The organism is Micromonospora lupini str. Lupac 08 (assembly GCF_000297395.2).
GTDB classification, from domain to species: Bacteria; Actinomycetota; Actinomycetes; order Mycobacteriales; family Micromonosporaceae; genus Micromonospora; species Micromonospora lupini.
Map to the genome: position 1 here is coordinate 808,304 of NZ_HF570108.1, position 56,074 is coordinate 864,377.

54 protein-coding genes, 2 tRNA genes and 1 pseudogene (2 of these 57 cut by a window edge) are annotated in these 56,074 nt (G+C 71.7%); 41 read left to right on the forward strand and 16 right to left on the reverse strand.

Translation table 11 applies throughout. From position 1 onward, the window contains the following. From MILUP08_RS05010 to MILUP08_RS05030, 5 genes are all read left to right on the forward strand, one after another. On the forward strand, positions 1-430 hold the 3' portion of the coding sequence (locus MILUP08_RS05010; protein ID WP_007455333.1) for a UTP--glucose-1-phosphate uridylyltransferase. It extends 533 nt beyond the left edge of the window; 430 of the gene's 963 nt are visible here — the last part of the coding sequence; its start codon lies off the left edge, out of view; its stop codon occupies positions 428-430. Next, positions 427-1,740 carry a molybdopterin molybdotransferase MoeA gene (locus MILUP08_RS05015; RefSeq protein ID WP_007455335.1) on the forward strand — a complete coding sequence of 438 codons (1,314 nt, stop codon included), beginning with the start codon at positions 427-429 and terminating at the stop codon, positions 1,738-1,740. The genes MILUP08_RS05010 and MILUP08_RS05015 overlap by 4 nt, the downstream gene beginning before the upstream one ends. 79 nt (positions 1,741-1,819) lie before the next feature. Beyond that, a complete protein-coding gene (locus tag MILUP08_RS05020; protein WP_007455337.1) occupies positions 1,820-2,470 on the forward strand; it encodes a GNAT family N-acetyltransferase in 651 nt (216 codons plus the stop codon). 177 nt (positions 2,471-2,647) lie between these two features. After that, on the forward strand, positions 2,648-3,427 hold the full coding sequence (gene sepX / locus MILUP08_RS05025; RefSeq protein WP_193376565.1) for a divisome protein SepX/GlpR: 780 nt from the start codon (positions 2,648-2,650) through the stop codon (positions 3,425-3,427). A gap of 317 nt (positions 3,428-3,744) precedes the next feature. Beyond that, positions 3,745-3,818: transfer RNA gene (locus MILUP08_RS05030), tRNA-Ala, on the forward strand. Between the two features lie 216 nt (positions 3,819-4,034). On the opposite strand, the gene MILUP08_RS33640 is transcribed toward MILUP08_RS05030, so the two are convergent. Next, positions 4,035-4,712 (reverse strand): hypothetical protein, encoded by a 678-nt coding sequence (locus tag MILUP08_RS33640; RefSeq protein WP_007455342.1) that lies wholly within the window; start codon positions 4,710-4,712, stop codon positions 4,035-4,037. A 183-nt stretch (positions 4,713-4,895) separates the two neighbouring features. Between MILUP08_RS33640 and MILUP08_RS05040 the strand changes: the two genes are divergently transcribed. After that, positions 4,896-5,903 carry a hypothetical protein gene (locus MILUP08_RS05040; RefSeq protein WP_007455344.1) on the forward strand — a complete coding sequence of 336 codons (1,008 nt, stop codon included), beginning with the start codon at positions 4,896-4,898 and terminating at the stop codon, positions 5,901-5,903. A 64-nt stretch (positions 5,904-5,967) separates the two neighbouring features. Here the strand turns inward: MILUP08_RS05040 and MILUP08_RS05045 are convergent, their stop codons facing one another. Next, entirely contained in the window at positions 5,968-6,897 is a 930-nt protein-coding gene (locus tag MILUP08_RS05045) for a DUF4352 domain-containing protein (protein ID WP_007455346.1), read from the reverse strand. Positions 6,898-7,038: 141 nt separating this feature from the next. Continuing rightward, on the reverse strand, positions 7,039-7,695 hold the full coding sequence (locus MILUP08_RS05050) for a 4'-phosphopantetheinyl transferase family protein (protein ID WP_007455347.1): 657 nt from the start codon (positions 7,693-7,695) through the stop codon (positions 7,039-7,041). A gap of 183 nt (positions 7,696-7,878) precedes the next feature. Here MILUP08_RS05050 and MILUP08_RS05055 point away from each other — a divergent pair, with 183 nt between their 5' ends. Further along, positions 7,879-8,148 (forward strand): hypothetical protein, encoded by a 270-nt coding sequence (locus tag MILUP08_RS05055; protein ID WP_007455349.1) that lies wholly within the window; start codon positions 7,879-7,881, stop codon positions 8,146-8,148. A gap of 54 nt (positions 8,149-8,202) precedes the next feature. Here MILUP08_RS05055 and MILUP08_RS05060 read toward each other — a convergent pair whose 3' ends face one another. The 4 genes from MILUP08_RS05060 to MILUP08_RS05075 form a co-directional block, all read right to left on the reverse strand. Beyond that, positions 8,203-8,985: a hypothetical protein gene (locus MILUP08_RS05060; protein WP_007455351.1), complete on the reverse strand. Its 783-nt coding sequence runs from the start codon at positions 8,983-8,985 to the stop codon at positions 8,203-8,205. Further along, positions 8,985-10,280 carry a VWA domain-containing protein gene (locus tag MILUP08_RS05065; protein WP_039905396.1) on the reverse strand — a complete coding sequence of 432 codons (1,296 nt, stop codon included), beginning with the start codon at positions 10,278-10,280 and terminating at the stop codon, positions 8,985-8,987. Before MILUP08_RS05065 ends, MILUP08_RS05060 begins: the two co-directional genes overlap by 1 nt. An 87-nt stretch (positions 10,281-10,367) precedes the next feature. After that, the gene (locus MILUP08_RS05070; RefSeq protein ID WP_007455356.1) at positions 10,368-10,733 is read right to left on the reverse strand and encodes an MmcQ/YjbR family DNA-binding protein; all 366 of its coding nucleotides are present in this window, start codon (positions 10,731-10,733) and stop codon (positions 10,368-10,370) included. 381 nt (positions 10,734-11,114) lie between these two features. After that, the gene (locus MILUP08_RS05075; RefSeq protein ID WP_420329266.1) at positions 11,115-12,662 is read right to left on the reverse strand and encodes a dolichyl-phosphate-mannose--protein mannosyltransferase; all 1,548 of its coding nucleotides are present in this window, start codon (positions 12,660-12,662) and stop codon (positions 11,115-11,117) included. Positions 12,663-12,917: 255 nt separating this feature from the next. Here MILUP08_RS05075 and rsmI point away from each other — a divergent pair, with 255 nt between their 5' ends. The 3 genes and pseudogenes from rsmI (at position 12,918) to MILUP08_RS34385 (ending at position 14,477) form a co-directional block, all read left to right on the forward strand. Further along, positions 12,918-13,757, forward strand: coding sequence for a 16S rRNA (cytidine(1402)-2'-O)-methyltransferase (gene rsmI, locus MILUP08_RS05080; RefSeq protein WP_039905398.1), 840 nt, complete (start codon positions 12,918-12,920; stop codon positions 13,755-13,757). Positions 13,758-13,852: 95 nt separating this feature from the next. After that, positions 13,853-14,107 carry a type II toxin-antitoxin system Phd/YefM family antitoxin gene (locus MILUP08_RS05085; RefSeq protein ID WP_007455363.1) on the forward strand — a complete coding sequence of 85 codons (255 nt, stop codon included), beginning with the start codon at positions 13,853-13,855 and terminating at the stop codon, positions 14,105-14,107. Continuing rightward, a pseudogene (locus tag MILUP08_RS34385) lies at positions 14,104-14,477 on the forward strand (type II toxin-antitoxin system VapC family toxin). Before MILUP08_RS05085 ends, MILUP08_RS34385 begins: the two are co-directional and overlap by 4 nt. Positions 14,478-14,549: 72 nt before the next feature. On the opposite strand, the gene MILUP08_RS05095 reads toward MILUP08_RS34385, so the two are convergent. Further along, the gene (locus tag MILUP08_RS05095; protein WP_237747033.1) at positions 14,550-15,254 is read right to left on the reverse strand and encodes a hypothetical protein; all 705 of its coding nucleotides are present in this window, start codon (positions 15,252-15,254) and stop codon (positions 14,550-14,552) included. Positions 15,255-15,781: 527 nt separating this feature from the next. Here MILUP08_RS05095 and metG point away from each other — a divergent pair. Next, positions 15,782-17,584 (forward strand): methionine--tRNA ligase, encoded by a 1,803-nt coding sequence (gene metG / locus MILUP08_RS05100; protein WP_007455381.1) that lies wholly within the window; start codon positions 15,782-15,784, stop codon positions 17,582-17,584. A gap of 45 nt (positions 17,585-17,629) precedes the next feature. Here the strand turns inward: metG and MILUP08_RS05105 are convergent, their stop codons facing one another. Continuing rightward, positions 17,630-18,877: a hypothetical protein gene (locus MILUP08_RS05105; protein ID WP_007455382.1), complete on the reverse strand. Its 1,248-nt coding sequence runs from the start codon at positions 18,875-18,877 to the stop codon at positions 17,630-17,632. Positions 18,878-19,080: 203 nt separating this feature from the next. Between MILUP08_RS05105 and MILUP08_RS05110 the strand changes: the two genes are divergently transcribed. The 7 genes from MILUP08_RS05110 to MILUP08_RS05140 all read left to right on the forward strand — a co-directional run bounded on the left by MILUP08_RS05110 (position 19,081) and on the right by MILUP08_RS05140 (position 25,616). Continuing rightward, positions 19,081-19,980 (forward strand): TatD family hydrolase, encoded by a 900-nt coding sequence (locus MILUP08_RS05110; protein WP_007455383.1) that lies wholly within the window; start codon positions 19,081-19,083, stop codon positions 19,978-19,980. A 46-nt stretch (positions 19,981-20,026) separates the two neighbouring features. After that, the gene (gene rsmA / locus MILUP08_RS05115) at positions 20,027-20,896 is read left to right on the forward strand and encodes a 16S rRNA (adenine(1518)-N(6)/adenine(1519)-N(6))-dimethyltransferase RsmA (protein WP_007455384.1); all 870 of its coding nucleotides are present in this window, start codon (positions 20,027-20,029) and stop codon (positions 20,894-20,896) included. 32 nt (positions 20,897-20,928) lie between these two features. Continuing rightward, positions 20,929-21,516, forward strand: a complete 588-nt coding sequence (locus tag MILUP08_RS05120) for a Uma2 family endonuclease (RefSeq protein ID WP_007455385.1) — start codon at positions 20,929-20,931, stop codon at positions 21,514-21,516. After that, complete coding sequence (locus MILUP08_RS05125) at positions 21,513-22,463, forward strand: 4-(cytidine 5'-diphospho)-2-C-methyl-D-erythritol kinase (RefSeq protein ID WP_007455386.1); 951 nt, start codon at positions 21,513-21,515, stop codon at positions 22,461-22,463. Before MILUP08_RS05120 ends, MILUP08_RS05125 begins: the two co-directional genes overlap by 4 nt. Before the next feature lie 122 nt (positions 22,464-22,585). Continuing rightward, positions 22,586-24,391, forward strand: coding sequence for an ABC-F family ATP-binding cassette domain-containing protein (locus MILUP08_RS05130; RefSeq protein ID WP_007455387.1), 1,806 nt, complete (start codon positions 22,586-22,588; stop codon positions 24,389-24,391). 95 nt (positions 24,392-24,486) lie between these two features. Continuing rightward, positions 24,487-24,942, forward strand: coding sequence for a DUF4383 domain-containing protein (locus tag MILUP08_RS05135; RefSeq protein WP_007455388.1), 456 nt, complete (start codon positions 24,487-24,489; stop codon positions 24,940-24,942). A gap of 197 nt (positions 24,943-25,139) precedes the next feature. After that, positions 25,140-25,616 (forward strand): DUF4383 domain-containing protein, encoded by a 477-nt coding sequence (locus MILUP08_RS05140; RefSeq protein ID WP_007455390.1) that lies wholly within the window; start codon positions 25,140-25,142, stop codon positions 25,614-25,616. 6 nt (positions 25,617-25,622) lie between these two features. Here MILUP08_RS05140 and MILUP08_RS05145 read toward each other — a convergent pair whose 3' ends face one another. Both MILUP08_RS05145 and MILUP08_RS05150 read right to left on the reverse strand, forming a co-directional pair. Continuing rightward, entirely contained in the window at positions 25,623-26,309 is a 687-nt protein-coding gene (locus tag MILUP08_RS05145; protein WP_007455392.1) for a TetR/AcrR family transcriptional regulator, read from the reverse strand. Positions 26,310-26,532: 223 nt separating this feature from the next. After that, the gene (locus MILUP08_RS05150) at positions 26,533-27,498 is read right to left on the reverse strand and encodes an acyl-CoA desaturase (protein WP_007455394.1); all 966 of its coding nucleotides are present in this window, start codon (positions 27,496-27,498) and stop codon (positions 26,533-26,535) included. Between the two features lie 340 nt (positions 27,499-27,838). On the opposite strand from MILUP08_RS05150, the gene MILUP08_RS05155 reads away from it, so the two are divergent. The 11 genes from MILUP08_RS05155 to MILUP08_RS05205 all read left to right on the forward strand — a co-directional run bounded on the left by MILUP08_RS05155 (position 27,839) and on the right by MILUP08_RS05205 (position 38,258). Next, a tRNA-Gln gene (locus MILUP08_RS05155) sits at positions 27,839-27,910 on the forward strand. 110 nt (positions 27,911-28,020) lie between these two features. After that, positions 28,021-29,580 (forward strand): bifunctional UDP-N-acetylglucosamine diphosphorylase/glucosamine-1-phosphate N-acetyltransferase GlmU, encoded by a 1,560-nt coding sequence (gene glmU, locus MILUP08_RS05160; RefSeq protein ID WP_007455395.1) that lies wholly within the window; start codon positions 28,021-28,023, stop codon positions 29,578-29,580. Positions 29,581-29,637: 57 nt separating this feature from the next. Beyond that, positions 29,638-30,618 carry a ribose-phosphate diphosphokinase gene (locus tag MILUP08_RS05165; protein WP_007455396.1) on the forward strand — a complete coding sequence of 327 codons (981 nt, stop codon included), beginning with the start codon at positions 29,638-29,640 and terminating at the stop codon, positions 30,616-30,618. 332 nt (positions 30,619-30,950) lie between these two features. Beyond that, positions 30,951-31,646: a 50S ribosomal protein L25/general stress protein Ctc gene (locus tag MILUP08_RS05170; protein WP_007455397.1), complete on the forward strand. Its 696-nt coding sequence runs from the start codon at positions 30,951-30,953 to the stop codon at positions 31,644-31,646. 90 nt (positions 31,647-31,736) lie between these two features. Beyond that, positions 31,737-32,327, forward strand: coding sequence for an aminoacyl-tRNA hydrolase (gene pth, locus MILUP08_RS05175; protein ID WP_007455398.1), 591 nt, complete (start codon positions 31,737-31,739; stop codon positions 32,325-32,327). Positions 32,328-32,462: 135 nt separating this feature from the next. Further along, positions 32,463-33,293 carry an inositol monophosphatase family protein gene (locus tag MILUP08_RS05180; RefSeq protein ID WP_007455399.1) on the forward strand — a complete coding sequence of 277 codons (831 nt, stop codon included), beginning with the start codon at positions 32,463-32,465 and terminating at the stop codon, positions 33,291-33,293. 65 nt (positions 33,294-33,358) lie between these two features. Then, positions 33,359-34,270, forward strand: coding sequence for a sulfate adenylyltransferase subunit CysD (gene cysD / locus MILUP08_RS05185; protein ID WP_007455400.1), 912 nt, complete (start codon positions 33,359-33,361; stop codon positions 34,268-34,270). Then, positions 34,270-35,586, forward strand: a complete 1,317-nt coding sequence (locus MILUP08_RS05190; protein ID WP_007455401.1) for a sulfate adenylyltransferase subunit 1 — start codon at positions 34,270-34,272, stop codon at positions 35,584-35,586. The genes cysD and MILUP08_RS05190 overlap by 1 nt, the downstream gene beginning before the upstream one ends. A 135-nt stretch (positions 35,587-35,721) precedes the next feature. Then, positions 35,722-36,171 carry a MarR family winged helix-turn-helix transcriptional regulator gene (locus tag MILUP08_RS05195; protein WP_237747034.1) on the forward strand — a complete coding sequence of 150 codons (450 nt, stop codon included), beginning with the start codon at positions 35,722-35,724 and terminating at the stop codon, positions 36,169-36,171. Between the two features lie 14 nt (positions 36,172-36,185). Beyond that, the gene (locus tag MILUP08_RS05200) at positions 36,186-37,019 is read left to right on the forward strand and encodes a helix-turn-helix transcriptional regulator (RefSeq protein ID WP_007455403.1); all 834 of its coding nucleotides are present in this window, start codon (positions 36,186-36,188) and stop codon (positions 37,017-37,019) included. Positions 37,020-37,316: 297 nt separating this feature from the next. Beyond that, positions 37,317-38,258: an NADP-dependent oxidoreductase gene (locus MILUP08_RS05205; protein WP_007455405.1), complete on the forward strand. Its 942-nt coding sequence runs from the start codon at positions 37,317-37,319 to the stop codon at positions 38,256-38,258. A 102-nt stretch (positions 38,259-38,360) separates the two neighbouring features. Here MILUP08_RS05205 and galK read toward each other — a convergent pair whose 3' ends face one another. Both galK and galE read right to left on the reverse strand, forming a co-directional pair. Then, positions 38,361-39,530, reverse strand: coding sequence for a galactokinase (galK, locus tag MILUP08_RS05210; protein ID WP_007455406.1), 1,170 nt, complete (start codon positions 39,528-39,530; stop codon positions 38,361-38,363). A 53-nt stretch (positions 39,531-39,583) separates the two neighbouring features. Beyond that, positions 39,584-40,513, reverse strand: a complete 930-nt coding sequence (galE, locus tag MILUP08_RS05215; RefSeq protein ID WP_237747233.1) for a UDP-glucose 4-epimerase GalE — start codon at positions 40,511-40,513, stop codon at positions 39,584-39,586. A 244-nt stretch (positions 40,514-40,757) separates the two neighbouring features. Between galE and MILUP08_RS05220 the strand changes: the two genes are divergently transcribed. From MILUP08_RS05220 to MILUP08_RS05245, 6 genes are all read left to right on the forward strand, one after another. After that, the gene (locus tag MILUP08_RS05220; RefSeq protein WP_007455408.1) at positions 40,758-41,798 is read left to right on the forward strand and encodes a hemolysin family protein; all 1,041 of its coding nucleotides are present in this window, start codon (positions 40,758-40,760) and stop codon (positions 41,796-41,798) included. Between the two features lie 33 nt (positions 41,799-41,831). Beyond that, entirely contained in the window at positions 41,832-42,857 is a 1,026-nt protein-coding gene (trpS, locus tag MILUP08_RS05225; protein ID WP_007455409.1) for a tryptophan--tRNA ligase, read from the forward strand. A 25-nt stretch (positions 42,858-42,882) separates the two neighbouring features. Continuing rightward, on the forward strand, positions 42,883-43,452 hold the full coding sequence (locus MILUP08_RS05230; protein ID WP_007455411.1) for a 2'-5' RNA ligase family protein: 570 nt from the start codon (positions 42,883-42,885) through the stop codon (positions 43,450-43,452). A gap of 79 nt (positions 43,453-43,531) precedes the next feature. Then, positions 43,532-44,455 carry a YhjD/YihY/BrkB family envelope integrity protein gene (locus MILUP08_RS05235; RefSeq protein WP_007455413.1) on the forward strand — a complete coding sequence of 308 codons (924 nt, stop codon included), beginning with the start codon at positions 43,532-43,534 and terminating at the stop codon, positions 44,453-44,455. A 17-nt stretch (positions 44,456-44,472) separates the two neighbouring features. Further along, on the forward strand, positions 44,473-44,841 hold the full coding sequence (locus tag MILUP08_RS05240; RefSeq protein WP_039907330.1) for a GntR family transcriptional regulator: 369 nt from the start codon (positions 44,473-44,475) through the stop codon (positions 44,839-44,841). 81 nt (positions 44,842-44,922) lie between these two features. Then, entirely contained in the window at positions 44,923-45,360 is a 438-nt protein-coding gene (locus tag MILUP08_RS05245; RefSeq protein ID WP_039907332.1) for a hypothetical protein, read from the forward strand. A gap of 61 nt (positions 45,361-45,421) precedes the next feature. Here the strand turns inward: MILUP08_RS05245 and MILUP08_RS05250 are convergent, their stop codons facing one another. From MILUP08_RS05250 to MILUP08_RS05260, 3 genes are all read right to left on the reverse strand, one after another. Further along, positions 45,422-45,793, reverse strand: a complete 372-nt coding sequence (locus MILUP08_RS05250; RefSeq protein WP_007455419.1) for a VOC family protein — start codon at positions 45,791-45,793, stop codon at positions 45,422-45,424. Between the two features lie 207 nt (positions 45,794-46,000). Next, positions 46,001-47,635, reverse strand: a complete 1,635-nt coding sequence (locus MILUP08_RS05255; RefSeq protein ID WP_007455420.1) for a glycoside hydrolase family 13 protein — start codon at positions 47,633-47,635, stop codon at positions 46,001-46,003. Positions 47,636-47,708: 73 nt separating this feature from the next. Beyond that, entirely contained in the window at positions 47,709-48,755 is a 1,047-nt protein-coding gene (locus MILUP08_RS05260; RefSeq protein WP_007455421.1) for a LacI family DNA-binding transcriptional regulator, read from the reverse strand. A 198-nt stretch (positions 48,756-48,953) separates the two neighbouring features. Between MILUP08_RS05260 and MILUP08_RS05265 the strand changes: the two genes are divergently transcribed. The 6 genes from MILUP08_RS05265 to MILUP08_RS05290 form a co-directional block, all read left to right on the forward strand. Beyond that, positions 48,954-50,204, forward strand: a complete 1,251-nt coding sequence (locus tag MILUP08_RS05265; protein ID WP_007455422.1) for a sugar ABC transporter substrate-binding protein — start codon at positions 48,954-48,956, stop codon at positions 50,202-50,204. Further along, the gene (locus tag MILUP08_RS05270) at positions 50,204-51,844 is read left to right on the forward strand and encodes an ABC transporter permease subunit (RefSeq protein ID WP_007455423.1); all 1,641 of its coding nucleotides are present in this window, start codon (positions 50,204-50,206) and stop codon (positions 51,842-51,844) included. Before MILUP08_RS05265 ends, MILUP08_RS05270 begins: the two co-directional genes overlap by 1 nt. After that, a complete protein-coding gene (locus tag MILUP08_RS05275; protein ID WP_007455424.1) occupies positions 51,841-52,770 on the forward strand; it encodes a sugar ABC transporter permease in 930 nt (309 codons plus the stop codon). Before MILUP08_RS05270 ends, MILUP08_RS05275 begins: the two co-directional genes overlap by 4 nt. 66 nt (positions 52,771-52,836) lie before the next feature. After that, positions 52,837-53,184: a hypothetical protein gene (locus tag MILUP08_RS05280; protein WP_007455425.1), complete on the forward strand. Its 348-nt coding sequence runs from the start codon at positions 52,837-52,839 to the stop codon at positions 53,182-53,184. Positions 53,185-53,462: 278 nt separating this feature from the next. Beyond that, a complete protein-coding gene (locus MILUP08_RS05285) occupies positions 53,463-54,533 on the forward strand; it encodes a BMP family lipoprotein (RefSeq protein ID WP_039905413.1) in 1,071 nt (356 codons plus the stop codon). A gap of 254 nt (positions 54,534-54,787) precedes the next feature. Continuing rightward, on the forward strand, positions 54,788-56,074 hold the 5' portion of the coding sequence (locus MILUP08_RS05290) for an ABC transporter ATP-binding protein (protein ID WP_337588139.1). 333 nt of this gene lie beyond the right edge of the window; the window shows 1,287 of its 1,620 coding nt (coding positions 1-1,287); its start codon is at positions 54,788-54,790; the stop codon falls past the right edge of the window.

Below are 56,074 nucleotides of genomic sequence, written 5' to 3' on the forward strand. Positions count from 1 at the left end.
CGACCCGGCCGAGACCAAGCGGTACGGGATCGCCTCCGTCGAGCCGGCCGAGGCGGAGCTGACCGACATCGGCGAGGTCGTCAAGGTCACCGGCATGGTGGAGAAGCCGCAGCCGGAGGACGCGCCGAGCAACCTCGCGGTGCTCGGCCGGTACGTGCTTCCCGGCAGGATCTTCGACGCGATCCGCCGGACCAAGCCGGGCAGCGGCGGTGAGATCCAGCTGACCGACGCGATGGAGCTGCTGCGTACCGAGGGCGTTCCGGTGCACGCGATCGTCTACCGGGGCACCCGCTACGACACCGGCATGCCGCTGGGGTACCTCCAGACGGTGGTGCAGATCGCCGCCGAGCGCGAGGACCTCGGCAGCGAGTTCCGCGCCTGGCTGGCCGACTTCGTCAAGGCCGACGCGGCAGGCGGATCTGGTACATGACCGCGACGGCCGACGCCGAGGCGGCCGCGAACGAGTTGACGCCGCTCGCCGACTACCTGGGCAGCGTGCTGCGCAGGTTACGAGCGCTGCCGCCACTCGACCTCGACCTCACCCAGGCGCACGGCAACGTCCTCGCCGAGGACGTCGTCGCGCCGCACGCCTTCCCGGCCTTCGACCAGGCGGCCGTGGACGGTTACGCGGCCCGCTGGGAGGACATTTCCGGAGGGGGCCGGGGCCCGAGCTACGTCCCGGCCCCCTCCGGCACGCCCGGCGGGCGCACCATCCGGCTCAACGTGGTCGGCGACCTCGGCGCCGCGAGCTGGCGGCCGGTACGCCTCACCCCGGGCTCGTGCTTCTCGGTGGCCGCCGGGGCGCCGCTGCCCGTCGCCGCGGACGTGGTGGTCCCGGTGGAGTGGACCGACCAGGGCATGGCCGCCGTCGAGATCTTCCGGACCCCCAAACGGGGGTACGGGGTACGCCGCGCCGGCGAGGAGCTGCCGGTCGGCACGTTGCTCGCCCGTGCCGGCACGTACGTCTCCCCGGCGCTCGTCGCGGTCTTCGCGGCCACCGGCATCGGGCACGTGGTGGTTCGGCCCAGCCCTCGCGTGGTCATCGTGGCCACCGGCGACGAGTTGGTCGACGTGGGCCGGGGCAGCCAGCCCGGCCAGGTGGTGGACGCGAACTCGCACGCGCTTACCGCCGCCGCGGCCGAGGTGGGCGCACTGGCGTACCGGGTGGGGATCTGCGACGACGACCCGGAGGGGTTGCGCGGGCTGCTGGAGGACCAGACCCTGCGCGCCGACCTGATCATCACCACCGGGGGGACCGGCACCGGCCCCGGAGACATGGTGCGCCGGATCCTGTCCCGCCGCGAGGGCGGCCGGGCCGGGCCGGTCACCTTCACCGACGTGGCGCTCTATCCCGGCACCGCGCTCGGGTTCGGCACGGTCGGCGCCGAGGAGGTGCCGGTGGTCTGCCTGCCCGGCGACCCGGGCGCCGCGCTGATCGGCTTCGAGGTGCTGGCCCGACCGGCGATCCAACTGCTCGCCGGCGCCGAGCCGGTGTTCCGGCCCAGCGTCCGGGCGCACCTGCTGGAGACCGTGTCGTCCCCCGGCGGGCTGCGCGAGTTCCGCCCGGCGCACGTCGCGGAGCGGCGCGGCGGCGGTTACACAGTGCAGCCGCTACGCGGAGGCCCGTTCACGCTCTCCGGCCTCGCCGAGGCGAACGGACTGCTGGTGCTCGGTGAGCGCGTCACCACCGCCGCCGCCGGCTCCACCGTGGACGTCCTGCTGCTCGACAGGCGCCGGTGAGTGTGCCCGTCTGCTCTTCGGCGGTAGGCGTGGCGGCTCCACTTGCGCACGAACCGGTCCCGCGCGGGAGACTGTGCGGGTGAGCCTCTTCGGACCCGAGCGGGCCCCCGGCTGGCCGACGGTGCTGGTCGACGGCCCGGTGCTGCTGCGGCCGTACCGGCGCTCCGACGCGGCGGCGTGGTCGGAGGTACGCCGGGCCAACCGGGCCTGGCTGGCGCCGTGGGAGTCGTCGCTGCCGGGCAGCTGGGACGAGCTGAACTCGCCTGCCGCATTCCGCTGGGTGCACCGTGACCAGCGGCGTTCGGCCCGCGAGGGCGAGGGGATGCCGTTCGCGGTCTGCCTGCGGGAAGCCGACCGGGACCGGCTGGTCGGTCACCTCAACGTCGGCAGCATTGTGCGCCGCGCCTTCTGCTCCGGCTACGTCGGCTACTGGGTCGACGCCCGGGTCGCCGGGCAGGGCGTGATCCCGACGGCGCTCGCGCTCGCCGTGGACCACGCGTTCGGCCCCGGTGGGCTGCACCGGGTGGAGGTCAACATCCGGCCGGAGAACCGACCGTCGCGGCGGGTGGTGGAGAAACTGGGCTTCCGCGAGGAGTCGTACCACGTGCGCTACATGCACATCGACGGTGCCTGGCGGGACCACATCGGATACGCGATGACGAGCGAAGAGGTCGCCGCCGAGGGCGGTCTGCTGGCCCGCTGGCACCGGGTACGCGCCACCAGTCGGTGAGCCGTCCCACGGACGGGATCGGCGCGGCGCGGCGGCATGACGGTCGGCGCGCCGTAACCTCAAGTAACTGCAAGCTGCGGCAAGCGCTCACCGCCCGGACGATCTACGCACCCAGGCACGATCGGTGGAAGATCCTGCGGTCGGGGAGCGTTTGCTCCGAATTCGGTGACGGGAGGGGTGAGGGTGCCGACCTCGGTGCTCCTCGCCGTCCTCGCCGCCGCCGGCCTGCTCGCCCTGGCCCCGGCGCTGGTTCGCCGGTACGACGCCACCGAGCGGCTGGTGGCGGAGCGGGCGCAGTCGACGGCGCGGGTGCTCCAACGCCGTCGACGGCGCCGCACTGTGCCGGGACGGCAGCCCGTCCACCCACCGCGCTCCCTCGTCGTCACTCTCAGTGAAGACGCGACTACAGGGAAGTTGGCCGCGCCGGTCTCCGCGCCCCCGGCGGCACGCCGCTCCGGCCGCCTGCGCGCCGTACCGCCGGCCCCGAAGCGTTCCCGCCGTCGTCCGCCGCGCCGGCAGCACACCCCCGCCGTGTACCGGCGACGTCGGGTGCTGGCCGCGCTGCTGCTGCTCAACGTCGTCGAGCTGATCGGCGTGCTGTTCGTCAGCCCCGGCTTCTGGATCGGCTTCTCGGTCACCTTCCTGCTGCTGGCCCTGTACGTCGTACACCTGCGCGGGCGTGCCCTCGCCGGCCGCCGCCGGCGTCGCGCCCGCGCTCGCGAGGCGGCGTGGCTGGCCGCCCGTCAGGCCGAGGTTCGCCGGGAACAGGCCCGCCGCGCGGCGGCCCGCCGGGAGGCGCAGCGCCGCCTGGCGGCCCAGCGCGAGGGGGTACGCCGAGCGGCCATGGGCCTCGACCGGCCCGGCGACCTGCCGGCGGCCGTCAACGGCGGCTCGGTCTCGTACCGTCGCTCCGGAGGGCTGCGTGGCCGCCCCTACGAGGCCGGCCGCGGCGCCTGACCCGTCGGCCGCGCCTTGATCGTCGGCCGCGGCTTGATCGTCGGCCCGGCTTGATCGTCGGCCCGGCTTGATCGTCGGCCGCGGCTTGATCGTCGGCCGCGGCTTGATCGTCGGCCGCGGCTTGATCGACTCGGTTTCCTGGAAAAGGGGTGTTCGGACGTCCGGGATGCCCCGGTTTCCTGGAAGTCGAGTCGATCTCCGCGCTGGTGCCGGCGGCGTCCCGGGGGTGGATTCGCGGTGGAGGCCGGCGACCTGTTAGCCTTGCTGCCGGCCCGCCCGGTGTAAGCCGGGTGGGACCGAAGCCGGTTCGCCGGTGGGGGGCTGTGGCGCAGACTGGTAGCGCACCTCGTTCGCATCGAGGGGGTCAGGGGTTCAAATCCCCTCAGCTCCACCCCAGGTCAAGGCCGTTTCCGCGAGTCGGAGACGGCCTTTTCCGATCTTGTGAAGCGGCCACGCCACGTCGTGGTGGCTCGTCCCGCTGCCCGGCGGGCGGCCAGCCTACCCTCGGGTCCGTGCACCTGCGGTAGCTCCTCCTCGTGGCGGTCTGGACGGTCCCGGCGCTGGCCATCGTGTGCGCCGGGGACGGCTTCCTGGCGCTGCGGAAAAGCTAGGAGAACCGCTCGGTCGTCAGGGCGATCAGACCGTGCTGCCGCAGCAGGTTCGTCAGGTCGGTGAGGGTCGAGCGCACCGTCTCGGTCGCGCCGGTTCGCATCAGAACCGTCACGTCGAGGCCCCAGGCGAGGGTGTGGCCGACCCGTCGCATGTCCCAGGCGAACTGGTCGCCGCCTCTCTCGTGGTGGCCACCGGCGGCGGACCCGGCGGTGCTGCCGTCGGTCGTCCGCCAGACCGCCCGGAGGGCCGCGAGCTGATCCGCTCGGAGATCCTTGGCGAAGAGGACGCGGTACACGCGTCGCTCGTGGAAGCCCTCCGGGGGCTGTGCCGGGCCGAGCCGTAGCGGCGGCGCGGTCGCGAAGGGTTGATGGTCACGGAAGTACGTGCGCAGGACCGCTTCGGAGGGCAGGTGCCCACCCCCGAGGCTGCGGTAGGCACTCGCGACGTCGGCGCGTGCGGTGGGAACGACCCGGGCGAGCACGTCCGGGTCGGTGCGCAGGCCGCGACTCAGTGCGGCGGAACTTGACCAACCGGCGTCCGGCGTCCAGCCCGCGCTGTGCAGACCCGCGGTGGTGAAGTCGTCGTGCCGGGTGAACTCCTCGACGAGGATGCCCTCCACCTCATGGCCGCCCTGCCTGGACAGAACCAGGTGGTAGTCCAGATCGATGCTCACCGGCCCCATCCTCCGGCCAGCGCTCACCCCGGGCAAGAACCACACCGTCCATAACCGACTCCGAGCCATAGATATCGATCATGTCGCTCATCCGACATGCCGCAACCGGTAGGCACGTTCAGGAGTTCATCTCACATCAGTTGACGCCCGGGAACACCCGGGCCGCCCACACGGGGAGAAGAGATGACGTACACCGCACGACACCGGGTGCTCGCCGGCACCGCCGCCGGCCTGCTGGCCGCCTCGCTCGGCGTCGCCGTGTCCGCGACGGCGACCGCCGCGCCCAGGACCGCGGCCGCCAGCGCCTGCACGATCAGCACCCTGCCCTACCCGGCGGACACCTACCGCGCCGAGGCGAGCGTCATCGACCCGTCGGGCCGCTTCGTCGCCGGCGCGGCCCTGCGGGTCCTGGACAGCGGCAACCAGAACCTGTTGCTGTTCTGGGACGGGCAGCAGGTCACCGAGGTCGACGCGGCGGGCGGGGTCAGTCCCGTCGGCGTCAACGAGAGCGGCGTCGTGGTCGGCAACGGCTGGGCGGACAACGGCATCGGCCGCCCGTGGGTGTACCGCAACGGCCAGTTCGAGCTGTTGCCGGTGCTGCCGTCCACAGGCATCTTCGTCACCGACATCAACAAGGCCGGTGACATCGTCGGCTACGGCTCGGACATCGTGGCCGGGGAGTACGTCGGACTGCTCTGGCCGGCCGCCCGGCCGGGCACGGTCGAGGTGCTCAACGCCCCGGTCAACGCCATGCCGATCGGAATCACGGCGAACGGGACCATCGTCGGACACGCCGGGTCCTTCGGCGACGAGACCGGCTGGCTCCGCCGGCCGACCGGTCGGATCAAGCCGCTCGCGGTTCCGGGTGGCGGGTCGACCACTGTCAACGCCGCCGCGGGCAGTTGGGCGATCGGGCAGGTCTGGCTGGATGGCACCAGCCCGGCCAAGGTGCGCTGGGACCTTCGCGACGGCTCGTACACGACCCTCGACCCGGAGGTGGGGCTGGACGACGTCAACGCCAAGGGTGTCGTGGTGGGCGGTGACCGGGTCGCACGCGGGTCGACCTCGCAGGTCCTGCCGGGCGGCGGCGTGCGGATCAACATCGGTGCCCGGTCCATCGCCGACACCGGCGCCATCGTCGGCTTCCGCAATGCCGACCGGGTGACCCCGGTCCGCTGGACCGGCTGCTGACGCTCGCTCTCGATCTCGCACGTGCGTGGGGGCCGGCCCGTCGTGGGCCGGCCCCCTCCGCACGTCACGGCTTCCAGGAGCCGGCGGTCGCGAACTTGTGCTGGTACTCCAGTACTCCCGAGGTGTCGTGCACGTCGAACACGACGCTGCCGGTGCTCTTGGCGCCCGCAGTCAGGTTGTTGGCGGCCGGCATCGGTTTGCCGCAGCCGGAGAACGCCCCCGCGATCGCGTTGGTCTCCGTGCCGTCGGCGGCGACCCACTGGAAGTAGAGCGGGTTCGCCGAGCCGGTGCCCTTGGTGACCGCCACCGTCACGTCGGCGATCACGTACATGCCCTCGTCGGGCTTGAGGCCGTACGACCTGCAGGGCTTGGTGGCGGTGCTGAACTTCGTCACGGTGATCTCGACGGTGCCGCTGGTGTCGTCGATGACCAGGGTGTCCCCGGCGGACATGTTCCGGGTGTCGCCTCCGTCGGACGCCCGGGGCGACGGCGCGGTGGTGGCCGAGGGCTGCCCGACACCACGGGTCACCGCCGGAGTGGGCAGCGCGTCGGGCACCTCGTTCGCGGCGCGGTTCGCGCCGATGACCACCGCCACGATGCCGCCCGCACAGCACAGCAGGGTGAGCACCGCCGCGGTCACCGCGATGGCCACCACGGTCCGGTTGGAGTTCTTCGTCGGCGCGGGCGGCGGCACCATGAGCGGGTAGCCCGGCCCACCGGCCGGCGGGTAGGCGCCGCCGCCGGCCGGCGGGTAGGCACCCGAGCCGGCCTGCGGGTACGCGCCGCCGCCGTGCGGGTAGGCGCCGCCCGAGAACGGCGGCTGCGGCGGGTTCGCCGCTGCCGACCACGGGTTGGGCGGCACCGGCGCCTGCGGGACCGTCGGGTCGGCGGCGGACTGCTGCGGCTGCGGTGTCGCCGGGAACGGCTGCGTCGGCGGCTCCGGGCTCGGCTGCTGAGGGTCCTGCGGTCCGGCGGGGGGCTGGGGGTGGGTCACCGTACTCCTTGGCGCCTCGTACGTGCGGTTCGGGAACCCGCCGACGCTACCGTGCGTCGCCGAACGGCCGGTCGCCGCGCTGGCTCGTGTCCCACCGCCCGTGTGGTGGCGGCACACCGGCCATCATGGACTTTGCGCGGGTCAGCGCAGCGGGAGGACGGCGGCGGTGCGGACCAGGCCGTCGGCGACCACGAACCGGCCGGTGATCGTGCTCGGGGGATCGTCGACGTCCGCCGCTTCCACCCGCGCCGCCGCGATGCGGGCCGTGAACGTGCCGGCGTCCGGGTCCAGCGTGAGGTGAGCGTCGTGGAAGTCCAGCCAGCTTCCGACGACGGGGTGCCAGACCTTGTAGACGGTCTCCTTGGCGCTGAACAGCACGACGGGCCAGGAGATGCCGGAGGGTAGCCGCGCAAGGCTCTCCTCCTCCTCGGGCAGCAGCACGAGTCGGCGTACCCCCGCATTGACCTCGCGGTGCCGTTCGGCGTCGATGCCGACCGACCGCAGGTCGGTGGCGCGCGCCGCCGCGGCGGCGCAGTAGCCGGTGGTGTGGGTGATGGCGCCGACCACCCCGGCGGGCCAGATCGGCGCGCGGTCGGCGGCGGCCGGCACGGCCACCGCCGGCAGGCCGAGGTCGGCCATCGCCCGACGGGCGCACACCCGGCCGGCGGTGAAGTCCCGCCGACGGGCCTGTACCGCCCGCTCACCGAGGCACGCCTGTTCGGCGGTGAGGAGTTCGCCGGTCCAGTCGTCGGGCGCGGCGACGGCCACCGCGACCGTCGGAGGCAGGAGGTCACGCACGACCGCCACCTACCGTCGGGTAGCGCAGGGGCATCCGCTCGACCGTCAGATTTCCGACTCCCACGACGGGAGAAGGTACCGCAAAGATGTAACACCGGAGGGTCGCGTCGCGCCCTTCAAGATGGCTCCGGGGGGACCACCATCAACAGCTGGCCAGTCCCGCGGACACCTGGAGGACCTGCGATGAGCGATGGCGCCGAACGGCCGAGGGGTCGGGCCGACGACCACGCACCGACGACCCCGGGCTGGAGCTGCGGCTCCTGCGGCGACGAGTGGCCGTGCGCAACCAAACGCACCCGGCTGCTGGCGGAGTACGGGGGTGACCGGGCGATGCTCAGCGTCTACCTGGGCTCGTGTCTCGCCGCCGCCGCCGAGGACCTGCGAGCGGCCCCGGTGATGTCGCTGCAGGACCGGTTCATCGGCTGGCTCCCACGCGGCGCGCGACGCCGCTGAGCCCTCCGGTGGCCCCGCCCGACGTGGGCGGGGCCACCGGTGTGCCGGGCGGGTTCAGGCCCGGCGGGGCCGCCGGGTCAGCGCGAAGCCGACCACCCCGGCCACCGCGGCGAGCACGCCGCCGATGCCGGTCCAGATCCACCGCGAGCCGAGATCCGGCAGCCAGTCCGCCGGCGAGTCCCCCTCGTCGGCGGCCTCCGGGTCGGGCGTCGGTACGGCGTTGAGCACCGTCCCCGCCTTCGTGTTCGGCACCAGTGGCGCGGCCAGTTCACCGTCGTCGGCCGAGGCGCCCCGGTCCGCGACGACGCCGACCAGCAGGTCCACGTCGACGGGCGCGCCCAGATCCGGTTCGGGCAGGTCGATGACGGAGAGCCGGACGACGTACGTGCCGGGCAGCGGGTCGGCCGACCACGGCTCCGCCCAGGGGCGCACCTCGCGCAGTGTGCAGCCCAACGCCACGCTCGACGCCTTGCCGTCCACCGTCGGGGTCTGCGCCCCGGCGGTGCACGCCTGCCGTCGGCGCAGCCCGTCGAACACGTCCACGGTCCAGGTGGAGGCGCCGCTGCGTGCCTTCGGGAAGGTGACGGTGGCGCTGATCTCGTGCACCTGCCCGGCGGTCGCCGTGAACGACCAGTAGAGGTGGTCGCCGACCGAGGCGTCCACCCGCACCGGCTGGCCGGCGGTGATCGGGGTGGCGGTGAGGAACGAGGTGCCGGCCCGGGTCACCGGCGTGGCGCCCGGAGACGGGGTGGGGGCGGCCACGGCCGCCACGGGCAGCAGCGCGGCCCCACCGGCGGCGAGCAGCGCCGCCAGCGACCGGAACAGTGCGGTACGCATCAGTTCTCCCTCCAGGTGGCGACCCACCAGCGGGTGAGCAGGCCGGCGATCAGGCCGGTGAGCAGGCCGGCCACGGTGAGCAGGGCGAGCAGCACCCAGCCCCGGCCGAGGTCGGGCCCGTCCGGGGCCCCGGCGGCGGCGACCACGTCGATGGTCAGCTCCACCGGCATGCCGGGCGTCGCCGCGGTGCCCGGGCGTGCGGCGAACGAGTTGCTCACCACCAGGCAGACGGTGGTGGGCTCGACGACGGGCGTCGAGGGCTCGGCGGTCGCGTTGTCGTCGTCGCCGGCGTCCTCGTCGTCGGCCGTGGCCGACCAGCGCAGACCGGCGGAGAGCACGTCGGCCCGGCCGCTGCCGGCGTCCGCGCCACGGACCAGTTCCCGGCCGTCGGCTGCGGTGGCCCGCAGCAGCACCCCGTAGTCCCGGTTCACCGGCCGGTCCAGCGCCATGCTCACCGACGCGCGCAGCTCCTGCCCGGGGCGTACGGGCACCCGGTAGTAGCGGTGCTCGGAGAACGCCTCCCGGTCGGCGTACACGCCGGGGGCGAGCAGGGGCGCGGAGTCGCAGGCGTCCGCGCCGCCGACCACGGTCGGGGCCCGGGTGTGGGTGTCACCGGCACGCTCGACGAGCTGTTTGATCCGGCCCGTCAGCTCGTCGGCGCTCTGCGCGGCGGTGTAGGTGCCTCCGGTCGCCGCGGCGATGCAGAGCAACTGGCGGCGTACCTTCTCGTCCGGCGCGAGACCGAGCGTGTCGACGACCAGGCTGGTGCCCTGCGCGGCGAGTTCCCGGGCCACCTGGCACGGGTCCGGTGGCGCGCAGGTGTCCTCCCCGTCGGTGATCAGCACGATCCGCCGGGTGGTGGCGCCGGTGCCCAGGTCCTGCGCGGCGGAGCGCAGCGCGAGCCCGACCGGGGTGAACCCGGTCGGTCGGAGCGTCGCGACCGCCGCCTTGGCCCGGGTCCGGTCGACCGGCCCGACCGGCACGATCTGCTGGGTGTCCTGGCAGCCGACCTTCTTGTCCTTGCCCTTGTAGGTCGCGCCGAGCACCCGGATGCCGAGCTGGGTCTCCTCCGGCAGCGCGTCCACCACGTCGTTGAACGCCTGCTGGGCCACCGAGATCCGGCTGCGCCCGTCGATGTCCGCGGCCCGCATCGAGCCGCTGACGTCGAGCACCAGCTCGACCCGGGGCGGCTCGGCCGCCTGCTCCTCGTCGGCCGCCGCCGGGACCGGCCCGGTCAGCGCGGTGGTCGCCAGCAGTCCGAGGAGGACGGCCGCCGATCGTCTGAAGTTGATCACGGCCGGCAGTGTAGTGAAATCCACTTTGGATGATCATTGGGGTGGTTGGTCGTCCCGGATGGCCGGGGACGCGCGGACCCGGCCGGGTCAGACGGGCGGGTCGAGCAGCGCGACGAGCCGCTTCGGCGCGATCTCCCGGTACGCGTCCCGGCACAACTCGTCGATCTCGGCCCAGTCGACGTCGCCGTCGAGCCGTACGCCGAGCCACCCCCGACCGCCGACGTAGGGCGGGCGGAAGAAGCGGGCCGGGTCGGCGGCGGTCAGCTCCGCCTGGGCGCCGGTCGGCGCGGCGCACCACAGGTGGGGAAAGTCGTTCTGGTGGTGCCCGTCGGCGTGCAGGGTGACGAACACGCTCTTGTCCCGGACGAACCAGGTCGGTGACCCGTGGCTGGGGCGCTCGGTCACCTCGGGCAGCGCGAGGCAGATCGCCCGGACCCGTTCCAGCAGCTCCACGGCACCCCGCCTCCCGTCCCGGTCGCGACGCCCACCACGGCGAGCCTAGTGCGTCGGGCCGTCTGGCCGGCAGCCCTCGTCGGCAGTTCTCGTCGGTGTCGCGGCGGCCGGTTCGGGGCGCTGGGTCCACGCCGGGTCACCCTCGGTCAACTGCTGAATGACAAGTATCGGCCCGGCCGGTATCCGTCGGAAATCTGACCCAAGTTGACCCGTTGTGCCGGTGGTGCGCGGTGGTTAAGCTCTTCATGCGCGCCCCAATCGCCCGCTTCCCCCGTGGCAGGCGATCGGGGCGCGCGTCTTTGTGTAAGAGGTCGGGCCCGCACGCGAGACGCGTGCGGGCCCGATTTCCGTCGCGCTGTGCGGCGCGTCGCCTGCCGGTGCTTATATCCAGCGACCGTCGAGCCACATTCGGGACAGCCAGTCCGAGTACGGGATCAGCCGGCCCACGAAGATCGGATAGAAGTACGCGAAGCACAGCGCCACCAGCAGCACGTACGCCCCGGCCGCGACGCTGCCCACCAGCCGGCGTTCGTAGCCGGCGTCGCCGGGCACCAGGGCGGCCATCTCACCCACGTCACCCCCGGCCGGGGCGATCAGCGCGCCGAGCACGTACACCACGGCCAGCACCAGGAACGGCAGCGCCGGCGCGACGTAGAACGAGAACATCGTCCGACCGTCGAGGGCGAACCAGAACCAGGGCAGCAGTCCGGCGGCCACGGTGAGCAGGATCGCGCCGGCCCGCCAGTCGCGCCGGGCCACGCCCAGCCAGACCAGCGCCACCAGGGCGGGCAGGAACGACCACCAGAGCAGCGGGGTGCCGAGCAGCAGGATCTCCGACGCGCAGGTCGGTGCGCCGCAGGCGCCGTCGCCGGACCAGTGGAACGCCACCGGCCGCCCGAGCAGCAGCCACTGCCACGGCCACGACTGGTACTTGTGCGGATCGTCGAGCTGGGCGTGGAAGCCGTACGCCGCGCGGTGGTACTCGAAGAGGTTGACCAGTGGGCCGATCACCGGGGTGTCGCTGAGCGGGGCGCTCGGGTAGGCCGACGCCAGCCGGTAGTAGCCGTCGTCGCTGAGCAGCCACCCCGACCAGGTGGCGAGGTAGGTGCCGACCATCAGCACGCCGGCCAGCACCAGCCAGGGCACCTCGTCGAGCAGGGTGTCGCGCCAGGGCCGGCGGACGCCCGCCGAGCGACGGGCGCCGACCTCCCAGAGAACCACAAGCAGCGCGAAGGCCGGCACGAAGTACAGAGCGCTCCACTTGACCGCGCAGGCGCAGCCGATCAGCACGCCGGCGGCGAGCCGCCACCACGGCCACGTACGCCAGCCGGTCGGCGGGCGGCCGGCACGGCCCGGCAGGCTCGGGTCGAGCCCGTCGTCCAGGGCGCGCGCCCAGCGCCGGCGTCGGGAGTCCCGGTCGAGCACCAGCGCGCCGAAGGCGGCCAGCACGAAGAACAGCAGGAAGATGTCGAGCAGCGCCGCGCGCGACAGCACCAGGTGGAACCCGTCCAGCGCGAGCAGCAGGCCGGCCGCGCAGCCGAGCACAGTCGAGCGGAACAGCCGCCGGCCGATGCGGACCAGCAGCAGCACCGACAGCGTGCCGATCACGGCCGCCGAGAACCGCCAGCCGAACTCCGGCGCGGTGGTGAACAGGTGCCCGCCGACGGAGACCTTCGAGTCGGCGTCCTGATAGCCGAAGGCCCACTCGCCGACGCCGATCAGCCACTTGCCCAGCGGGGGGTGCACCACGTACGACGGGCCGTTGTCCTTGTAGTTCCACTCGACGCCCCGGCTGATCAGCCCGTACGCGTCCTTGGCGTAGTACGTCTCGTCGAAGATCTTGCCCTTGGGGCTGGACAGGCCCACGAAGCGCAGGATCGCGGCGATGGCCACCACCACGGCGGTGGCGAGCCACGAGAACGGGTCCATCCGGGCGTCGACGGTGGCGAACCGGCGACGGACCACGGCGGACACCCCCCCGCCGTCGGCACGTGGTGCCGTCGGGTCCTGGCCAGGGCTGGGCTCGCCGGTCACCTCGACCGTGTCAGCCGGGTCGGCGCTCGGGCTCTGCGCTGTCGACGCACTCGTCACCCGGCGATCGTAGGCTGCCAGGGTGTCGTGTGGCGCCCGTCGTCCCTGATACCGGTATTCGCTGTCGATGAAGGAGACGATGTCGTGGGTGAAATGTCCGAAGCTGGGCGCCTGATCCTGCTCGGTGCCCCGCTCGGCAACCCCGCCGACGCCTCGGCCCGGTTCCGGGAGGTGCTGGCCAGCGCCGACGTGGTGGCCGCCGAGGACACCCGCCGCCTCACCCGGCTGGCCCGTGACCTCGACATCACGGTCGGAGGCCGGATCGTCTCCTATTTCGAGGGCAACGAGGAACGGCGTACTCCCGAACTCGTCGAGGTCATCCTCGGCGGGTACGCGGTGGCGCTGGTGACCGACGGCGGCATGCCGAGCGTCTCCGACCCGGGTTACCGGCTGGTCCGGGCCGCGCTGGACGTCGGGGCGCCGGTCACCGTCGCGCCCGGGCCCAGCGCCGTGACCACAGCCCTCGCCGTCTCCGGGCTGCCCTGTGACCGGTTCTGCTTCGAGGGGTTCCTGCCCCGCAGTGGGAGCGCCCGCCGGTCCCGGCTGCGCGCCCTCGCCGCCGAGGAGCGCACCCTCGTCTTCTTCGAGGCGCCGCACCGGATCGGCGCGGCGCTCGCCGACCTGGCCGAGACGTTCGGGGCGGACCGGCCGGCCGCGCTCTGCCGGGAACTCACCAAGACCTACGAGGAGGTGCTCCGCCGCCCCCTCGGCGAGTTGGCCCGGTGGGCCGCCGAGGGTGATCCGCGCGGGGAGATCACCCTGGTGGTGGCCGGGTCGCCGGCGACCGCCCCGGAACGCCCCGACGACGACGCCCTGCGCGCTGCCGTCGCCGAGCGGGAGGCCGCCGGCCGGTCCCGCCGGGACGCCATCACGGACGTCGCCACCGAATACGCGCTGCGCCGCCGCGAGGTCTACACGATCGTGCACAGCTGACCGGCTCGGCGTTCGGGACCCGAGCGGCCGAACCGTCGGGCGCGTGGGGTCGGGCAGGCCAAACTAAGCCCTTAGCTAACCAGGGAGGTCGCGCGGTGTCGGCTGAGGCAGTGCACTACGACATTCATGACGCCAAGACCCATCTGTCGCGCATCATCGAACGGGTGGAGCGCGGCGAGGAGATCATCATCGATCGGGCCGGCACGCCTGTGGCAAAGGTGGTGCCCCTGGTCCGGCGGGCCAACCGCGCCGCCGTCGGTTCCCTCGCCGGCCAACTGGACCTCTCCGGCGACTGGGACTCACCAGAAACCAACGCCCAGATCGCCACCGACTTCGGCATCGGCGCATGACCCTGCTGCTGGACACTCACGTCGCGCTCCGGCCATCACGGGTGACGCGACGGTCGGCGTCGAGTTCCTCGACCGGCTACGCCACGAGCCGGACATCTTCCTCTCGCCGGTCACCCTTTAAGAGATCACCATCAAACAGAGTGTCGGGAAACTCGCTGGCCCCCCTGACCTCGCTGAGCGGGTCAGAGACATGGGCTTCCGGGAACTCCCGGTAACCCACGCCCACGCCATCGCCGCTGGCCGCCTGCCGCCACATCACCGCGACCCCTTCGATCGCATGTTGGTGGCCCAGGCGATCACTGAGAATCTCACCCTGGCCTCCCGCGACGCGTCGGTAGCCCTGTACGACGTGGACGTCCTCAAGGTGTGATCGGGCGGGCCCGAGCCATTCCAGAGCGGCCGGCAGACCCGGATCTGAACCGTGGATCACGAGTCGGCGGGGTCACCAGGCGGCGGCGAGGAAGCCGAGGGTGATCAGCGCCGGGCCGGCGAGAGCCGCGGCCACCGACCAGCGGCGGTGTCGCCGGCCGGGCATTCGGGCCGATCCCGTCCACCTGACGATGCCGGCGGTGCAGCCGAGCACCGCCAGCAGGCCGGGCAGCCAGCGCAGGTGTCGGCCCGGGCCGGTGTCGGCGTACGCGGTGCCGCCGTCCGGGCCGGTCATCCGCGCCGGCAGCGCCGTCCCGGGGGCGCTGCCTCCGGCGGGTACGCCGCTGATGCGTACGCCGTGGGCCAGGAACCGCCCGTCGTCGGCCGTGAAGATGCCCCGGCACCGCTGGGTGAGACCGCCTCCGGTGCAGTGGTCGATCACCACCGTGCCGTCGCGCGCGTGCCCGACCGCGAGCCAGAACGGTCCGGCGCTGACCCAGGCGAAGAAGGCCGCGACCAGGCTCAGCAGCACCAGCGCCGTCAGTCCGGGCAGCGGATCCGGCAAGGCGCTCGTCCGGGACGCCTGACGGCGAGCCCTCGCCGGGGCGCGGCGCTGGGGGGCGACGTCCTCCCGGACGGGGGTGCCGTCCCAGTGCACCTCCTCGATCGGCGCCCAGAACGCGACCTCGTCGTCCGGTGGCCGGTCCCCGTCGGCCCGGGGGGCCTCCCGGTGACGGCTCTGCTGGCGTACCGGCACCCGACGTGGCACGGCGTCCACCGGCGCCCCGGTGGTCGGCTCCACCTCGACGGGGGCCCTGTCGGCCGACGGGCCCGGCGGGTTCGGGCGGGCCGGGCTGGGCACGGGCGCGGTCGGGCTGGGCCGCGCCGGGTGGGGGCTGGCGCGGCCGGCGTGGGCCGGGCCGGGGTCGCGGTGACCTCCGGCGACCCGTCCCGCCGCGGCGCGGCCGCCCGTCCGGAGGGCGTGGGTCGCTGGTGGCCCGGCCGGTCGGGTGCGGCGGCGGGGACCAGCCGGGGTTGCGGCGCGACCCCGGCACCCCGGGGCGAGCCGGACGCCGGGGCGGGCTCGTCGCCGCCCGTCGGCCCGGTGGGACGCTCGTCGTGGTCCCGGGCCGCTCCTCTGCCAGTCACGACGTTCATTGCACACCGGTGGCGCGGGCTGATCGGGCAGCTGGACCGCGTGTCGACGACAAATCGGACCAATGGGCGGGGTGGTCGGTCCGGTCCGGCGTCCGGCACCCCCATTGGTTCGCGGATGCCCCGGGCGGGTCACTAGGCTTGCTGCTCATGAGTCACGTTCTCGCGGCAGTGGCCTGGCCGTACGCCAACGGCCCCCGCCACATCGGCCACGTCTCCGGTTTCGGCGTTCCCTCCGACGTCTTCGCCCGGTACATGCGGATGGCCGGCCACGACGTGCTCATGGTCTCCGGCACCGACGAGCACGGCACCCCCATCCAGGTGCAGGCCGACGCCGACGGGGTGACCCCGCGCGAGCTGGCCGACAGGTACAACAGGGTGATCGTCGAGGACCTGCACGGCCTCGGTCTCTCCTACGACCTGTTCACCCGCACCACCACCCGCAACCACTACGCGGTGGTGCAGGAGCTGTTCGAGGGGATGTACCGCAACGGCTACATCGTGCCGAAGACCACCATGGGCGCGATCTCGCCGTCCACCGGGCGCACCCTGCCCGACCGGTACATCGAGGGCACCTGCCCGATCTGCGGGTACGACAGCGCGCGCGGCGACCAGTGCGACAACTGCGGCAACCAGCTCGACCCGATCGACCTGATCGACCCGAAGTCGCGGATCAACGGGGAGACCCCGAAGTTCGTCGAGACCGAGCACTTCTTCCTGGACCTGCCCGCCCTGGCCGACGTGCTCCGCCAGTGGCTGGACACCCGGGAGGGATGGCGGCCCAACGTGCTGCGGTTCTCCCGCAACCTGCTCGACGACCTCCAGCCCCGGGCGATCACGCGGGACCTGGAGTGGGGCGTGCCGATCCCGCTGGACGGCTGGCGGGACCGCCCCGACAAGCGGATCTACGTCTGGTTCGACGCGGTGATCGGCTACCTGTCCGCCTCCATCGAGTGGGCCCGCCGCTCGGGCGACCCGGAGGCGTGGCGCAGGTGGTGGTCCGCCGACGGGGAGGGCAAGGACGCCCGGTCCTACTACTTCATGGGCAAGGACAACATCGTCTTCCACTCGGTGATCTGGCCGGCGCTGCTCTCCGGATACTCCGGCGAGGGCTCCCGCGACGGTGAGCCGGGCGAGCTGGGCCAGCTCAACCTGCCCACCGAGGTGGTTTCCAGCGAATACCTGACCATGGAGGGGCGCAAGTTCTCCTCGTCCCGCAAGGTGGTCATCTACGTCCGCGACTTCCTGGAGCGCTACGACGCCGACGCGCTGCGCTACTTCATCGCCGCCGCCGGCCCGGAGAGCAACGACACCGACTTCACCTGGGCCGAGTTCCTGCGCCGCAACAACGACGAGCTGGTCGCCGGCTGGGGCAACCTGGTCAACAGGTGCGTCTCGATGGCCGCGAAGAACTTCGGGGCGATCCCGTCGATCGACCCGGCCGGCCTCACCGAGGCCGACGAGGCGCTGCTCGCCACGGCCCGCGCCGGTTTCGACACGGTTGGCGACCTGATCGGCCGGCACCGGCAGAAGCAGGCCATCGGCGAGGCCATGAAGGTGGTCGCCGAGGCCAACAGGTACCTGTCCGAGCAGGCGCCGTGGAAGCTCAAGGACGAGGCCGACAAGCCCCGCATGGGCACCATCCTGCACGTCGCCCTCCAGGTGATCAGCGACGCCAACACGCTGCTCACCCCGTTCCTGCCGCACTCCGCGCAGCAGGTGCACGAGCTGCTGGGCCGCACCGGCGTGCACGCGCCGATGCCTGTCATCGAGCAGGTCGACGACCTGGACGGCGGTCCGTCGTACCCGGTGCTGACCGGGGACTACACGGTGGGCGCGCGCTGGGAGTCGGTGCCGCTGGAGGCCGGCACGCCGCTGGCCGCGCCGAAGCCGGTGTTCCGCAAGCTCGACCCGTCGATCGTCGACGAGGAGCTGGCCCGACTGGCCGGCTGAGCGTACGACGCCCCCGGCGGCGGGGCATCCGGCCGCCGGGGGACGTCACATCGCGTAGCGGGTGTCCATGACCTGGTCGTTGGTCACCTCGACGCCCGGCGCCCACGTCTCGTAGATGCCCCGGTCGTGGCACTGCGCGCCGGTGGTGATCACGGCGTCCGGGTCCGGGTGGCGCAGCCGCAGGCGCAGCCAGCCGGCCTCCTCCCGCAGCACCAGGCAGGACACGCCCCGCCACTGCGCGAACCGGACCCGGCGGGCCACCGCGTCCACCGGATAGCGGGCCGCCCGGGTCATCGCCAGCACCCGGAACCCGCCGGGCAGGTCGGCCACCGCCTCGTACTCCGTGTCGCCGTAGAGGCCGACCAACTGGGTGGAGCGCGGGGCGTCGCCGGTCGGCACGTACTCCTGGTCGGGGGAGAGGCCCGGCACCGCGGCCAGCAGGTGCCGCCACTGCGGGCCCACCATCCGCAGCCACGCGCGCTGCTCGGCCTGGTAGCTGTAGAGCACCACCTCCACGCCCTCGCTGGGGTAGGCGAGCAGTGTCGCGTTCGCCGGCATCGGCAGGTCGGCGAAGTCCCGGGTGATGAACTCGGGGACGAGTTGCCCGTTGCTCGGCACGAAACCGGTGCCCAGCACCGGAGGGCCCAGCCGGTCCCGGGACGCCAACGCCGTCAGGCCCCGGTGCGTCTCGCCCACCGGCACGTCGTAGTCGCCCGGGTCGGCAGCCCGCCACCGCAGCGCGTACGCCACGTCCGAGCCGTCCCGTCCGACGTCGCCGTCGGTGCGCAGCACAGTGGTCGCCGCCGGCGTCCGCAGGTGCGCCACGTCGTGCTCCCGGTAGCAGAAACCGTGCGGCAGCCAGCCCCGCACGTACCCGGCGAGCTGCCGGGCGGAGAGCACCTTCACCATCCGGGTGCCGCGCCGGACGACCGCCGAGGCACGCACCGCGGCCACCACCGGGTCACCCGCCGCGGACGGCTGCTGGCTGAGCTGGTGTACGTGCGACCAGCCGTGCTCCCGGTGCGCCGGCATCATCAGCGGTGTCTCCGGCTCCTCCGCCGGCTCGGCGGCCCCGTGCACCGCGCTCACCTCGGTGACGTGCACGAACCGACGCCACGGCAGGGCGCTGCCCGGACGGGGTGCCCGCTCGAAGCCGGCCACCTCCTCGGCGCTGAACAGCTCGTACGCGGCGCCGCGGGCGATCTCCTCGGCCGGGTAGACGCCGCCGCCGAACGCCACGCGCAGCCCGGTCCGTTCGCCGGCGGCACCGCTGGCCTGAGGGGCGACGCTCATGATGCCCCGCTGCTGTGCCTCATGGTTCGCTCGCTGCGCTCGCTCACGCCGCCACCTCGCTCCGCTCGGCAGCGGCGCGAGGCGCCACGCTGCTGTGCCCCATGGTTCGCTCGCTGCGCTCGCTCACGCCGGCGACGGTAGAGTCGCGCGGCGTAGTCGAGGTGAACGCCGGGTGGCGGGCGGATGGACGGCCCCGGTGTGTGATGCTGTCGCTGATGAGCGAGCCGACTGAAACCCGCCGCGAGCGTGCCGCCCGGCGGGCCGGAGAGTTCCCGCCCGCCCCCGAGCCGCTGCCCCGGCCGGTGCTGGACAGCCACACCCACCTGGACATCACCGTCAGCGAGGCCGGCGTGCCCGGCGGCGGGCCGTCCGACGACCCGGTCGCCACGGCGATCACGGTGGCCGCCGAGGTCGGGGTGGACCGGCTGGTCCAGGTGGGCGTGGACGTGGCCTCCTCGCGGTGGGGCGCGGACGTCGCCGACCGCTATCCCGCCGTGCTGGCCACGGTGGCGCTGCACCCCAACGAGGCGCCCCGGCTGGCCGACCTCGACGAGGCCCTGCGGGAGATCGAGTCCCTCGCCGCCCGCGACCGGGTCCGAGGGATCGGCGAGACCGGCATGGACTTCTTCCGCACCGGCGACGAGGGACGCGCCGCGCAGGAGACGAGTTTCCGGGCGCACATCGCCATCGCCAAGCGGCACGACAAGGCGTTGGTCATCCACGACCGGGACGCGCACGCCGACGTGCTGCGGATCCTCGACGACGAGGGCGCGCCGGACACGGTGGTGCTGCACTGCTTCTCCGGTGACGCCGAGTTCGCCCGGGAGTGCGTGCGCCGGGGCTACCTGCTCAGCTTCGCCGGCACCGTCACCTTCGGCAGCGCCGCCGCCCTGCGTGCGGCCGCCGCCCTCACCCCGCTGGACCAGATCCTGGTGGAGACCGACGCCCCCTACCTCACGCCGATCCCGCACCGAGGGCGGCCGAACGCCTCGTACCTCATCCCGCTCACCGTCCGTTTCCTCGCCGCGACCACCGGCAGCGACCTGGACGAGTTGTGCGCGGCCATCTCCGCCACCGGCGACCGGGCCTTCGGGCCGTGGTGAGCCCGGCCCGGCGGCCGGTCCCGGCGACGCCGCTACGCTGCCAGCCATGACCGGTCTCCTCGGCCCGGCGGAGATCCGGGAGCTGGCCGCCCGGCTGGGCGTCGCGCCCACCAAGAAGCTCGGCCAGAACTTCGTGCACGATCCGAACACCGTGCGCCGGATCGTCACCGCCGCCGGCCTGACCCCCGACGACGTGGCCCTGGAGGTCGGCCCCGGGCTCGGCTCCCTCACCCTGGGGCTGCTGCCGGTCGCCGGGCACGTGCACGCCGTGGAGATCGACCCGACGCTCGCCGGCGCGCTGCCGGAGACCGCCGCCCGGCATGCCGGTGCGGACGCCGCCCGCCTGACCGTGCACCGCGCCGACGCGCTGCGCGTCCGCGCCGCCGAGCTGGGTGACCCGCCGCCGACCGCGCTTGTCGCGAACCTGCCCTACAACGTCGCCGTACCGGTGGTGTTGCACCTTCTCGCCGAGCTGCCCAGCCTCCGACACGGCCTGGTGATGGTGCAGAAGGAGGTCGCCGACCGGCTCGTCGCCGGTCCCGGCTCCAAGGTGTACGGCATCCCGTCGGTGAAGCTCGCCTGGTACGCCCACGCCCGGGGCGCCGGCAAGGTGCCGCCGAACGTGTTCTGGCCGGTGCCCAACGTCGACTCCGGACTGGTCGCCTTCACCTGCCACGAACCGCCACGCGCCGACGTACCCCGGGAGCGGGTCTTCGCCGTGGTGGATGCGGCGTTCGCGCAGCGCCGCAAGACCCTGCGCGCCGCGTTGGCCGGCTGGGCCGGTGGTCCGGACCGGGCCGCCGACGCGCTGACCGCCGCCGGCGTCGACCCCGGTGCCCGGGGGGAGTCACTGACCGTCGAGCAGTTCGCCGCCATCGCCGCGTCGGCTCCGGCCGGTACGCGGGCCGCGAAGTAGGCTGACGCCGTGCCCGCCGAGGAGGTGTACGAGTGACCGCGGATGCTCTGCCGCCGCCGCGCAACCGGTGGTCCGGTCCGGACCTCTGGCGCCAGAAGCTCGGCAACTACACCGTCGAAGACGTGCTCTCCCTGCCCGACGACGCTCCCCGGGTGGAGCTACGCGACGGAGTCATGATCGTGGTCCCCTCCCCGACGTTCGGTCATCAGAAGATCAGCGGCCTGCTCTGGAATTGGCTGAGGCAACATTCGCCGCAGGGGATGGAGGCCAGCTTCGCCACAGGCGTCATGGTCGGTGTCGACCAGACCTTCGAGCCTGACGTCATGCTCCTCTCGGCGGAAACGATCAACTATGACAGCCACTACTCGACCGCTGATCCCGTGATTCTGGTTGTCGAGGTCGTCTCCCGCAGCACCCGACGGCGGGACCGGTTGGAGAAGCCGGCCGACTACGCCGACGCCGGGATTCCGCACTACTGGCGGATCGAGCAGAATCCGGTGCACGTGTACGCGTACGACCTGGTCGACGGCCGGTACGAGCTGGCCGCCGACTCCGCCGAGGAGCTGATCGTGACCAAGCCGTTCGACATCCGCCTGCGCGTACGGGACATCACCCCGTGACCGAGGCCTGGCGACCGGACGACGAGGACGAGCGACGCGGGGCCATCGGTCCGGTGAAGGTCCGGGTGCCCGCCAAGGTCAACCTGCACCTCGGGGTGGGCCCGCTGCGCCGCGACGGCTACCACGAGCTGAACACCGTCTACCACGCCATCTCCATCTACGACGAGCTGACCGCCCGCCGGGGCGACACGCTGGCGTTGACCATGGAGGGCGAGGGCACCGGCGAGCTGGCGCTCGACGACTCCAACCTGGTGATCCGCGCCGCGCACGCCCTGGCCGGGTACGCCGGGGTGCTGCCGCACGCCCGCCTGCACCTGCGCAAGCAGATCCCGCTCGCCGGAGGACTGGCCGGCGGCAGCGCCGACGCGGCCGCCGCGCTTGTGGCCTGCGACGCGCTGTGGGGCACCGGGCTGTCCCGCGACGAGTTGGCCGGAATCGCCGCCGACCTGGGCTCCGACGTGCCGTTCCTGATCTACGGCGGCACCGCGCTGGGCACCGGCCGGGGTGAGGCGGTCAGCCCCGTGCTGGCCCGGGCCACCTCCTGGCACTGGGTCGTGGCGATCGCCGACGGCGGCCTGTCCACCCCGGCGGCCTATCGCGAGCTGGACCGGCTGCGCGACTCCGGCGCCGCCGGTGCCCCGCTGGGCAGCACCGACGCGCTGCTGGGCGCGCTGCGTCAACGCGATCCCCGCGTCCTCGCCGGTACCCTCGGCAACGACCTGCAGGACGCCGCGCTGGCCATGCGCCCCGCGCTCGCCGACACCCTGAAGGCCGGCGAGGCAGCCGGCGCGCTCACCGGCATCGTCTCCGGCTCCGGCCCGACCTGCGTCTTCCTCGCCGCCGACGCGGCCGACGCCGAGCGGATCGCCGCCGAGCTGACAAGCGCCGGCGTGTGCCGGGAGGCCCGGGTCGCGCACGGCCCGGTCGTCGGCGCCCGCGTCGGCTGACGGCCCGTCCCACCCGGCCCGCGGGCGCGCGGCGTGGGCGTCCCGGGTGTCCGCGTACCCTTGAGCCAGGCGTCCCGAGGTGCCCGCCGGCACCCGGACGCCTTGATCTTGAAGGGTGGAACGTGGCCAACATCGTCAATCTGGACCGGGTGTCCAAGGGGTACGGCGCCGCCGGGCGGCTGCTCACGGACGTCTCGCTCGGCCTGGACGACGCCGACCGGATCGGTGTGGTCGGCCTCAACGGCGCCGGCAAGTCCACCCTGCTGCGCCTGCTCACCAAGCAGGAGGAGCCCGACGACGGCCGGGTCACCCACCGCCGTGACCTGCGCGTGCTCTGGCTACCGCAGCAGCTCACCCTCGCTCCGGACGCCACCGTCCGGGACGTCGTGCTCGGCACCGCCTGGCTCGGTGAGGGCATGGGCGCCGAGCACGAGTGGGCCGGCGACGCCGGTGTCCGCAACATCCTCGACGGCCTCGGCATGCCGCACCTCGGCCTCGACCAGCCGGTCGGCCCGATGTCCGGTGGCGAACGGCGGCGGGTGGCGCTCGCCGCGCTGCTCGTCCGCGACTCGGACCTGCTGATCCTCGACGAGCCCACCAACCACCTCGATGTCGGCGGTGTCGACTGGCTGGCCCGGCACCTGGTCGGCCGCAAGGGCGCCCTCGTCGTGGTCACCCACGACAGGTGGTTCCTGGACGCGGTCTGCACCACCACCTGGGAGGTCGCCGACCAGACCGTCCGCGCGTACGAGGGTGGCTTCGCCGCCTGGACCCTCGCCCGCGCCGAGCGTGAACGCGTCGCCGCCGCCACCGAGGCCCGCCGGCAGAACCTGCTGCGCAAGGAGATCGCCTGGCTGCGACGCGGCCCGCCCGCCCGCACCTCCAAGCCCCAGTTCCGCATCGACGCCGCGAACGCGCTGATCGCCGACGTGCCGCCGGCCCGCGACACCATGTCCCTGCAGCGCATGGCCACGTCCCGGCTCGGCAAGCAGGTGTACGACCTGGAGAACGTCGAGCTGCACGCCGGCCCCAAGGAGATCCTGCGCGGCGTCACGTGGCTGGTCGGTCCCGGTGACCGGATCGCCATCCTCGGCGCCAACGGCGCCGGAAAGACCACCCTGCTGCGGATGCTCGCCGGCATCACCCGCCCCGACGGCGGCCGCCTCGGCACGGGCTCCACCGTGCGACCGGCGTTCCTCTCCCAGGAGCTCGCCGAGCTGCCCGGGCACCTGCGCGTGCTGGAAGCTGTCGAGGAGGTCGCCCGCCGGGTCCAGCTCGGTGACCGGGAGGTCTCCGCCTCCCAGCTCGCCGAGGTCTTCGGCTTCGACGACCGTCGGCTCTGGACCCCGGTCAGCGACCTCTCCGGCGGAGAGCGTCGCCGGTTGCAGATGCTGCGGCTGCTCGCCGGCGAACCCAACGTGCTGCTCTTCGACGAGCCCACCAACGACCTGGACACGGACACCCTCGCGTCGCTGGAGGACCTGCTCGACTCGTGGCCCGGCACGATCATCGTGGCCAGTCACGACCGCTACCTCATCGAACGCGTCACCGACACGGCGTACGGGATGTTCGGCGACGGTCGGCTCGTGCACCTGCCCGGTGGCGTCGACGAGTACCTCGCCCGGACCGCCGAGCGAGCCGGCTCCCCCCGGGCCGGAGGCATCCCGTCGGTCACGCCGGCCGGGCCCACCGCGGGTGGCATGTCCGCCGCCGAGGTGCGCCAGGCCCGCAAGGAGCTGACCCGGCTGGAACGGCAGCTCGGCAAGCTCGACCAGCGCGAGGTCACCCTGCTCGACCAGCTCGCCGCCGACGCCACCGACTACGCCCGCGTCGCCGAGCTGGACACTCAGCTCAAGGATCTGCGCGCCGAACGGGAACGGATCGAGGAGACCTGGATGACCCTCGCCGAGGACCTGCCCGAGAGCTGAGCGGGCCGGGCGCGCCGGCGCGGGGGCCGTGTGCGGCGTCACACCGACACATGCGGGACAATCGTCGGCGACACCTCACCCTTGGAGACCCAGACATGGCCCACACCCCCATCAACCACCCCGCGCGGCCGATCTACCGGGCGATCGGCGGGCTGACCGGTCTGTACCTGGTGGTCTTCGGCGTGCTCGGCATCATCGCGGGCGCCGGTGACGAGATCCTCGCCCAGGACGACACCCGCGTCCTCGGCCAGGGCACCAACCTCGGCTTCTCGCTGCTGTGCGTGCTGCTCGGGCTCGTCGTGCTGGTCGGCACCGCGCTCGGCCGCAACATCGACGTGGCGATCAACCAGTGGCTGGCGTACGCCCTGATGGTGATCAGCCTGGCCGGTCTGGCCTTCATCCGGACCGACGCCAACTTCTTCAACTTCAGCATCTTCACCGTGATCGTCGTGATGACGGCCGCCCTGGTGCTGCTCATGGCCGGCATGTACGGCAAGGTCGGCACTGAGGATGAGGCGGAGGCTTTCCAGAAGGCTCGTCTCGTTCTCTGAGTCTCTCGCGGTTGTGGTTTTCGCCGGAGCCCGAGCTGCTCCGGGCGGTCAGGCTTGATCCCTGCGCAGCTCGGGCTCCGGCGAAAACCCGACCTGGTCCTGCCTTCGGCGGACCCTTTCGGGCTTCGGGGTTCTTCGGACAGTTGGCTCTTGTTTGGGCGACAATCCTCCTGAATCGGTCAATCAGGGGGTCTGGTATGCCGCACTTTCCGGTGAACCATCCGGCACGGCCGCTCTACCGGGTCCTCTCCGGCCTGATCGGCGTCTACATCCTGGTCTTCGGTGTCTGGGGTGTCGCCGAGACGATCGGCGACCCACTCTTCGACCGGGGCAGCCACTGGGCCCTCGGGCTCCGCACCAACCTGGCCTTCTCACTCGCCTCGGTGGTCTTCGGAGCCGTCCTGATCTTCGGAGCGTCCCGGCGCAGCAACCTCGGCCACTACATGAACCTCACCGCCGGGGTGGTGTTCCTGGTGACCAGCATCCTGATGATGTCCGTGCTGCAGACCGACGCGAACTTCCTCAACTTCTCGATGTCGACAGTGATCGTGTCGATGCTGTTCGGGCTGATCCTGCTCGGCACCGGCCTCTACGACAAGGTCGGCCCGTCGGAGCACGCCGAGGCGGAGATGGAACGCCGCAAACATCCGGTGGCCGACGCGCACCGCAGCTGACCGGGGTCAGTGGCGACGGCTGGTGATCAAGGTCGGCTTCGCCTCCAGGTGCGACAACCCGTTCCAGGCCAGGTTGACCAGGTGCGCCGCCACCGTCTCCTTGCGTGGCTTGCGCACCTCCAGCCACCAGCGGCCGGTCAACGCGACCATGCCCACCAGCGCCTGCGAGTAGAGCTCGGCCAGCTTCGGGTCGTACCCCCGGCTCTTGAACTCGGCGCCCAGGATGTGCTCGACCTGGTGCGCCACGTCGTTCATCACGCTGCTGAACGTGGCCGTCCCGGACATCAGCGGCGACTCACGGACCAGCACCCGGAACCCGCTGGTCTCCTCCTCGATGTAGCCCAGCAGGGCCATCGCCGCCTGCTCCAGCAGCTCGCGCGGATGCCCCGCGGTAAGCGCCGTGGTGATCCGGTCCAGGAGGGCCCGGACCTCCCGGTCGACAACTACCGCGTACAGCCCCTCCTTGCCGCCGAAGTGCTCGTACACCACCGGCTTGGAGACCTTGGCGCGGGCCGCCACCTCCTCGATGGAGGTGGCGTCGAAACCGCGCTCGGCGAACAGTTGCCGGCCGGTCGCGATCAACTGCTCGCGGCGCTGGGCCGCCGACATGCGTACGCGGGAGGCGGGCTTGGGTTTCGCCGCCGCAGCCGGCACCGGGCGCCGGCTGCCGGCGTCGTCGCTGACCTCGGGCATGTCGCCGCCTCGCTGGCGCTCGGTCACGCCCTGCCGTGGGATGGTGCCTCCGCTGTGCCCGTTCACGTCGTCGCCTCACTGGCGGGCGGCCGGACCGCCCTGCCGTGCCGTCCGACCGTACCCGGATCGGGCCCGGCCCCCCGTCCGCCGAGCCGTCCGGTTAACCCGCTGCGCTCGGTCATCCGGCCATCCTGCCAGGCGACACGCCGCGGCATCGCCCGGTTTATCGGGGTGCGACAGGCTTCACGAGCTTCGCGGCGAGGCGCTCGGGCTTGGGCCAGCGCACCTGCGACGCCGCGCCCGTCTTCTCGAACAGCCAGATCACCCGGGCGGAGATGTCCACCTGACCACGCAGCACGCCGTGCCGCGCGCTGGTCGGGTCGGCGTGGTGCAGGTTGTGCCAGCTCTCACCGAACGACAGGATCGCCAGCGGCCAGAAGTTCGACGCGCGGTCGCCCTGGCGCATCGCGAACGGGCGCTCGCCGTACACGTGGCAGACCGAGTTGATCGCCCAGGTGACGTGGTGCAGGAGGCCGATCCGGACCAGCCCGGCCCAGAAGAATGCGGTAAGCGCTCCCTGCCACGACCAGGTCACCAGGCCCCCGATCAGCGCCGGGCCGAGCAGCGAGACGGCCACCAGCACGGGGAACAGCCGGTCCACTCGGCTGATGTCGCGGTCGGCGATCAGATCCGGTGCGAACCGCTCCCGGTTGGACAGTTCGCGGCGGAACAGCCAGCCCACGTGTGCGTGGAACAGGCCCCGCGTCAGTGCCCAGAAGCTGGTGCCGAAACGCCACGGCGAGTGCGGGTCACCCTCCAGGTCGGAGAACGCGTGGTGCCGCCGGTGATCGGCCACCCACTGGATGATCTCGCCCTGCACGGCCAGCGAACCCGCGACCGCCAGGGTCACCCGCAGCCACCGCTTGGCCTTGAACGAGCCGTGCGTGAAGTAGCGGTGGAAGCCCACAGTGATGCCGAGCCCGGAGACCACGTACCAGACCAGGCCGATGATCACGTCGCTCCAACCCAGCCAGCCGCCCCAGGCCATCGGCACGGCGACCAGCAGGGCCACGAAGGGAATCACGACGAAGGCCCACAGGGCGGCCAGGATCCCGGAGGACTGGCTGCCGTCGGTGAGCGGTTTCGGGCCGGGACCGGCGGTGTGGGGTTCGAGCATGGTGGTGGACATGGCACCTCGCAGAGGGGACGGAAACGATCACGAACCTACGCCTACGTCACCGTAACTTACGGCTCGGTAGAGCGCACGGGGAAGTTTCGGAACGTCGCCGCACGAACGTTCCAAAGCCCTGGTCAGGGCCGTTGCTCCGGGCTGTATTCGTCCGTCTCGGCCCCCTGGTTCGGGGCCCGTCGCGGCGTCCAGCGAGGGGTGCCATCGCCGCCGGCGCCGTGATCGACGCGGGAGGATTGGAAGGATCATGAAGGGCAGGAGTGCTGGCGTCGCCCCGGTCGGGCGTTAAGGTGTAGCGGCAGGATGCTCGTCGGGGAGCGACGGCGTCCTGACGTTGCGATCGGCCGTGGTGTAATTGGCAACACCCGGGTCTTTGGTACCCGTATTTCAGGTTCGAACCCTGGCGGCCGAGCTGTTCCCCTAAGTCCGTTTTGGGTTCTCCTGGGGGTAAGAGGGAACGGTGCCGGGCCCCGTGGTTAGCATGGCCGCGAGAGTGTCCGCCGTCCCGACGGGAGCCACGTCGTGCCCCAGCCCCACCTTCGTACCGTCGTCGTACTCGCCGCCGGTGAGGGCAAGCGGATGAAGTCGACACTGCCCAAGGTGTTGCACCCCCTGCTCGGCCGCACCCTGCTCGGTCACGTGCTGAGCGCCGCCGCGCCGCTGGGCGCCGACCGCACCGTCGTCGTGGTGGGGCACGGCGCCGACCAGGTCCGGGCGCACCTGACCGAGATCGCCCCCGACGCCACCCCCGTGCTCCAGGCCGAGCAGCTCGGCACCGGGCACGCCGTCCGGATCGCGCTCGACGCCGTGCCGGAGGGCGCCGGCACGGTCGTGGTGATCAACGGAGACGTGCCGTTGCTGCGTCCGGAGACGGTGGGCGCGTTGGTGACCGCGCACGAGGAGGCCGCCGCCGCGGCCACCGTGCTGGCCGCCGAGGTGCCCGACCCGACCGGGCTGGGACGGATCGTCCGGGACACCGACGGCCGGCTGGAGCAGATCGTCGAGGAGCGCGACGCCGACGCCACGCAGCGCGCCATCCGGGAGATCAACGCCGGCATCTACGCGTTCGACGCGGTGCGGCTGCGCGAGGCGCTGGGCAAGCTCTCCACCGACAACGACCAGGGCGAGGAGTACCTGACCGACGTGTTCGGCCTGCTCCGTTCCGCCGGCGAGCCGGTAGCGGTGCACGTGGCCGTCGACCACGTCGAGACGCTGGGCTGCAACGACCGGGTGGAGTTGGCGTCGCTGCGGCGGCTGCTGCGCGACCGGGTCAACGAGGCGTGGATGCGTACCGGGGTGAGCCTGCTCGACCCGGTGACCACCTGGATCGACGTGACGGTCGCGCTTGACCGCGACGCGGTGGTCGACCAGAACACCCAGTTGCGCGGCGCCACGGTGGTCGGCGCGGGCGCGCTGGTCGGGCCGGACGTGACGCTTGTCGACACGATCGTCGGCCCGGCCGCGTCGGTGGTGCGCAGCCACGCGGTGGGCGCGGAGGTGGGCGCGGGCGCAAGCGTGGGACCGTACGCGTACCTGCGGCCGGCCGCGCGGCTCGCCGACAAGGCGAAGGTCGGCACGTTCGTCGAGGTGAAGAACTCCGAGATCGGCGCCGGCTCGAAGGTGCCGCACCTGACGTACGTGGGTGACGCGACCATCGGCGAGCAGACCAACATCGGTGCCGCGTCGGTCTTCGTCAACTACGACGGGGTCAACAAGCACCGCACGGTGATCGGCAGTCACGCCCGGACGGGGGCGGACAACATGTTCGTGGCACCGGTCGAGGTGGGCGACGGCGCGTACACGGCGGCCGGCTCGGTGATCGTGGACGACGTGCCGCCGGGCGCGATGGGTGTCGCCCGGGCACGGCAGCGCAACATCGAGGGCTGGGTGGTGAAGCGGCGGGCCGGTACGGCGGCGGCCGAGGCCGCGCAGCGTGCCGGCGACGCGGAGGGTGCGCAGCGGATCGGCGACGCGGAGGGTGCGTCGGAGGTGGCCGGCACCGCAAGCGACAGTGAGGCAATGCACGGGCGGGCCGAGACGGTGGGCGGTGCGTCCGGCGCGGGAGATACTGCAACCGAATAGTCCCCGACCCACCACCACCGGGTCGGGTACCGCCGACAAACGGGAGCAGACGGGCCCATGGGCAGCATCGTCGCCGAAAACCGCAAGAGCCTGATGCTCTTCTCCGGCCGGGGTTTCCCGGAGCTGGCCAAGGAGATCGGCGAGGTGCTCGGTGTGGCACCGACGCCGGCCGACGCGTACGAGTTCGCCAACGGCGAGATCTTCGTACGGTTCAAGGACTCGGTACGTGGTTCGGACGCCTTCGTGGTGCAGTCCGTGACGCACGGGGTGAACACCTGGGTCATGGAGACCCTGATCATGGTGGACGCGTTGAAGCGGGGGTCGGCGAAGCGGATCACCGTGGTGCTGCCGTTCTACCCGTACGCCCGGCAGGACAAGAAGCACCGCGGCCGGGAGCCGATCTCGGCCCGGCTCGTGGCGGACCTGCTGAAGACCGCGGGCGCGAACCGGATCCTCACGGTCGACCTGCACACCGCGCAGATCCAGGGCTTCTTCGACGGGCCGGTGGACCACCTCTTCGCGATGGACATCCTGGCCGAGTACGTGGAGCACAGGTACGCCGGCCGGCCGATGACAGTGGTGGCGCCGGACTCGGGCCGGGTGCGGGTGGCCGAGCGGTGGACCGACCGGCTGGGTGGCTGCCCGCTGGCGTTCATCCACAAGACCCGCGACCCGATGAAGCCGAACCAGGTGGTGGCGAACCGGGTGGTCGGTGAGGTCGAGGGTCGCGTCTGCCTGATCGTCGACGACATGATCGACACCGGTGGCACGATCGCCAAGGCGGCGGACATCCTCAAGGAGTCGGGCGCGGCGGAGATCGTGGTGGCGTCCACCCACGCGCTCCTGTCGGACCCGGCGACCGAGCGGTTGAAGAACAGCCCGATCAGCGAGGTCGTGGTGACCAACACGCTGCCGTTGCCGCCGGAGAAGCAGCTCGACAAGCTGACCGTGCTGTCGATCGCGCCGCTTCTGGCGCGGGCGATCCGCGAGGTCTTCGACGACGGATCGGTGACCACTCTCTTCGGTGGCCTGAGCTGAGGGTGCGCCCCGTTTCGCCATTCGACGCGCCGGTGGGGGAAAAGCTGGCAGTCTGGTGGGAAACGGGGCTGGCACGCCGATGGGAACGCCGTCGGCGCGCCGGTCTGGAGCTGTGACCGGGGACTGCCGAAAACCCGGGAAACAGCTCGGGTAGACTGGTGCGGTTGCCACGGCGAGGGTGCCCGGCGGGCCGCTGAAGAGCGCCGCACGGAGGCACCGTCATCGACGCGGTGCTCCGGGCAGTCGTTCATGACGCATGAGCCCCAGCGAGCCCCTCGCCCCAGCACCGCAAGACGACAAGCCGCCGTAGCGAAAGCATCAGGAGTTTCCCCGTGTCCGAGGTAAAGATCAGCGCCGAGCCCCGCACCGAGTTCGGCAAGGGTGGTGCCCGTCGTACCCGCCGGGCCGGCAAGGTGCCCGCCGTGCTGTACGGCCACGGCGAGAAGCCCAAGCACATCGCGCTGCCGTCGCGGGAGTTCGCCGCCGCGATCCGCAAGGGCGGTGCCAACCAGCTCTTCGCGATCGACATCACCGACGGCACCCAGGTGCTGGCGCTGCCGAAGGCGATCCAGCGTGACCCGATCCGGGACACCTTCGAGCACGTCGACCTCATCCTGGTGCGCCGGGGCGAGAAGGTCACCGTCGAGGTGCCGGTCCAGCTGACCGGCGAGGCCGCGCGGGACACCCTGATCGTGCACGACCACGACACCCTCTCGGTGACCGCCGACGCCACCAAGGTGCCGGACCACCTCGAGGCGTCGATCGAGGGCCTGGAGGCGGGCTCCTCGGTGACCGCAGGCGACGTCGAGCTGCCCAGCGGTGTCGAGCTGGCCGTCGACCCGACGCTGCCGGTCGCCGCCGTGACCGCCGCGCCGACCGCCGAGCAGCTCGAGGCGACGCTGCCCGAGGTCGAGGAGGCCACCGAGGAGGCCGACGCCGAGACCGGCGAGGTCACCGAGGGCTCCGAGGGCGCGGACGCCCCGGCCGCCGAGGGCGCGGAGAACACCGAGGCGCGTACCGAGGCCTGATCGGTTCGTATCGCGCGGCAGGCGTCCCCGAGTTTCGGGGGCGCCTGCCGGCGTATCGGGAGTCGGTGAAGACGGCGGGAGGGACGGGTCGTGACGGACGAGGCGGGGCCGTGGCTGGTGGTCGGCCTGGGCAATCCGGGCCGGGAGTACGCCGGGAACCGGCACAACGTCGGGTTCATGGTGGCGGAGCTGTTGGCGGGGCGGTTGGGCGCGCGGTTCGGTAGGCACAAGCGGGCGGTGGCCGAGGTCGCGGAGGGGCGGCTGGGGTTCGGCGGCCCGAAGCTGGTGCTGGTCAAGCCACTGACGTACATGAACCTGTCCGGTGGGCCGGTCGCGGCGCTGTCGCAGTTCTACAAGGTGCCTCCGGCGCAGGTGATCGCGGTGCACGACGAACTGGACATCGGGTTCGGCCAGGTGCGGGTCAAGTTCGGCGGCGGTGAGGGCGGGCACAACGGCCTGCGTTCGATGTCCAAGTCGTTGGGCACCAAGGACTACGTCCGGGTGCGGTTCGGCGTGGGTCGGCCACCGGGTCGGCAGGATCCGGCGGATTACGTGCTGTCGGATTTCGGCGCGGCAGAGCGCAAGGAGCTGGATTTCCTGGTGGACCGGGCCGCCGATGTGGTGGAGTCGGTGATCGTCAAGGGCGTGGAGCCGACCCAGAACCTCTATCACGGGGCTTGAGCCGGGCGGGGCATACCGGATCGGAAACGGTTGGCCGGTAGTCTGCGCCTTTCGGCGTGCCGTGACCGGCGACGCGGGTCGCGGCCGATCGGTGCGTGCGGGCACGGGCCGCGGCGAGGCGACGGGAGCGGGCAGATGGGCAGTCCTCCGATGATCGACGGGGCGTTCGCCCGATGGTTGGCCTCCCGGGCCGGTCAGGCGCTGCTCGACCTGCGAACGGAGCTGGGCTTCGCGGACACGGGCGCGCTGAAGTCGGCCGGGGACAAGGTGTCGCACGACCTGATCCGCACGGAGTTGGCGCGGTGGCGGCCGGGGGACGCGGTGCTCTCCGAGGAGGACGAGGGCTCCCGGTTGGCCTGGGCGGCCGAGGTGAACGCCGGGGCGGTGTCCCGGTTGACCGCGGACCGTGTGTGGATCATCGATCCGTTGGACGGCACCCGGGAGTTCTCCGAGGAGGGCCGGTCGGACTGGGCGGTGCACATCGCGCTCTGGGCGCGGAACGCGCCGAGCCCGCACGGGCTGGTCGCCGGGGCCGTGGGGTTGCCGGCGCAGCACCGGGTGCTGGGCACCGACTATCCGCCGGCGTACCCGCCGATGACCGTGGAGGCGGCGACGGCCGGCGAGCGGAAGATCCGGCTGGCGGCGAGCCGGAGCCGGCCGCCGGTGTTCCTCACCGACCTGGCCGAGGACGTCGGCGCGCACCTGGTGCCGATGGGCTCGGCCGGTGCCAAGATCGCCGCGGTGGTGACCGGCGAGGTGGACGCGTACATCCATGCGGGTGGGCAGTACGAGTGGGACTCGGCGGCTCCGGTGGCTGTGGCGACGGCCACCGGACTACACGCTTCCCGTATCGACGGTTCTGCGCTTCGATACAACGAGGCGGATCCGCGCCTGCCGGACCTGCTGGTCTGTCGCAAGGATCTCGCCAACCGGTTGCTTGCAGCGCTGCAGAGGCATTCCGGGTAGCCTGAGCGCACTTCTTGACATGTCCGACCGGAAAGGTCTGGAAATCGGATGAGCGAGCGAGTGTCATGACGTCCCCCGCGGCCTACCGGGTCTCCCACCTGGACGCCCTCGAAGCCGAGAGCATCTTCGTGATGCGCGAGGTCGTCGCCGAGATGGAACGCCCGGTGCTGCTCTTCTCCGGTGGCAAGGACTCGATCGTCATGCTGCGGTTGGCGCAGAAGGCGTTCGCTCCGGCCAACATCCCCTTTCCCGTGATGCACGTCGACACCGGGCACAACTTCCCCGAGGTGCTCGAATACCGCGACCAGCGGGTCGCCGAACTGGGGCTGCAACTCGTGGTGGCGAGCGTGCCGGAGGCCCTGGCCAGCGGGCTGGTCCGTGAGTCCGGTGACGGGATGCGCAACCGGATCCAGACGCCGGTGCTGCTGGACGCGGTGGAGAAGCACCGCTTCGACGCGCTGTTCGGTGGCGCCCGCCGCGACGAGGAGAAGGCGCGGGCCAAGGAGCGGGTGTTCAGCTTCCGCGACGAGTTCGGCCAGTGGGATCCGAAGAACCAGCGCCCGGAGCTGTGGTCGCTCTACAACGGCCGGCACCACCCGGGCGAGTCGATCCGGGTCTTCCCGCTGTCCAACTGGACCGAGCTGGACGTGTGGCACTACATCGCCCGGGAGCGCATCCCCCTGCCGTCGATCTACTACGCGCACGAGCGCGAGGTGATCGAGCGGGACGGGATGGTCTACGCGGTCAACGAGTTCTTCCGTCCCCGTGCGGGTGAGGAACGGTTCAAGGCTCAGGTGCGCTACCGCACCGTCGGCGACGCCTCCTGCACCGCGGCGGTCCGCTCGGACGCGGACACCGTGGAGAAGGTCATCGAGGAGGTGGCGGCCACGCGGATCACCGAGCGGGGCGCGACCCGTGGTGACGACCGGGTCAGCGAGGCCGCCATGGAGGACCGCAAGCGGGAGGGGTACTTCTGATGACCACCGAGATCGTGGCCCCGGCCGCCGCCGGCACCGAGGCCACCGGTGAGGCGCGGCCCATGGACCTGCTGCGGTTCGCCACCGCCGGCAGCGTGGACGACGGCAAGTCGACCCTGATCGGCCGGCTGCTCTACGACACCAAGTCGCTCTTCACCGACCAGCTGGCGGCGGTGGAGGCGGTCAGCGCGGCCCGTGGCGACGAGTACACCAACCTGGCGCTGCTCACCGACGGCCTGCGCGCCGAGCGGGAGCAGGGCATCACCATCGACGTGGCGTACCGGTACTTCGCCACGCCCCGGCGCAAGTTCATCATCGCGGACACCCCCGGGCACATCCAGTACACCCGCAACATGGTCACCGGCGCCTCCACGGCCGACCTGGCGCTGATCCTGGTGGACGCGCGCAAGGGCCTGGTCGAGCAGTCCCGTCGGCACGCGTTCCTCTGCTCGCTGCTGCGGGTGCCGCACCTGGTCCTCTGTGTCAACAAGATGGACCTGGTCGACTGGTCGCAGGAGGTCTACGAGCGGATCGCCGACGAGTTCACGGCGTTCGCCGCGAAGCTCGACGTTCCGGACCTGACAGTGGTGCCGATCTCCGCGCTGCGCGGCGACAACATCGTGTCCCGGTCGGAGAACATGCCGTGGTACGAGGGGCCGTCGCTGCTGCACCACCTGGAGCGGGTGCACATCGCCAGCGACCGCAACCTGGTCGACGTCCGGTTCCCGGTGCAGTACGTGATCCGTCCGCAGTCCACGACTGTCACCGACTACCGGGGCTACGCCGGTCAGGTCGCCTCCGGTGTGCTCAAGCCGGGCGACGAGGTGATGGTGCTGCCGTCCGGCTTCACCAGCCGGATCGCCGCCGTGGAGACCGCCGACGGGCCGGTCGCGGAGGCGTTCCCGCCGATGTCGGTGACGGTACGGCTGGCCGACGAGATCGACATCTCCCGGGGCGACCTGATCTGCCGGCCGAACAACGCGCCCGCTGTGGCACAGGACATCGAGGCGATGGTCTGCTGGATGGACGAGACCCAGCCGCTGCGCGTCGGCGCCCGCTACGCGATCAAGCACACCACCCGCTCGGCGCGGGCGATCGTGCGCGGGTTGCACTACCGGCTGGACATCAACTCGCTGCACCGCGACGAGTCGGCCGACGAGCTGCGGCTCAACGAGATCGGCCGGGTACGGCTGCGCACGACGGTGCCGCTGCTTGCCGACGAGTACCGCCGCAACCGCACCACAGGTGGCTTCGTCATCATCGACGAGACCACCAACCGCACGGTGGGCGCCGCCATGATCGTCGAGGCGGCCTGACCGCGCGCCGCGCCGTCGGGATCGCGCAAGGCCATCCGCGGTGAACAACTTCGAATTCAAAGCAGGTACGATCACGGGGTGAGTGAAGCGGCGCCAGGCCTGAGTGCGGAGCAACTTGGCGCGTACTTTGCTCTGGTGGAGGTCAACAGCCTTCTTCAGTACGCGGTGGACGAGCACCTGCGCGTCGACGGTGACCTCAGCTACGTGCAGTTCCAGCTCCTCGCCCGGCTCGTCGACGCGCCCGGGGGCAAGCTGCGGATGACCGACCTGGCCGACGGCGTCGTGTACAGCCGCAGCGGGCTGACCTACCAGGCGGGCTTGCTGGAAAAGCGCGGCCTGATCACCCGTTCGCCGTCGCCGGACGACGAGCGCAGTGTCATGGTGACGGTCACCGACGTCGGTCGCGACCTGATCGCCCAGGTGCTCCCCGGGCATGTCGACCGCGTCCGGGACCTGTTGTTCGAACCCCTGACCGGCGATGACGTCGCCGCCCTCAACTCCGTCCTGGGCCGGGTCCGCGACCACATGCGCGCCGCTCCGCCCCGCTCCGCCAAGCCTCGCGCCCGGCGTAACCAGACCGACTGAGGCAGGGGAGAGCGGTGGACCGCGCCCTGCTGGCGGACTTTCTCCGGGCTCGCCGGGAAGCACTGCAACCGGAGGAGGTGGGGCTGCCGCGGGGCGCCCGGCGTCGTACCGGTGGGCTGCGGCGCGAGGAGGTCGCGGTGCTGGCCGGCATGTCGGCCGACTACTACAGCCGGCTCGAGCAGAAGCGCGGCCCGATGCCGTCCGAGCAGATGCTGACCGCCGTGGCCCGGGCGTTGCGGCTCAGCCCCAGCGAGCGGGAGCATCTGTTCGCACTCGCCGGGCACGCGGCACCCCGGCGTACACCGCCGGACGACCGGGTCGGTCTGGCCATCAGGACCATCGCGGAGCAACTCTCGGACACGCCCGCGATCGTGTTCTCCCGGTTCGGCGAGGCGTTGCTGCAGACCCCGGCGGCGGTGGCGCTGTTCGGTGACTACACCCGTTTCGACGGCCTGTCGCGCTACCTGGTCTATCGCTGGTTCACCGACCCGGCCCAGCGGGCCATCTATCCGCCGGAGGACCATGACGTACGCGGCCGGGTCTTCACCGTGGACCTGCGGGCGGCGTACACGACCGACCCGGCGGGCACCGCCGGGGACATCGTCGCCGCGCTGCTGGCGGTCAGCACCGAGTTCGCCGAGATCTGGCGGCGGCACGAGGTGGACGTCACCCATCACCACGAGCTCAAGCGCTACCGGCACGCGGAACTGGGCGAGTTGGAGTTGTACAGCCGGCGGCTGGTGGATCCCGACGAGGGCCAGGATCTGCTGGTCTTCATGGCCGAACCCGGATCGCCGAGTGAGGCGAAGCTCCGGCGGCTGATCACCAGCAGCCGGGGCGAGGCGTGAGCCGAGCCTGAAGCTCTCATCCATGGTCTCTCGTACCGTGGATGACGAGACCATTCCCCCCGCCTGTTGTCCTGCGCCACGCTTGAGTGGTCCAACCGGGAAGGCAGTGAGCTGCCCCGGTTCGCGCGGCGCTCCGTGCTCTGGCCGCCGGCAGTGATGAGTTCCGCCGACCTCGACAACCCCGACTGAGACGGCTGTCACCTGCCGCACCACTCTTGCTTCGAATTTGAAGCGTGCTAGTGTTCAAATGTGCTTCGAAATCGAAGCACGACGGATTTCGGAAGGACGAGGATCGTCATGAAGGCAGTGCGTTTCCACGAGTACGGCACCCCCGAGGTCCTGCGCTACGAAGACGTGGAGCAGCCGGTCCCCGGTGCCGGCGAGGTCCGGATCCGGGTGGCGGCGACGTCGTTCAACCCGGTCGAGGGCAACATCCGCGCCGGGCTCATGCAGGGCCCCATCCCGATCCGGCTGCCGCACACCCCCGGCATCGACATCGCGGGCACTGTCGACGCGCTCGGCGAGGACGTGACCGGCTTCGACATCGGTGACCGGGTGGTCGGCGCGCTGCCGCTGACCAGCACCGGCGCGGCCGCCGAGTACGTCATCGCCCCGGCCCGGATCCTCGCGGCAGCCCCCACGAGCGTCCCGCTGGTGGACGTCGCCGGACTACCGGTGGTCGGGCTCACCGCGTGGCAGGCGCTGTTCGACCACGCGAAGCTGACCACCGGCCAGCGGGTGCTGATCAACGGCGCGGGTGGCGTCGTCGGCGGCTACGCGGTGCAGCTGGCCAAGAACGCCGGCGCGTACGTGATCGCCACGACCGGCCCGCGCAGCTCCGAGCAGGCCAAGACGGCCGGCGCCGACGAGATCCACGGTCCAGGGATCCCGGAGCTGTCCGAGCCTGTCGACGTCGTGCTCAACTTCGCCCCGATCCCCCCGGAGCAGATGGCAGCACTGGCCGCCGTGATCCGGGACGGCGGCGTGCTGGTCAACACCACCGTGTGGATGCCCGCCGCGTCCGACGAGGCCCGCGGCGTACGGGGTGTCAATCTCTTCTTCCGTCCCGACGGCGAACAGCTCGCCGAGCTGGTGGCCCTGCTCGACGCCGGCAAGCTGCACCTCGGCGTGACCCGGCGGGTGCCGCTGGCCGACCTGGCGCAGGTGCACGCCGAGGTCGCCACCGCCCCGATCAACGGCAAGGTCGTCTTCGTCGCCCCCAGCGCCACCCTCGACTAGAGGAAACCCCGCCCGCGGCCAGCGGTGATCAAGAGGTTGCGTCAGTCCGAGCCCGGATCCCGACGCAAAGCTCTTGATCACCGCGGGTGAGTGGGGGTGGGGTCAGGGGAGGCGGGTCGCGCCGGGGGAGGGGAGGACCGGGACGGTGGTGGGGGCGGTGAAGTCCCGTTCGGCGTACGCGGCAGTGACGGCTGCCGCCACCGCCTCGACGCGACCGGTCTCGACCAGGGCCAGGACGCACCCGCCGAACCCGCCGCCGGTCATCCGGGCCCCCAGCGCGCCGGCCGACAGGGCCGCCTCGACTGCCGTGTCGATCTCCGGCACGGTGATCTCGAAGTCGTCGCGCATCGAGACGTGCGAGGCGGTGAGCAGCGGGCCGATGTCGCGGACCCGGCCGGCGCGCAGCAGCGCCACCGTGTCCAGCACACGCTGGTCCTCGGTGACCACGTGCCGGACGCGCCGTCGGGTCTCCTCGTCGTCGAGGCGGGCCAGCGCGCTGTCGAGCTGGTCGACGGCCACGTCGCGCAGCGCGGCGACGCCGAGCGCCTTCGCGCCCGCCTCGCAGGACCGGCGGCGGGCCGCGTACTCCCCGTCGGCGTGCCGGTGCGGGGCGCGGCTGTCGATGACCAGCACGGCCAGCCCGGCGGCGTCCAGGTCGAACGGGATGTGCTCGACGGACTCGTCGCGGCAGTCGAGAAAGAGCGCGTGCCCGGCGCGGCAGCGGATCACCGCGGACTGGTCCATGATGCCGGTCGGCGCGCCCACGTAGACGTTCTCCGCCCGCTGCGCCAGCCGCGGCTGCCGCTCGGGGGACAGGTCCAGTCCGCCGAGGTCGAGCAGGGCGGCGAGCACGGCCGACTCGAGCGCGGCCGACGAGGAGAGCCCGGAGCCCAGCGGCACGTCGGAGGCGATCGCCAGCCGGGCGCCGGGCACCGCGTGGCCGGCGTCGCGCAGCGCCCAGACCACCCCGGCCACGTACGCGCCCCAGCCGGTCACCCGGCCGGGCTCGGCCACGTCGTCCGCGCCGAAGGTGATCGTCTCCTCCGAGAGCTCGGACCAGACCGTCCAGCGCTCGTCGTCCTGGCGGTCGGCGGCGACGACGGTACGCATCGGCAGCGCGAAGGGCAGCACGAACCCGTCGTTGTAGTCGGTGTGCTCGCCGATCAGGTTGACCCGACCGGGTGCGGCCCAGCGGCCGGTGGCTTCACCGCCGTACTGGTCGGTGAACCCGGCGGTGGCCCGCTCGGCGACGTCACCGCTCGGCGCGCTCATGGTGTCTCCTTTGTTCGCGTGCGGGGCTCGCAGACCCGGCTCACTCCTGGCGCTCACGACTGCTCCAGGACGTGCGTGCGGTAGAAGGCCCAGGCGTCGCCGACCATGTCGTGCAGGGTCGGCTTCCGCGGCACCCAGCCCAGCTCGTCGCGGGCAAGCGCGGAGGAGGCGACCAGCTCTGCGGGGTCGCCCTCGCGGCGCGGCGCCACCTCGACCGGCAGTTGGTGCCCGGTGACCTCGCGGACCACGTCGACCACCTGCCGGTTGGTGAAGCCGTTGCCGTTGCCGAGGTTGTAGATGCGGTGCTGGCCCCCGGTGGCGGCGTCCAGCGCCAGCAGGTGGGCGCGGGCCAGGTCGGCGACGTGGATGTAGTCGCGGACGCAGGTGCCGTCCACGGTGGGGTAGTCGTCGCCGAAGAGCTGGAGCTTCTCCCGCCGGCCGGCCGCGACCTCCAGGGCGATCGGGATGAGGTGCGTCTCCGGGTCGTGCCGCTCGCCGAGCGCGACGTCGCCGGCGAGGTGCGCGCCGGCGACGTTGAAGTAGCGCAGCGAGACGGCGGCCAGCCCGTGCGCGACTGCCTCGGAGGTGAGCGCCATGTCGACGGCGAGCTTGGTGGCGCCGTACGTGTTGGTGGGCGCCTTGACCGCGGTCTCCGTGATCGGCAGCTCGGTGGGGTTGCCGTAGACGGCGGCGGTGGACGAGAAGACCATCCGGGGCACCCCGGCGGCGCGTACGGCGTTGATCAGGGCGAGCGAGCCGACGGTGTTGTTCTGCCAGTACACCTCGGGCTTCACCATCGACTCACCGGCGGCGATGAGGGCGGCGAAGTGCAGCACCCCGTCGAAGCCTGCGTCGGGGGTGAGGATCCGCGCGGCGTCGTGAATGGACGCCTCGACGTGGGTCGCGTCCGGAGCGAGCGCCTCGCGGTGCCCGGTGCGCAGGTCGTCCAGGACGACGACCTCGTGGCCCGCGTCGAGCAGCATCCGGGTCACCACGCTGCCGATGAACCCGGCGCCGCCGGTGACGAGCAGTTTCACGTCGTTGCCTCCTGCCTGGCCCGCCGGGGCGTGGCCCTTGGTGATCACCCTACGGCGGCGGACGGGACCGGAGCCGACCACGCCGCCAACCCATTCCATCATAATCTCTCACGTTTAAACAGAGCCGCACATCCCGGCGACTCGACGCGATCGCCCGTGCGGCGGGCACCCGGTGTCTACCATCTCTGTCATGCGGGAAGCGGCCCGAACCGGGCTTCGGCGACGCGTGCGGGGGAAGCCCCGCCGCGACCCCGGCCCGCTCGCCCGAGCCGTCGCCCGGGTCCTGGTCCGCACCGCCGACGGCGCCACCCGCCTCGTCACCGAGCTGCTCGGGGCCGGCCCGGCGGCCGGCCGGGAACGCATCTCCGAGGCCGAGCTGCGGGACCTGCTCGCGGTGAACACGGTGCTCGACCCGGACGAGCGGCGGATCATCGACGAGGTGCTGGTGGCCGGCGCGAGTCTCGTCCGGGAGGTGATGATGCCCCGCACCGAGGTGGTGTTCCTGCCGGCCCGGCTGACCATCGCCGAGGCCGCCCGGCTGGTGCGGGCCGAGACGCACAGCCGCTACCCGGTGACCGACGGCACCCAGGACGACGTGATCGGATTCGTGCACCTGCGGGACGTGCTGCTGCGCCCGGACGCCGACCCGTGCGTCACCGTCGGTGAGCTGACCCGCGAGGTCAAGCAGGTGCCCGGCAGCAAGCCGGTCCTGGCCGCGCTAACCGAGATGCGCCGCGAGGGCCACCACCTGGCGGTGGTGATCGACGAGTACGGCGGGACCGCCGGGATCGTCACGCTGGAGGATCTGATCGAGGAACTCGTCGGAGAGATCCACGACGAGTACGACGCGACCCCCGACCCGGCGCACGCCGGCCTGCCGGCGGTGGTCGACGGTCGACTCAACCTCGCCGACTTCGCCGAGCGGACCGGCGTGGCGCTGCCCGCCGGGCCGTACGAGACGGTCGGCGGGTACGTGATGGCGGTGCTGGGCCGGCTGCCACTGCCCGGGGACGAGGTGCCGGTACCCGCCGAACCGCCCGACGACGGCGGCCCCGATCCGGCGGACGCGACGGACGGTTGGCTGCTGCGCGTGCTGGCCCTGGACGGACGTCGGGTCGCCCGGCTCGCGGTGTCGGCGCTCCGCGTGCCGGAGCAGCGACGCGCGGGCGTGCCACGCGAGGTCAACGCCCCGACACCGGCCGGCCGTGGCCGACGCGCCGGCCCGTCATGACGGCCCCGCCCGCTTGCTGACAGAATTATCGCCATGCCCGACGTTTCCGAGCGACCCCGCGTCTTCTCCGGCATCCAGCCGACGGCCGACTCGTTCCACCTCGGCAACTACCTGGGAGCCGTGCGGCACTGGGTGGCCCTGCAGGACACCCACGACGCGTTCTACTGCGTGGTGGACCTGCACGCCATCACCGCAGGTCACGATCCGGCGTTGCTGCGCCAGCGGACCAGGGTGGCGGCCGCCCAGCTCTTCGCGGTCGGTCTCGATCCGGAGCGCAGCACCCTGTTCGTGCAGTCGCAGGTGCCCGAGCACCCGCAGCTGGCCTGGGTCCTCGGCTGCATCACCGGCTTCGGCGAGGCCAGCCGGATGACCCAGTTCAAGGACAAGTCGCAGAAGCAGGGCAACGAGCGGGCCAGCGTCGGGCTGTTCACCTACCCGGTCCTGCAGGCCGCCGACATCCTGCTCTACCAGGCCAACGCGGTGCCGGTCGGCGAGGACCAGCGTCAGCACCTGGAGCTCTCCCGCGACCTGGCCCAGCGGTTCAACTCGCTGTTCGGCGCGACGTTCACCGTGCCCGCGCCGCACATCGTCAAGGACACCGCGAAGATCACCGACCTGCAGGATCCGACGGCGAAGATGTCCAAGTCGTCGTCCTCGCCGGCCGGCATCATCGACCTGCTTGACGACCCGGCCCGCTCGGCGAAGAAGATCCGCTCCGCGGTGACCGACACCGGTCGGGAGATCGTCTTCGACGCCGAGACCAAGCCGGGTGTGTCAAACCTGCTGACCATCTACTCGGCGCTCAGCGGGCGGGGCATCGACGACCTGGTGGCAGCGTTCGCCGGCCGCGGGTACGGCGACCTCAAGAAGGAGCTGGCCGAGGTGGTGACGGAGTTCGTCCGCCCCATCCAGGAGCGCACGCGCACCTACCTCGACGACCCGGCCCAGCTGGACAAGCTGCTCGCCGCCGGCGCGGAGAAGGCCCGGTCGGTGGCCGGCGCGACCCTGCGGTCCGCGTACGAGCGGGTCGGCTTCTTCCCGCCGGTGCGCGGCGAATAGCGCTGCGGGACAGGTGGGCGGGTCGGTGGCCGACGTGGCGGCGCGCAGCGTGGATCGCAGTGGCGGGGTGCCGCCGTCCGGCGACACCGTCCAGATCGGCATAGCGGTGGACATCCCGGAGCCGTGGGGGGCCCAGCTCACCCGGCGACGGGTCGAGGCGGGCGATCCGCTCGCGGTGCCGGCGCACGTGACGCTGCTCGGTCCGACCGAGATCCCGACCGCCGTCCTGCCGGGCGTCGAGCGGCACCTCGCCGCCGTGGCCGCCGCGCATTTGCCGTTCACGCTGCACCTGCGGGGCACCGGCACGTTCCGGCCGGTGACGCAGGTGGTGTTCGTCGCGGTGGCCGCCGGGATCAGCGAATGTGAACTGCTGGCCGCCGCCATCGCGGCCGCGCCGGGCCTGCACCGCCAGGCCCGCTTCCCGTACCATCCGCACGTCACCGTGGCCCAGGACGTCGCTCCGGAGGCGTTGGACAGGGTGTACGAGGATCTGGCCGACTTCTCCGCGATGTTCGAGGTCGACGGGTTCACCCTCTTCTCGCACAGCGGGCAGGCCCGGTGGCAGCCCCGCCGGGACTTCCGCCTCGGCGACTGACGGTCGGCGACCCGCCGGGCGGCGAGCACTCTTGCGCCGGTTGCCACGGCGGCGGTGGGAGATCGGCGAGGATGATCGCGTGAACGTGATCGGCCGTATCGAGGCGGGCATCGACCGCTGGGTGGGTGCCGCGCGCGGCCGGTCGCACCTGTTCGACCACGTGTGGCGTGCCGGGGCGCTCTACGCCGAGGTGTTGGCCGGTCGGCTCGCCGCGGCGATCGCCTACTACGGCTTCTTCGCCGTCTTCGCGCTGGCTCTTGTCGCGTACTCCATCTTCGGCGCGATCCTGGAAGACAACGACGAGGTCTCCGCGGCGGCGGCCGGGTTTCTGAAGGAGAACCTGCCGTTCCTGGACGCGCAGCAGATCGCCAACTCAAGCGGCACCGTCGGCGTGGTCGGCCTGGTCATCCTGGTCTTCACCGGGATCGGCTGGGTGGAGGCGATCCGCTCCTCCCAGCGCCTCATGTACGCGCTCAACCAGCAGCCCGGCAACCTCGTCGTCCGGCGGCTGGTCGACCTGGGTGTGATGATCGGCGTCTTCGTGCTGCTCGGCCTGTCGGTGGCGGCGGTGGACGCGTTGGAGTCGCTGCTGCGCTTCCTGCTGCGCAGCACCGGGTCGGTCGGGCTGACCACTGTCAGCGCGGTGCTCAGCGTCCTGGTCAACGCGGTGCTCGCCACCGCGCTGCTGCTCGCGGTGCCCCGGCTGCGGATGAGCCGGTCCCGGCTGCGCCCGGTGGTGCTGCTGGTGGCGGTCGGCATCACGCTGCTCAACACCGTCGGGCGGTACTACGTGGTGCGTACCGAGCGCAATCCGGCGTACACGGTGGTGGCCGGCGCGGTAGGTCTGCTGCTCTACCTCTACCTGCTCAACCAACTGGTGCTGTTCGGGGCGGCGCTGCTCGCGACAAGTACGAGCGGGCGGGTGGTGGATCTGGCGGAGGGCGCCCCCCAGGTGGATATCGACGAGGACACCGATCCCGGCGCACCGGGCGGTGCGGGCTGATGGCGGAGGTGCCGGACATGCTGATCACGGTCGATCCGGGCTCGTCGGTGCCCCCGTACGAGCAGGTGCGGGTGCAGCTCGCCGAGCTGATCGGCGACGGCCGGCTGCCGGTGGGCAGCCGCCTGCCCACCGTGCGGCAGCTCGCCGCCGACCTGCGGCTGGCCGCGAACACTGTGGCGCGGGCGTACCGGGAACTGGAGGTGGCGGGGCTGCTGGAGACCCGGGGGCGCAACGGCACCTTCGTCGCGCCCGGCCGCGACGACGCCGTCGACCGGCTGCAACGGGCGGCGGCGGGCTACGCGGCCGAGGCGGCTCGGCTCGGCGTGCCGCCCGCCACCGCGCTCGCCCTGGTCCGGGCCGCGCTGGACGCCGTACGGCCCGGCTGACCGGTCCCTGATCGACCGCCGGACGGGCGGTAACTGAACAGAACGGCACCGATGCTCGCGTTCGCGGACCATGATGAGCGCGTGGGCGCACTCATGACACTGGACCTGCCGGCCGACTCGCCGATGCTCGGCCTGCCGTGGATCATCACCTTCGGGCCGCTCGGCGACCTCGACGAGTGGGAGCCGGTGGTCTGCGGGCCGTACGAGCGACCGCACGCGTTGGCGTTGGCCGAGGCGGTGGTGGCTGAGGAGCAGTTGATGGCAGTGGTCGAGCCGCTGCTGCCGGCGCTGTCGGCGGACGAGATCCGCAGCGAGATCGCCGCCGCCCAGGTGGCCGCCGAGGACGAGGCCCGTCAGGTCGAGGGCGCCGACCTGTACGGCGACTTCGAGGACGTGATCGACGAGGAGTTGGACGCCGCGGCGGACGAGGCGGGCCACGGCGAACCCGTCGAGCCGCCGAACGAGGCCGAGGTCCGCGCCGGCTTCACCCGGATCGCGGCGCTGCTGACCGCGAAGTGACGCGGTGGATCAGCGCGGCGAGGTGACGCGGCGGGTCAGCGCGGCGAGGTGACGCGGCGGGTCAGCGCGTCGGCGCGCGGTCCAGCACGCAGAACTCGTTGCCCTCGGGATCGGCGAGCACCGTGAACCCCTCGTTCCCGGTCTGGCCGACGTCGACGTGTCGCGCGCCGAGGCCCACCAGCCGACGTACCTCGGCCTGCGGGTCGGTGTCCGCGACCAGGTCGAGGTGGACGCGGTTCTTGCCCAGCTTGGCGGTGCCGGAGCCCTGCAACCAGACGGTGGGAGCGGCGGCGGACGGCTGCCCCGGGGGCAGGAGCTTGGCGCTGCCGTCGTCGCCCTGCCGCACCTCGTAGCCGAGTGCCGCCGACCAGAACGCGACCATCACGTCCAGATCCTCGACATCGATCGTGTACTGCGCCATCCGTACCACCATGGGGGTCACCTCCGTCGCGACGGTGTCCCTGGCGGTACCCACGGGGGCGACGAGGCACACCACCTGTCGCACACGGACACCGGCGCCGCGCGGAGCGGACTCCGCGTGACGCCGGTGCACCTCACCCCCCACCACAAGGGGCCGGTAGCCCAGTCGCCCGCTGGCGCGTGGCACGGCGGACGACCAGGTCGAGAACGGCTTACCCGCTCAGCGCCGTTCCAACCAGGCGGCCGCGTCGACGGGCAGCAGATGACCGGCGCCCTGTCCGGTGAGCGGCGCGCTGGCGACGATCGGCTCGCCGTACCCGTCGATCAGCACCGGCGCTCCGCTGAGGTTGACCACGCAGGTCAGCACGTTGTCGCCGGCGGTGCGGGAGAAGGCCAGCACGCCCGGTCCACTCTCCAGCCAGGTGACCGGGCCGGCGCCGAGGGCCAGCGCCGGGTGGTCGTGTCGGATGCGCAGGGCGGCCCGGTACAGCTCCAGCGTCGAACCGGGCTGACCTGCCTGCGCGGCGACCGACAGGGCACGCCAGGTCGCCGGGGCGGGCAGCCAGCTCAGCTCGCTGCCGGCCGGCCCGAAGCCGTACGGCGCCAGCTCGCCGCCCCACGGAATGGGCACCCGGCAGCCGTCGCGGCTCTCGCCGGTCCGCAGGAACGCCGGGTCCTGGCGCAGCTCGTCGGGGAGGTCGAGAACCTCGGGCAGCCCCAACTCCTCGCCCTGGTAGAGGTAGGCGCAGCCGGGGAGGGCGAGCATCAGCAGGCTGGCGGCCCGGGCGCGGCGCAGCCCTTCGACGCCGTCGCCGTACCGGGTGACGTGCCGCTGCTTGTCGTGGTTGGACAGCACCCAGGTGGTGGGCGCGCCGACAACTGTCGCCTCGGACAGCGCGGTGTCGATCACCTTGCGGAACGAGTCGGCCGACCAGGTGGCGTCGAGGAAGTCGAAGCTGAACGCCTGGTGCAGCTCGTCCGGGCCGATGTAGCGGGCCAGCCGCTGCGGGGTCTCGGCCCACGCCTCGGCGACCGCCATCCGAGCACCGGGGTAGCTGTCCAGGATGGGCCGCCACGCGCGGTAGATCTCGTGCACCTCGTCCTGGTCGAAGTAGGGCAGGCGGGCCTTGCCGAGCAGGTCGACCTGGCGCTGCCCGGTCGTCATCGTGCTGAAGCCGACGTCCGGCAGCCCCTCGGCCTTGATCATGCCGTGGGCCACGTCGACGCGGAAGCCGTCCACGCCCCGGTCCAGCCAGAACCGCAGGACGTCCTCGAACTCGGCGCGGACCTGCGGGTGCCGCCAGTTCAGATCCGGCTGGGCGGGGTCGAACAGGTGCAGGTACCACTGACCGTCGTCGATCCGGGTCCAGGCCGGGCCGCCGAAGATGCTCTCCCAGTCGTTGGGGGGCAGCTCGCCGTGCGCGCCCCGGCCCTCGGCGAAGAGGTAGCGGGAGCGTTCGGGCGAGCCGGGACCGGCGGCGAGGGCGTCGGTGAACCAGCGGTGCGCGCTCGAGGTGTGGTTGGGCACCAGGTCGACGATGATCCGCAGGCCGAGGGCGTGCGCGTCGCTGATCATCGTGTCGAAGTCGGTGAGGGTGCCGAAGAGGGGGTCGACGTCGCGGTAGTCGGCGACGTCGTACCCGCCGTCGACCATCGGGGAGGTGTAGAAGGGAGTCAGCCAGAGCGCGTCCACGCCGAGGTCCCGCAGGTACGGCAGCCGCTCCCGGATGCCCGCGAGGTCGCCGACGCCGTCACCGTCGCTGTCGGCGAAGCTGCGCACGTAGACCTGGTAGACGACCGCGGAGCGCCACCAGTCGTCGTCGGTGCGGGGCGGGGTGGTGGCGCTGACGGTCATTGGTGATGTTTCCCCGTCTGTCTCGGGCTCGGGCGCGGCTGCCTGAGCAATATGCCGCCCGCCTCTGCAAGAGTCAAGCAGATCTTGCGTAAGGAAACCGCACGGCGGCCGGTGCGACAGCGGTCGAGCCCCGCGCGACCAGTTCGGGGCGGAACAGGTACTCCGAGTGCGGGGCGCCGTGCCCGTTGATCTCGTCCACCAGGGCGCGGACCGCCGCCACCGCCATGGCGGTGACCGGCTGTCGCACGGTGGTCAGCGGCGGGTCGGTGAAGGCCATCAACGGTGAGTCGTCGTAGCCGACCACGGACAGGTCGCCCGGAACGCTCAGACCGCGGTGCCGGGCGGCCCGCACCGCGCCGAGCGCCATCAGGTCGGAGCCGCAGACCAGGCCGGTGACGCCCCGGTCGAGCAGTCGGCCGGCCGCCGCCTCGCCACCCTCCACACCGAACAGCGTCAACTCGGCCAGCGGGCCGAGGTCGGCCTCGGCGACGCCGGCCAGCCGGGTCATCGCCGCCCGCCAGCCGGCCACCCTGCGCTGCACCGGCACGAACCGGTCCGGGCCGGTGATCAGGCCGATCCGGCGGTGCCCGAGCGCCACGAGGTGGGCCACTGCCAGGTCGGCGGCCTCCCGGTCGTCGCAGGAGACGAAGGGGGCGCCGATGCCGGGGACGTACCCGTTGATCATTACGACCGGCAGCGGCCGGGCGATGAGCGCCCGGTAGCGGTCGTGGTTGGCGGCGGTGTCGGCGTGCAGGCCGGAGACGAAGACGATCCCGGAGACCTGCCGGTCCAGCAGCATCTCCACGTATTCGTCCTCGGTCACGCCGCCGGCGGTCTGGGTGCAGAGCACCGGAGTGAACCCGCTCTGCGCCAGCGTCGACTCGATGACCTGCGCGAACGCGGGGAAGATCGGGTTGTCCAGCTCGGGCACCACCAGGCCGACCAGGCCGGCGCTGCGCTTGCGCAGCCGGGCCGGTCGCTCGTAGCCGAGGACGTCGAGGGCGGTGAGGACGGCCTGTCGGGTCTCCGGGGCCACGCCGGGGCGGTCGTTGAGCACCCGCGACACCGTGGCCTCGCTGACTTCGGCCTGCTGGGCGATGTCGGACAGTCGAGCGCGCATGGCGGCACTTTAGCCCACCGGCAAGTTCTTGCGGGGTGCTCTGCAAGCCCTTCCATTATCTGCAACGTCTTGCTAACGTCCCCGCAACATAGGCGAGCAGCGGCGCAGTATCGCTGCGCCGATTGGCAAAAACTTTCAGCTTTCCCACTGGCGGACCGTCCTTCCCCCGGCGGATCCGCCATGACGACAGGAGTACCGATGCGCATCCGTACCGCGGGTGTGGTCGCCCTCTTCGCCCTGGCGCTCGCCGCCTCCGGCTGTGGTGGCGACAGCGACGAGCCGGCCGCGAAGGAATCCCCCAAGGCCGCCGGCGGCAAGCTGGTGATCTGGGCGGACGACAAGCGCACGGCAGCCCTCAAGCCGTTCGCCGAGAAGTTCGGCCAGGAGAACGGCGTCACCGTCGAGGTCCAGGCCGTCCCGAACGAGGACCTCCAGAACAACTTCGTGACCGTGTCGAGCCAGGGCGGCGGCCCGGATGCGGTGATCGGGGCCCACGACTGGATTGGCAACCTGGTCCAGAACGGCGCCATCGACCCGGTGCAGCTGCCCGACGAGCAGAAGGCCGCGTTCAACGAGACCGCTGTCAAGGCCGTCACGTTCAACGGCCAGCTCTACGGCGTTCCCTACGCCCAGGAGAACCTGGCGCTGATTCGCAACACCGACCTGGCCCCCGAGGCGCCGAAGACGATCGAGGACCTGGTCGCCACCGGCAAGCAGCTCAAGGCGCAGAAGAAGGTCACCGAGACGCTCTGCCTGCAGGTCGGCCAGAAGGGCGACGCGTACCATATTTACCCGCTGTACGCCTCGGCCGGCGGTTATCTCTTCGGAACCACCGCGAACGGCGACTACGATCCGAAGGACCTGGGCGTGGGCAAGCCGGAGTCGATCGCCGCGTTCAAGAAGATCGCCGCGCTCGGCGAGAAGGGCGAGGGCGTGCTGAAGCGCTCGATCGCCGACACCAACTCGACCGCAACCTTCACCGGCAAGAAGTGCGCCTTCCTGGTCTCCGGGCCGTGGGCCATCGCCGACGTGAAGAAGGCCGGCATCACGTACGACGTCTCCGCCGTTCCCGGCTTCGCCGGCGGCAAGGCCGCTGCGCCGTTCGTGGGCGTCCAGTCCTTCTACGTGGCCGCCAAGGGCAAGAACAAGGCTCTCGCTCAGGAGTTCGTCGCCAACTACGTCACCAGGCCGGAGCTGGCCGTGGCGCTCTACCAGGCCGACCCGCGCCCGCCGGCGCTGACCGCGGCGCTGGACCAGGTCAAGGGCAGCGACCCGGACCTGGCCAAGTTCGTCGAGGCCGGCAAGAACGGTCAGGTGCTCCCGGCAATCCCGGCCATGGCCGCGATCTGGGACCCGTTCGGCAAGGCAGAGGCAGCCGTCATCGGCGGCGCCGACCCGACCAGCACGGTCACCGCGGCCGGCAAGACGATCGCCGGTTCGATCAAGTAATGAGCGCACCGCTGTCCGGCCCGGGGCCTGCCCAGCAGGTCCCGGGCCGGGGGCCCGTCCGCACCGGGTCCCCACGCACGTCCCGTACCGCGCGGAACCACGCGCCGATCACCGCGGCCGGCCTCGCCGCGAAGGTGATCCTGCTCGGCCTGGTTGCCGGGATCGCGATCTGGGCGGCGTTCCCGCTCGTGGAGGCCGAGAAATGGGTCGGGCTGGTGGTGCTGGCACTGACCACCGCCGCACTGTTCTATCTGTACCTGGGCCGCCGGCACGTGCCGGCGAAGTACCTCGTCCCGGGCACGCTCTTCCTGATCGCCTTCCAGATCGTGCCCGTGCTCTACACCGCGAGCACGGCCTTCACCAACTTCGGCGACGGCCACCGCGGCAGCAAGGACGACGCGATCGTCGCGATCCAGAGTTCCTCGGTCAAACAGGTCCCGGGCTCCGCCCAGTACCCGTTGTCGGTCGCCACCAAGGGCGACCCGGCCACCGGCGCCCTGGTCTTCCTGATCACCGACCCGGAGACCGGCGCGGTCTCGGTCGGCGACAGCGAGGGACTGCGCCCGCTCGACCCCGGCGCGGCCACCATCGCCCCCGGTGGGAAGGTCACCGCGGCTGACGGCTACACCGTGCTGAACTTCGGTCAGGCCAGCGCTCGCAGCAAGGACATCACCGACCTGGTGGTGCCGACCGCTGGCGGCGCGCTGCGCTCGTCCGGCCTGTCCCGGGCGTACGAGGGCAAGGCCGTCCGGGCGTACGACCGGGGCTGCGACTGCGTCAAGGACAGCGACAGTGGCAAGACCTGGACGGCGGACAGTGCGCTCGGCGCGTTCGTCTCCGCCGACGGGGAGCGGTTGGCCCAGGGTTGGAAGGTGAACGTCGGGCTGTCCAACTTCACCCGGGTGCTCACCGACGAGCGGATCTCCGGGCCGTTCCTCGGCACGCTGATCTGGAACTTCGCCTTTGCGATCGGCTCCACCGGCGGCACGTTCATCCTCGGCATGCTGATCGCGCTCGCGCTGCACTCGCCCCGGATGCGGGGCACCAACCTCTACCGGATGTTGCTGATCCTGCCGTACGCCATGCCGTCCTTCGCGATGCTGCTGGTCTGGCGAGACATGTTCAACACCGACTTCGGGCTGATCAACAACCTGTTCGGGCTCAGCGTCGACTGGTTCGGGCAGGACTGGTCGGCCCGCGCCGCGGTGATCCTGGTGCAGCTCTGGCTCGGCTACCCGTACATGTTCCTGGTGGCCACCGGCGCGCTGCAGGCCATCCCGCGGGAGTTGACCGAGGCCAGCTCGGTCGACGGGGCGTCCCCCTGGCAGTCGTTCAAGGCGGTCACCCTGCCACTGCTCCTGGTCGCGCTCTCGCCGCTGTTGATCTCGTCGTTCGCGTTCAACTTCAACAACTTCAACGCGATCTACCTGACCACCGAGGGCGCGCCGTTCCCGGCGGACAACTCCAGCAACGGAGCCACCGACCTGCTGATCACCTACACGTACCGGCTGGCGTTCGGTGGACAGGCCGCACAGTTCGGCTTCGCCGCGGCGATCTCGCTGTTCATCTTCGCCATCGTCGCGGTGGTGTCGGCGATCAGCTTCCGGCGGACCCGCCAACAGGAGGAGGTGTACGCATGACCACGCTCACCGGCGCCACCGTCACGGGTGGCGCGAACGGCCCGGCGGCGGTCGGCCACAACGCGGGGAGGCGGAGGAACCGCTGGTTCGCCCAGGTCGGCTGGCGGCATCTGGTCGGCGTGCTCGGCGTGCTGTTCAGTCTCTTTCCGCTGGTGTTCGTCGTGTCGGCGGCGCTCAATCCGCTCGGCACCCTGTCCTCCACCGAGTTGGTGCCGACCGGCGGGGTGTCGTTGGAGAACTTCGGGGATCTGTTCGCGCGCACCGAGTTCGCCAACTGGTTCCTGAACTCGCTGCTCATCGCCGGTGGTGCCTCGTTCGCCTCAGTCTTTCTCTCCGCGCTCGCGGCGTACGCCTTCTCCCGGATGCGTTTCCAGGGACGACGGGTGGGGTTGCTGTCGTTGCTGTTGATCCAGATGTTTCCGCAGTTCCTGGCGATCGTGGCGATCTTCCTGATCTTCGGCACGATCACGGACCTGTGGCCGGCGATCGGCTTCAACACCCCGTGGGGCCTGCTGCTGCTCTACATGGGTGGCGCGCTGGGCGTGAACACCTGGCTGATGAAGGGCTTCTTCGACACGCTGCCCCGGGAGTTGGACGAGTCGGCCACCGTGGACGGCGCGTCGCACGCGCAGGTCTTCTTCCGGATCCTGCTGCCGTTGGTGGCGCCGATCCTCGCGGTGACCGGGCTGCTCGCCTTCATCAACACCATCAACGAGTTCCTGATGGCGAGCGTCTTCCTCACCGACACGGACGCCAAGACCCTCGCGGTCGGCATGCGAGGCATGTTGCAGGGCGGCGAGCGGAACACCAACTTCGGGATCTTCGCCGCCGGCACCCTGCTCACCGCGATCCCCACCGTGCTGGTGTTCCAGTTCCTCCAACGCTTCATCGTCTCCGGCCTCACCAGCGGCGCCGTCAAGGGCTGAGCCTTCGACGCGCCGACCGGTCGACCCCCTACTACGAACTGTCGTTGATGGGGGAGGATGGGCGGCGTGGAAGCACTGCGACTCATCCTCCTCTATGTCCATCTGATCGGCTTCGCCCTGCTGCTCGGCGGCTCGATCGCCCAGTACGCGAGCGGCAAACTGCGGATCAACGCCGCCATGCTCTGGGGCGCCGTGATCCAGCTGCTCACCGGGCTCGGTCTCTCCGCCCCGCTGCGCGGCGGTGGTGACGACGAGCCGGCGCCCGCCAAACTTGTGACGAAGTTGGTGATCGCGCTGCTGATCTTCGTCATGGTCTTCTTCTCCCGGAAGCGGGACGTGGTCAACCGCGGCCACTTCCTCGCAATCGTCGGCCTGACCCTGGTCAACGCGGCGGTGGCGGTCTTTTGGCGGTAGCGTCCGAGGAGGGGGTCGACCCCCGGAAACCGGACGTTAGCGACGCCTGGGCGCTCGGTTAGCAGCACAAAGAGTGATGTGCCCCACGCAAGGGTTACACCCGGGTAACAGGCGCTCAACAGTCGTGCACGATTGTCGGCCGGTGGGTGGGCGCGGGCGTACGCTCCCGTCCGTAACGTGGGACAGCCGGCGGCACACCCGCAGGTCGGCTGATGGGCTGCCACCGCACTAGGCGCGGTGTGCAATGGGAAGGAGACGTCTTGCGCTCGGTGCGTGGGATGCGGATCGCCTCGATCTTCGCGGTGGGTGGGCTCGTGCTGAGCGCCGCCTCCGCTTGTGGCGAGGCCCCCGATGATGACAAGAACGCCGGCAGCGGTGCCAAGAAGTACAGCGCCTGCATGGTGACCGACGTTGGCGGCATCGACGACAAGTCGTTCAACACCTCCGCCTGGAAGGGCCTGCAGGAGGCCAAGGCCGCCAACGACAACATCGACATCAAGTTCGTCGCGTCGAAGGCCGAGGCCGACTACGAGCCGAACCTGACGCAGTTCGTCAACCAGAAGTGCGACTTCATCCTGGCCGTCGGCGGCCTGATGGCGAACGCGACCTCGAAGATCGCCAAGGCGAACCCGAACCAGCAGTTCGGCATCGTCGACGCCAACCCGGGTGACGCCAACGTCTACCCGATGCAGTTCGACACCGCCCAGGCCGCGTTCCAGGCCGGCTACCTGGCCGCCGGGATGAGCAAGAGCGGCAAGGTGGGCACCTACGGTGGTCTGCCGATCCCGCCGGTGACGATCTTCATGGACGGCTTCGTCGACGGCGTGGCGTACTACAACACCACCAAGAAGAAGAACGTCCAGGCGCTCGGCTGGAACAAGGAGACCCAGAAGGGCTCCTTCACCAACGACTTCGCCAAGCAGGACGAGGGCAAGAAGGTCTCCGACGCGCTGGTCGCCCAGGGCGCGGACATCATCATGCCGGTCGCCGGCGGCTCCGGCCTCGGCACCACCTCCGCGGCCAAGGCGTCGGGTGGCAAGTACAACACCATCTGGGTGGACGTCGACGGCTGCGAGAGCACCCCGGACTGCGCCGCGATCATCACCACCGTGGTCAAGAACATCCCGGAGGCCGTCAAGGAGGCCGTGCTCAAGGCCGCCGGTGGCGAGAAGCTGCAGGCCAAGCCGGGCTTCGTCGGCACCCTTGCCAACACCGGTGTCTCGATCGCCCCGTTCCACGACTTCGAGAGCAAGGTTCCGGCCGAGCTGAAGACCGAGGTCGACAAGATCAAGGCGGACATCGCCGCCGGCACCATCACCGTCACCTCGAAGGCCCAGCCGACCAAGTGACACCCGGCCGGCTCCTCCGGTGAGATCATCGCAGGGGCGGCGGGGGACAGGTACGACCGATCCGGCCGCTCCGGTGCCACGGGTGACCACCCGTGGGGCCGGAGCGGCCGATCGCGCGCCACGGTGACCGGCCTGGTCCGGCCCGGTCGACCGGCAGCTACGCTGCACCATCGCTCGCACTCCAGGAGGTTGCGCTGAGACTCGAACTGCGCGGCATCACCAAGCGGTTCGGTGATCTGGTCGCCAACGACCACATCGATCTGACGGTGGAGCCTGGAGAGATTCACGCCCTGCTCGGCGAGAACGGCGCGGGCAAGTCGACCCTGATGAACGTGCTCTACGGGCTCTACCAGCCCGACGAGGGCGAGATCCTGGTCGACGGCGCGCCGCTGAAGCTGAAGGGCCCGTCCGATGCCATCGGGGCCGGGATCGGCATGGTGCACCAGCACTTCATGCTGGTGCCGGTCTTCACCGTGGCCGAGAACATCATGCTCGGCGCCGAGCAGGTCCGGGGCGGCATCGCCGGTTTCCTGGACCGGCGGCGCGCCCGGCGCGAGGTCACCGAGGTGTCCGAGCGCTACAACCTGCGGGTCGACCCGGACGCGGTGATCGAGGACCTGCCGGTCGGCATCCAGCAGCGCGTCGAGATCGTCAAGGCGCTCACCCGCGACGTCGACCTGCTCATCCTGGACGAGCCGACCGCGGTGCTCACCCCGCAGGAGACCGAGGAGCTGTTGACGGTCATGCGGTCGCTGAAGGCGGCCGGCAAGTCGATCGTCTTCATCACCCACAAGCTTGGCGAGGTCAAGGCGATCGCCGACCGGATCACGGTGATCAGGCGCGGCAGGACCGTCGGCACGGCCTCGCCGGACACCAGCCGGGACGAGCTGGCCGCGCTGATGGTCGGCCGCAGCGTGCGGCTCACCGTCGACAAGGAGCAGGCCACGCCGGGTGAGCCGGTGCTGGAGGTGGCCGGGCTGGTCGTCGACGACGACAGGCAGATCCGGGCGGTCGACGGCGTGGACCTCACGGTGCGCGCGGGCGAGGTGCTCGGTGTGGCCGGTGTGCAGGGCAACGGCCAGACGGAGCTGATCGAGGCGATCATGGGCCTGCGCCCGGTGCTCGCCGGCACGGTCAGCCTGGGCGGCGACCGGATCGACGGCTGGACGACCAAGAAGGTGCTCCGCGCCGGCGTCGGGTACGTCCCCGAGGACCGCAGCGTGGACGGCCTGGTCAAGGAGTTCAGCGTCGCCGAGAACCTCGTGCTGGACATCTACGACCGGCCGCCGTTCGGCGCCGGGCTCGCCCTCAAGCCGGACGCGATCGCCTCTTCGGCGAAGGAGCGGATCGAGCAGTTCGACGTCCGCACCTCATCGGCGGACGCGGCGGTGGGCACGCTCTCCGGCGGCAACCAGCAGAAGGTGATCGTGGCCCGGGAGCTGTCCCGGCCGCTGAAGCTCTTCATCGCCGCCCAACCGACCCGCGGCGTGGACGTCGGGTCGATCGAGTTCATCCACAGCCAGATCATTCACGAGCGGGAC

What these genes read in the sequence shown, in the direction of transcription:
- MILUP08_RS05015 (WP_007455335.1), top strand. Translation starts at nt 427, where the DNA reads ATGACCGCGACGGCCGACGCCGAGGCGGCCGCGAACGAGTTGACGCCG.
- MILUP08_RS05040 (WP_007455344.1), top strand. Translation starts at nt 4,896, where the DNA reads ATGACGTACACCGCACGACACCGGGTGCTCGCCGGCACCGCCGCCGGC.
- MILUP08_RS05055 (WP_007455349.1), top strand. Translation starts at nt 7,879, where the DNA reads ATGAGCGATGGCGCCGAACGGCCGAGGGGTCGGGCCGACGACCACGCA.
- MILUP08_RS05060 (WP_007455351.1), bottom strand. Translation starts at nt 8,985, where the DNA reads ATGCGTACCGCACTGTTCCGGTCGCTGGCGGCGCTGCTCGCCGCCGGT.
- MILUP08_RS05075 (WP_420329266.1), bottom strand. Translation starts at nt 12,662, where the DNA reads ATGGACCCGTTCTCGTGGCTCGCCACCGCCGTGGTGGTGGCCATCGCC.
- rsmI (WP_039905398.1), top strand. Translation starts at nt 12,918, where the DNA reads ATGTCCGAAGCTGGGCGCCTGATCCTGCTCGGTGCCCCGCTCGGCAAC.
- metG (WP_007455381.1), top strand. Translation starts at nt 15,782, where the DNA reads ATGAGTCACGTTCTCGCGGCAGTGGCCTGGCCGTACGCCAACGGCCCC.
- MILUP08_RS05105 (WP_007455382.1), bottom strand. Translation starts at nt 18,877, where the DNA reads ATGAGCGTCGCCCCTCAGGCCAGCGGTGCCGCCGGCGAACGGACCGGG.
- MILUP08_RS05110 (WP_007455383.1), top strand. Translation starts at nt 19,081, where the DNA reads ATGCTGTCGCTGATGAGCGAGCCGACTGAAACCCGCCGCGAGCGTGCC.
- rsmA (WP_007455384.1), top strand. Translation starts at nt 20,027, where the DNA reads ATGACCGGTCTCCTCGGCCCGGCGGAGATCCGGGAGCTGGCCGCCCGG.
- MILUP08_RS05135 (WP_007455388.1), top strand. Translation starts at nt 24,487, where the DNA reads ATGGCCCACACCCCCATCAACCACCCCGCGCGGCCGATCTACCGGGCG.
- MILUP08_RS05140 (WP_007455390.1), top strand. Translation starts at nt 25,140, where the DNA reads ATGCCGCACTTTCCGGTGAACCATCCGGCACGGCCGCTCTACCGGGTC.
- MILUP08_RS05145 (WP_007455392.1), bottom strand. Translation starts at nt 26,309, where the DNA reads ATGCCCGAGGTCAGCGACGACGCCGGCAGCCGGCGCCCGGTGCCGGCT.
- MILUP08_RS05150 (WP_007455394.1), bottom strand. Translation starts at nt 27,498, where the DNA reads ATGTCCACCACCATGCTCGAACCCCACACCGCCGGTCCCGGCCCGAAA.
- MILUP08_RS05165 (WP_007455396.1), top strand. Translation starts at nt 29,638, where the DNA reads ATGGGCAGCATCGTCGCCGAAAACCGCAAGAGCCTGATGCTCTTCTCC.
- MILUP08_RS05180 (WP_007455399.1), top strand. Translation starts at nt 32,463, where the DNA reads ATGGGCAGTCCTCCGATGATCGACGGGGCGTTCGCCCGATGGTTGGCC.
- cysD (WP_007455400.1), top strand. Translation starts at nt 33,359, where the DNA reads ATGACGTCCCCCGCGGCCTACCGGGTCTCCCACCTGGACGCCCTCGAA.
- MILUP08_RS05190 (WP_007455401.1), top strand. Translation starts at nt 34,270, where the DNA reads ATGACCACCGAGATCGTGGCCCCGGCCGCCGCCGGCACCGAGGCCACC.
- MILUP08_RS05205 (WP_007455405.1), top strand. Translation starts at nt 37,317, where the DNA reads ATGAAGGCAGTGCGTTTCCACGAGTACGGCACCCCCGAGGTCCTGCGC.
- galK (WP_007455406.1), bottom strand. Translation starts at nt 39,530, where the DNA reads ATGAGCGCGCCGAGCGGTGACGTCGCCGAGCGGGCCACCGCCGGGTTC.
- galE (WP_237747233.1), bottom strand. Translation starts at nt 40,513, where the DNA reads ATGCTGCTCGACGCGGGCCACGAGGTCGTCGTCCTGGACGACCTGCGC.
- MILUP08_RS05220 (WP_007455408.1), top strand. Translation starts at nt 40,758, where the DNA reads ATGCGGGAAGCGGCCCGAACCGGGCTTCGGCGACGCGTGCGGGGGAAG.
- trpS (WP_007455409.1), top strand. Translation starts at nt 41,832, where the DNA reads ATGCCCGACGTTTCCGAGCGACCCCGCGTCTTCTCCGGCATCCAGCCG.
- MILUP08_RS05240 (WP_039907330.1), top strand. Translation starts at nt 44,473, where the DNA reads ATGCTGATCACGGTCGATCCGGGCTCGTCGGTGCCCCCGTACGAGCAG.
- MILUP08_RS05250 (WP_007455419.1), bottom strand. Translation starts at nt 45,793, where the DNA reads ATGGTGGTACGGATGGCGCAGTACACGATCGATGTCGAGGATCTGGAC.
- MILUP08_RS05255 (WP_007455420.1), bottom strand. Translation starts at nt 47,635, where the DNA reads ATGACCGTCAGCGCCACCACCCCGCCCCGCACCGACGACGACTGGTGG.
- MILUP08_RS05260 (WP_007455421.1), bottom strand. Translation starts at nt 48,755, where the DNA reads ATGCGCGCTCGACTGTCCGACATCGCCCAGCAGGCCGAAGTCAGCGAG.
- MILUP08_RS05265 (WP_007455422.1), top strand. Translation starts at nt 48,954, where the DNA reads ATGCGCATCCGTACCGCGGGTGTGGTCGCCCTCTTCGCCCTGGCGCTC.
- MILUP08_RS05270 (WP_007455423.1), top strand. Translation starts at nt 50,204, where the DNA reads ATGAGCGCACCGCTGTCCGGCCCGGGGCCTGCCCAGCAGGTCCCGGGC.
- MILUP08_RS05275 (WP_007455424.1), top strand. Translation starts at nt 51,841, where the DNA reads ATGACCACGCTCACCGGCGCCACCGTCACGGGTGGCGCGAACGGCCCG.
- MILUP08_RS05285 (WP_039905413.1), top strand. Translation starts at nt 53,463, where the DNA reads ATGCGGATCGCCTCGATCTTCGCGGTGGGTGGGCTCGTGCTGAGCGCC.